Origin of the sequence: Filimonas lacunae (assembly GCF_002355595.1) — a bacterium.
Lineage (GTDB): Bacteria > Bacteroidota > Bacteroidia > Chitinophagales > Chitinophagaceae > Filimonas > Filimonas lacunae.
This window is the reverse complement of sequence record NZ_AP017422.1, coordinates 692,057-749,727: the sequence shown is the minus strand read 5'-3', so window position 1 is coordinate 749,727 and position 57,671 is coordinate 692,057. Positions and strand designations below refer to the sequence as shown.

Annotated in this window: 43 protein-coding genes (2 of these 43 running past the window's edge); 24 read left to right on the top strand and 19 right to left on the bottom strand. The window is 44.1% G+C overall.

Translation table 11 applies throughout. The features are described 5' to 3' along the window. The 4 genes from FLA_RS03070 to FLA_RS03055 all read left to right on the top strand — a co-directional run. Window positions 1–1,886, top strand: partial view of a response regulator gene (locus tag FLA_RS03070; protein WP_076382015.1) — the 3' portion only. It extends 415 nt beyond the left edge of the window; only the last 1,886 of its 2,301 coding nucleotides appear in the window; the start codon falls outside the window, past its left edge; the stop codon is at window positions 1,884–1,886. Window positions 1,887–1,985: 99 nt separating this feature from the next. Beyond that, window positions 1,986–3,281 (top strand): TraB/GumN family protein, encoded by a 1,296-nt coding sequence (locus FLA_RS03065; protein WP_076382016.1) that lies wholly within the window; start codon window positions 1,986–1,988, stop codon window positions 3,279–3,281. 18 nt (window positions 3,282–3,299) lie between these two features. Beyond that, complete coding sequence (locus tag FLA_RS03060; protein ID WP_076382017.1) at window positions 3,300–4,349, top strand: sensor histidine kinase; 1,050 nt, start codon at window positions 3,300–3,302, stop codon at window positions 4,347–4,349. Beyond that, the gene (locus FLA_RS03055; protein WP_076382018.1) at window positions 4,324–5,085 is read left to right on the top strand and encodes a LytR/AlgR family response regulator transcription factor; all 762 of its coding nucleotides are present in this window, start codon (window positions 4,324–4,326) and stop codon (window positions 5,083–5,085) included. Before FLA_RS03060 ends, FLA_RS03055 begins: the two co-directional genes overlap by 26 nt. 20 nt (window positions 5,086–5,105) lie before the next feature. Here the strand turns inward: FLA_RS03055 and FLA_RS03050 are convergent, their stop codons facing one another. Further along, window positions 5,106–5,894: an SDR family oxidoreductase gene (locus FLA_RS03050; protein WP_076382019.1), complete on the bottom strand. Its 789-nt coding sequence runs from the start codon at window positions 5,892–5,894 to the stop codon at window positions 5,106–5,108. A 249-nt stretch (window positions 5,895–6,143) separates the two neighbouring features. On the opposite strand from FLA_RS03050, the gene FLA_RS03045 reads away from it, so the two are divergent. The 6 genes from FLA_RS03045 to FLA_RS03020 all read left to right on the top strand — a co-directional run bounded on the left by FLA_RS03045 (window position 6,144) and on the right by FLA_RS03020 (window position 16,913). Beyond that, complete coding sequence (locus tag FLA_RS03045) at window positions 6,144–6,746, top strand: bifunctional nuclease family protein (RefSeq protein ID WP_076382020.1); 603 nt, start codon at window positions 6,144–6,146, stop codon at window positions 6,744–6,746. A 3-nt stretch (window positions 6,747–6,749) separates the two neighbouring features. Next, window positions 6,750–7,580: a 4-(cytidine 5'-diphospho)-2-C-methyl-D-erythritol kinase gene (gene ispE / locus FLA_RS03040; RefSeq protein WP_076382021.1), complete on the top strand. Its 831-nt coding sequence runs from the start codon at window positions 6,750–6,752 to the stop codon at window positions 7,578–7,580. A 163-nt stretch (window positions 7,581–7,743) separates the two neighbouring features. Then, window positions 7,744–12,270 (top strand): glutamate synthase large subunit, encoded by a 4,527-nt coding sequence (gene gltB, locus FLA_RS03035; RefSeq protein WP_076382022.1) that lies wholly within the window; start codon window positions 7,744–7,746, stop codon window positions 12,268–12,270. 34 nt (window positions 12,271–12,304) lie between these two features. Next, window positions 12,305–13,780 (top strand): glutamate synthase subunit beta, encoded by a 1,476-nt coding sequence (locus FLA_RS03030; RefSeq protein WP_076382023.1) that lies wholly within the window; start codon window positions 12,305–12,307, stop codon window positions 13,778–13,780. A gap of 346 nt (window positions 13,781–14,126) precedes the next feature. After that, window positions 14,127–15,485, top strand: a complete 1,359-nt coding sequence (locus FLA_RS03025) for an ammonium transporter (RefSeq protein ID WP_076382024.1) — start codon at window positions 14,127–14,129, stop codon at window positions 15,483–15,485. Between the two features lie 348 nt (window positions 15,486–15,833). After that, on the top strand, window positions 15,834–16,913 hold the full coding sequence (locus tag FLA_RS03020; RefSeq protein WP_076382025.1) for an outer membrane beta-barrel protein: 1,080 nt from the start codon (window positions 15,834–15,836) through the stop codon (window positions 16,911–16,913). Between the two features lie 74 nt (window positions 16,914–16,987). Here the strand turns inward: FLA_RS03020 and FLA_RS03015 are convergent, their stop codons facing one another. Beyond that, entirely contained in the window at window positions 16,988–19,555 is a 2,568-nt protein-coding gene (locus tag FLA_RS03015) for a phosphoenolpyruvate carboxylase (RefSeq protein ID WP_076382026.1), read from the bottom strand. A gap of 213 nt (window positions 19,556–19,768) precedes the next feature. Here FLA_RS03015 and lpdA point away from each other — a divergent pair, with 213 nt between their 5' ends. Beyond that, window positions 19,769–21,178 carry a dihydrolipoyl dehydrogenase gene (gene lpdA / locus FLA_RS03010; protein WP_076382027.1) on the top strand — a complete coding sequence of 470 codons (1,410 nt, stop codon included), beginning with the start codon at window positions 19,769–19,771 and terminating at the stop codon, window positions 21,176–21,178. 416 nt (window positions 21,179–21,594) lie between these two features. Continuing rightward, window positions 21,595–22,626 carry a class 1 fructose-bisphosphatase gene (gene fbp, locus FLA_RS03005; RefSeq protein WP_076382028.1) on the top strand — a complete coding sequence of 344 codons (1,032 nt, stop codon included), beginning with the start codon at window positions 21,595–21,597 and terminating at the stop codon, window positions 22,624–22,626. Between the two features lie 29 nt (window positions 22,627–22,655). Here fbp and FLA_RS03000 read toward each other — a convergent pair whose 3' ends face one another. Genes FLA_RS03000 through FLA_RS02990 form a run of 3 tightly spaced genes read right to left on the bottom strand, consistent with a single transcriptional unit; the run spans window position 22,656 to window position 25,939 of the window. Continuing rightward, window positions 22,656–23,933 carry a serine hydrolase domain-containing protein gene (locus tag FLA_RS03000; RefSeq protein WP_076382029.1) on the bottom strand — a complete coding sequence of 426 codons (1,278 nt, stop codon included), beginning with the start codon at window positions 23,931–23,933 and terminating at the stop codon, window positions 22,656–22,658. Between the two features lie 17 nt (window positions 23,934–23,950). Beyond that, window positions 23,951–25,141, bottom strand: a complete 1,191-nt coding sequence (locus FLA_RS02995; protein WP_076382030.1) for an MFS transporter — start codon at window positions 25,139–25,141, stop codon at window positions 23,951–23,953. 27 nt (window positions 25,142–25,168) lie between these two features. Further along, on the bottom strand, window positions 25,169–25,939 hold the full coding sequence (locus FLA_RS02990) for a DUF4197 domain-containing protein (protein ID WP_076382031.1): 771 nt from the start codon (window positions 25,937–25,939) through the stop codon (window positions 25,169–25,171). 218 nt (window positions 25,940–26,157) lie between these two features. Here FLA_RS02990 and FLA_RS02985 point away from each other — a divergent pair, with 218 nt between their 5' ends. Beyond that, a complete protein-coding gene (locus tag FLA_RS02985; protein ID WP_076382032.1) occupies window positions 26,158–26,985 on the top strand; it encodes a glutaminyl-peptide cyclotransferase in 828 nt (275 codons plus the stop codon). On the opposite strand, the gene FLA_RS02980 is transcribed toward FLA_RS02985, so the two are convergent. Continuing rightward, window positions 26,982–27,866: a class I SAM-dependent methyltransferase gene (locus FLA_RS02980; RefSeq protein WP_096510693.1), complete on the bottom strand. Its 885-nt coding sequence runs from the start codon at window positions 27,864–27,866 to the stop codon at window positions 26,982–26,984. The genes FLA_RS02985 and FLA_RS02980 overlap by 4 nt on opposite strands. 159 nt (window positions 27,867–28,025) lie before the next feature. Between FLA_RS02980 and FLA_RS02975 the strand changes: the two genes are divergently transcribed. Genes FLA_RS02975 through FLA_RS02960 form a run of 4 tightly spaced genes read left to right on the top strand, consistent with a single transcriptional unit; the run spans window position 28,026 to window position 35,035 of the window. Next, window positions 28,026–29,348: a DUF58 domain-containing protein gene (locus tag FLA_RS02975; protein WP_076382034.1), complete on the top strand. Its 1,323-nt coding sequence runs from the start codon at window positions 28,026–28,028 to the stop codon at window positions 29,346–29,348. Window positions 29,349–29,350: 2 nt separating this feature from the next. Further along, window positions 29,351–31,966, top strand: a complete 2,616-nt coding sequence (locus FLA_RS02970; protein WP_076382035.1) for a transglutaminase domain-containing protein — start codon at window positions 29,351–29,353, stop codon at window positions 31,964–31,966. A 9-nt stretch (window positions 31,967–31,975) separates the two neighbouring features. After that, window positions 31,976–32,962: an AAA family ATPase gene (locus FLA_RS02965; RefSeq protein WP_076382036.1), complete on the top strand. Its 987-nt coding sequence runs from the start codon at window positions 31,976–31,978 to the stop codon at window positions 32,960–32,962. 45 nt (window positions 32,963–33,007) lie between these two features. After that, window positions 33,008–35,035, top strand: coding sequence for a tetratricopeptide repeat protein (locus tag FLA_RS02960; protein WP_076382037.1), 2,028 nt, complete (start codon window positions 33,008–33,010; stop codon window positions 35,033–35,035). A gap of 81 nt (window positions 35,036–35,116) precedes the next feature. Here FLA_RS02960 and FLA_RS02955 read toward each other — a convergent pair whose 3' ends face one another. The 3 genes from FLA_RS02955 to FLA_RS02945 all read right to left on the bottom strand — a co-directional run bounded on the left by FLA_RS02955 (window position 35,117) and on the right by FLA_RS02945 (window position 40,538). Then, window positions 35,117–35,563 (bottom strand): hypothetical protein, encoded by a 447-nt coding sequence (locus FLA_RS02955; RefSeq protein WP_144264159.1) that lies wholly within the window; start codon window positions 35,561–35,563, stop codon window positions 35,117–35,119. A 159-nt stretch (window positions 35,564–35,722) separates the two neighbouring features. After that, window positions 35,723–37,528 carry a TonB-dependent receptor gene (locus tag FLA_RS02950; protein ID WP_076382039.1) on the bottom strand — a complete coding sequence of 602 codons (1,806 nt, stop codon included), beginning with the start codon at window positions 37,526–37,528 and terminating at the stop codon, window positions 35,723–35,725. 10 nt (window positions 37,529–37,538) lie between these two features. After that, on the bottom strand, window positions 37,539–40,538 hold the full coding sequence (locus FLA_RS02945; protein ID WP_076382040.1) for a tetratricopeptide repeat protein: 3,000 nt from the start codon (window positions 40,536–40,538) through the stop codon (window positions 37,539–37,541). Between the two features lie 235 nt (window positions 40,539–40,773). Here FLA_RS02945 and FLA_RS02940 point away from each other — a divergent pair, with 235 nt between their 5' ends. Beyond that, complete coding sequence (locus FLA_RS02940; RefSeq protein ID WP_076382041.1) at window positions 40,774–41,181, top strand: DoxX family protein; 408 nt, start codon at window positions 40,774–40,776, stop codon at window positions 41,179–41,181. 12 nt (window positions 41,182–41,193) lie between these two features. Next, on the top strand, window positions 41,194–41,613 hold the full coding sequence (locus FLA_RS02935; RefSeq protein WP_076382042.1) for an acyl-CoA thioesterase: 420 nt from the start codon (window positions 41,194–41,196) through the stop codon (window positions 41,611–41,613). 3 nt (window positions 41,614–41,616) lie between these two features. On the opposite strand, the gene dacB is transcribed toward FLA_RS02935, so the two are convergent. After that, window positions 41,617–43,029, bottom strand: coding sequence for a D-alanyl-D-alanine carboxypeptidase/D-alanyl-D-alanine endopeptidase (gene dacB, locus FLA_RS02930; protein ID WP_076382043.1), 1,413 nt, complete (start codon window positions 43,027–43,029; stop codon window positions 41,617–41,619). Between the two features lie 71 nt (window positions 43,030–43,100). Here dacB and FLA_RS02925 point away from each other — a divergent pair, with 71 nt between their 5' ends. Then, window positions 43,101–44,375, top strand: a complete 1,275-nt coding sequence (locus tag FLA_RS02925) for a competence/damage-inducible protein A (RefSeq protein ID WP_076382044.1) — start codon at window positions 43,101–43,103, stop codon at window positions 44,373–44,375. Window positions 44,376–44,444: 69 nt separating this feature from the next. Here FLA_RS02925 and FLA_RS02920 read toward each other — a convergent pair whose 3' ends face one another. Genes FLA_RS02920 through FLA_RS02910 form a run of 3 tightly spaced genes read right to left on the bottom strand, consistent with a single transcriptional unit; the run spans window position 44,445 to window position 46,385 of the window. Continuing rightward, window positions 44,445–45,170 (bottom strand): hypothetical protein, encoded by a 726-nt coding sequence (locus tag FLA_RS02920; protein WP_076382045.1) that lies wholly within the window; start codon window positions 45,168–45,170, stop codon window positions 44,445–44,447. Window positions 45,171–45,204: 34 nt separating this feature from the next. After that, entirely contained in the window at window positions 45,205–45,687 is a 483-nt protein-coding gene (locus FLA_RS02915; RefSeq protein ID WP_076382046.1) for an OsmC family protein, read from the bottom strand. A 5-nt stretch (window positions 45,688–45,692) separates the two neighbouring features. Next, on the bottom strand, window positions 45,693–46,385 hold the full coding sequence (locus FLA_RS02910) for an outer membrane beta-barrel protein (protein WP_076382047.1): 693 nt from the start codon (window positions 46,383–46,385) through the stop codon (window positions 45,693–45,695). Between the two features lie 300 nt (window positions 46,386–46,685). Between FLA_RS02910 and FLA_RS02905 the strand changes: the two genes are divergently transcribed. From FLA_RS02905 to FLA_RS02895, 3 genes are read left to right on the top strand one after another with little or no spacing between them, the layout of a single operon-like run. Next, entirely contained in the window at window positions 46,686–48,146 is a 1,461-nt protein-coding gene (locus tag FLA_RS02905; protein ID WP_076382049.1) for a dihydrolipoamide acetyltransferase family protein, read from the top strand. 47 nt (window positions 48,147–48,193) lie between these two features. After that, window positions 48,194–48,892 (top strand): DUF2490 domain-containing protein, encoded by a 699-nt coding sequence (locus FLA_RS02900; protein WP_159445182.1) that lies wholly within the window; start codon window positions 48,194–48,196, stop codon window positions 48,890–48,892. Between the two features lie 49 nt (window positions 48,893–48,941). After that, window positions 48,942–49,652, top strand: a complete 711-nt coding sequence (locus FLA_RS02895; protein ID WP_076382051.1) for a hypothetical protein — start codon at window positions 48,942–48,944, stop codon at window positions 49,650–49,652. Between the two features lie 69 nt (window positions 49,653–49,721). Here the strand turns inward: FLA_RS02895 and FLA_RS02890 are convergent, their stop codons facing one another. Continuing rightward, entirely contained in the window at window positions 49,722–52,667 is a 2,946-nt protein-coding gene (locus FLA_RS02890; RefSeq protein ID WP_076382052.1) for an alpha/beta hydrolase family protein, read from the bottom strand. 135 nt (window positions 52,668–52,802) lie between these two features. Here FLA_RS02890 and FLA_RS02885 point away from each other — a divergent pair, with 135 nt between their 5' ends. Beyond that, window positions 52,803–53,627 (top strand): SMP-30/gluconolactonase/LRE family protein, encoded by an 825-nt coding sequence (locus tag FLA_RS02885; RefSeq protein ID WP_076382085.1) that lies wholly within the window; start codon window positions 52,803–52,805, stop codon window positions 53,625–53,627. Here the strand turns inward: FLA_RS02885 and FLA_RS02880 are convergent. The 5 genes in view from FLA_RS02880 to FLA_RS02860 are tightly spaced (at most 59 nt apart) and all read right to left on the bottom strand, a layout consistent with a single transcriptional unit that may run on beyond the window. After that, a complete protein-coding gene (locus tag FLA_RS02880) occupies window positions 53,605–54,507 on the bottom strand; it encodes a DMT family transporter (RefSeq protein ID WP_076382053.1) in 903 nt (300 codons plus the stop codon). The genes FLA_RS02885 and FLA_RS02880 overlap by 23 nt on opposite strands. 24 nt (window positions 54,508–54,531) lie before the next feature. Then, entirely contained in the window at window positions 54,532–55,329 is a 798-nt protein-coding gene (locus FLA_RS02875; RefSeq protein ID WP_076382054.1) for a polyprenol monophosphomannose synthase, read from the bottom strand. 59 nt (window positions 55,330–55,388) lie between these two features. After that, window positions 55,389–56,159 (bottom strand): 3'-5' exonuclease, encoded by a 771-nt coding sequence (locus tag FLA_RS02870; protein WP_076382055.1) that lies wholly within the window; start codon window positions 56,157–56,159, stop codon window positions 55,389–55,391. A gap of 49 nt (window positions 56,160–56,208) precedes the next feature. Then, window positions 56,209–57,105, bottom strand: coding sequence for an aldo/keto reductase (locus FLA_RS02865; protein ID WP_076382056.1), 897 nt, complete (start codon window positions 57,103–57,105; stop codon window positions 56,209–56,211). Window positions 57,106–57,114: 9 nt separating this feature from the next. Then, window positions 57,115–57,671, bottom strand: the 3' portion of a protein-coding gene (locus FLA_RS02860) for a 3-ketoacyl-ACP reductase (protein ID WP_076382086.1). Its footprint extends 160 nt past the window's final position; the window shows 557 of its 717 coding nt (coding positions 161–717); the start codon falls outside the window, past its right edge — the gene reads right to left on this strand; it ends in the stop codon at window positions 57,115–57,117.

Below are 57,671 nucleotides of genomic sequence, written 5' to 3'. Positions count from 1 at the left end.
TCAGCTATCTGCAAAACAGCGGTTACACCGAAATATATTTTAGCAGATTGCCTTATTACGAGCTAAGCACTTTTATCATACATATGCTATTAGCCGCCGTTATCTTTTTAATCTGTGGCTTGTGGGCATACCAATTAAAAAAATACCGCGAACAACAAATTCGCCAGGTGATAAGAATACAACAGATGCAGGAAGACGCCCGGTTATCGGAAGAAAGGAAGCGCAATGAAGAAGCCTTAAACCGCACCAACCGCGAACTGATGCAAACCAACTGGGAGCTGAAAAGAGCTTACCGCAATGCCGAGAATGCAAGGCTGGAAGCCGAACAAGCCAACCAGGCCAATGAAGCCAAAACTATTTTCCTGGCTATGATGAGTCACGAAATACGCACTCCCATGAATGGCGTGTTAGGCATGGGCGCCCTGCTTGCCGAAACTTCCTTAACTACACAACAACGGGAGTTTACCAATACTATTATTAACAGCGGCGAAAATCTGCTAAGCCTGTTAAACGATATTCTCGACTTCTCGAAAATTGAGTCCGGCAATATGGAACTGGAGCTGGAAGATTTTGACATTCAGATTTGTATTGAAGATGTGCTGGATATTTTTAGCAGCCGTGCGGCACAGAAGAAACTGGAGCTGGTGTATAAAATTGACAAAAATGTGCCTTTGCAAATTGCAGGAGATGGTTTACGGCTACGCCAGGTGTTAACCAACCTGGTAAGCAATGCGCTAAAATTCACAGCTACCGGCGAAATATTTGTTCGTGTGCAGTTATTACAGCAAATGGAAAATGGGAGCCTGCAGCTGTCGTTTTCGGTGCGTGACACCGGTATAGGTATAGCCGATAACAAAAAAGACCGCCTGTTCAAGGCATTTTCGCAGGTAGATTCCTCCACCACACGCAAATACGGCGGCTCAGGTCTGGGCCTGGCTATTTCAGAAAAGCTGGTAAAGCTGATGGGTGGCCAGATAGAAGTAAGCAGTACACCAGGTAAAGGCTCTACCTTCACCTTTACCATACAGGCACAGGCAAGCAACAAAGTCATCAGCAACCAGCTACAGGACGATATGGCCAGCATTGCCGGCAAACGCGTATTGGTGGTAGACGACAACTATGCCAACCGCACCTTTTTGCAAAGTCTGCTGGACAACTGGAAACTGTTGCCCGTGCTGGCGCACTCCGGAGAAGAAGCCTTGCAGCTATTGGAAAAAGACCAGGAGTTTGAACTGATTTTAACGGATATGCAAATGCCGCATATGGATGGTATACAGCTTACCAGGCGCATGAAACACCTATATGAAGATATTCCTGTAATACTGTTAAGCTCTGTAGGAAACAAACACGATAAAAACGCACTGGAAATGTTCAGCTCCGTGCTGTCTAAACCTATTAAACGCCATTTGCTGGGCAAGCATATTTTAAAAGCATTTAAACAACAGGATTCCCTCACTTCGGAAGAAGAGCAACGCCACGATCTTTTGCCACCCGACTTTGCCGTACGCTATCCCATGAACATCCTGGTTGCCGAGGACAATGTGATGAACCAGCAGGTAATTACAGAAGTATTGAACCAGCTGGGGTACGAACCTTATTTAGCAGATACTGGTTTAGCAGTAATTGATCATATCAGCAAAAACCACTTTGATATGATATTGATGGACATACAGATGCCGGAAATGGGCGGCCTGGAAGCCACCCGCGTTATCCGCAGCCTGGATAAACATCCTGTTATTATTGCCCTCACCGCCAACACTATGGAGGGCGACAAGGACGAATGTTTACAGGCAGGCATGAACGACTACCTGAGCAAGCCTTTAAAGCTGGAAGAGCTGGTGCGCATGCTGGAAAAATGGGCGCATCATATAGCTACACAGGTATAGCGTGTATCATACGCTTCATACCCCGTTTTATACGCTTCGTCGGCCCATGACCTGTCATGCAAAAGCAAACAGGCAACTTAGCGGTATAAAACACAGAATATGCGAATCACCACACTGCTTTTACCTGCCTTCCTTTTCATCGTTCGCCTTCATGGGCAAGACTCCCTGGCTATGCAACAATACCTGCAACAACACAGCTGGCAGGTATTCCCTAACAATACTGCTTCTTTTCATTTCGACACCGCTTTTTACCAGCAACAATTGTTTTTGCTGGGCGAAGTGCATGGTTATCAAAAAGCACAGGAACTGGACCTGGCCCTTTTTCAACACTTGCACCAAACTGCGGGAGTAAAACACTATGTAGCTGAGATAGACGCCGCACAGGCATGGCTGCTAAACGAATACCTTGAAAACGGAAACGAAAAATTGCTGGATACTATATTTAACTATTGGGTAGAAGCCGGCGCGCAGTGGGGCAATAAAGACCACTACCGTAAATGGCAAAAAATATATGCCTGGAACAAGCAGCTACCTGCCCGCGAAAAAATTATGGTAACAGGCATTGACAAAGTACAGCAGCTACCCTTAACCCTGCAATACTTACAACACCTTGTACAACCAACTCTCTTACGTCAGTTGCCCCCTGTAAACAACATGCTCACTGCTATGCAAACCACCACTACAGACAGCGTCCGCCTGTATACACTTCGGCAACTGGATTCGGCCATGCAGCAAAACCCGGCACAATATGCCGCAAAAGCCGGCCAGCAACTGTTTATGTTTAACTACCTGGTAAAAAACCTGCTGGCACACTATAACAAAAGCAGCCGGGAGCAACAATTTGTAAACAACTTTACCGCTTATTATCATCACCTGAACCTGCAACACCATAAGATATACGGCTTTCTTGGCTTTTTTCACACCATACAGGATAAGGTAAATAACATGTATGCTTTTGCCGGCCGGTTACAGGCATCAGACCTGCCCCTGAAAAATCATATTATTTCCCTGAACATCATTAACATGGAAAGTAATATTATGATAGATGCCACCATTAACCAGGTACCTTTCCCCCCCTTTGTACAACTTACCTATATCCCTAACCAATCGGGCACACGTAAATACCTGAAAACAGATATTGTAGCACAAGACGGCATGCTTAGTAAAATCAAAGGTTGTAACATGTTTAAAACCATTACTTCGCCTAACAGCATTACCGTGTTTGATATGCAACAGGCCAGTCCTATACTGCAACACTACAATAATTTTATGGACACAGAAATGCCTATGCCGGCAGGGTTTGGCCTTACTATGAACAATCCGGCAGGCATGCACTATCAATATCTTATTCTTATTCGCCATTCCGATTGGGCAGAGCCATTTCTTGATAAATAATACATTATTTTAGTAATAATGAGTTACCATCAAAACACCTTTGTAAAAAACAGCAAACATTTGCTGGTGGCCTATGCAGTGGTGCTAGCTGTAAATTTGCTTACCAATGGCTGGAACTATATTCACGGACATGGTAATTGGAAAACCAGCCTGTTGTTTGCCTTAGGCATTACTACACTGGGCTGGTTAAGCTTTACCTGGTTGCTGGATGCCCTGCTGGAAAAATGGTTTGACTGGAAAAACCACGCCACCCGAAGCTTTGTGCTGTTTATTTTATTATCGGCTTTGTATGGTGCAGTGTTAATGCTGGCATATACCCGGGTGGTGAGCATGCTGTTTCAAATACCAGTAAGCACCGGGGAATATATTATGGATATGTCGTTCTCAGTATTGATTACTGTGATCATTACTTTAATAACTACGGTGAATTATTTTTTACGTCAATGGAAAAATGGCATTACCGAGGCAGCTGCTTTAAAAACAGCCATACTGGAAAGCAAGTTTGAAACGCTGAAAAACCAGGTGAACCCCCATTTTCTTTTCAATGCATTTAACACGCTGACCTCGCTGATAAAGGAAGATAGCGATAAAGCGGTAGTGCTGGTGCACCAGCTGGCCAAAGTGTTCCGTTACTCGTTGCAAACCGCCGACAAAAACACCATTAATGCCGGCCAGGAGTTGCAGGTAACCTTATCATTTTTACAAGTAAGTCAGCAACGGTTTGTAGATAAACTTTTTTATACATCCCATTTACCGGAAGAAAAACAAGCACTACAAATTGTTTCGCATAGCCTGCTGATGCTGGTAGAAAATGCCATCAAGCATAACGAAATATCCGCCGCACGCCCCTTGCATATTCACATTTATGCCGAAGCTCATTACCTGTGTGTAGCCAACACCCTGCAAATAAAACGGGCCATCGACAGCAGCAATGGTATTGGCCTGACCAACATGCAGCAACGCTACCGGCATTTAACAGATACACCTGTGTGCATAGAAGAAACACCCCATCAATTCATTGTTAAAATACCACTACTACCCCATGAACCTGTTACTGGTAGAAGATGAAACCGCAGCTGCCAGGCAAATGCAGCAACTGGTGCAAAAGATTGCACCAGACTATACCCTGTTGGCCGTGCTGGAAAGCGTAGCGGAAACAGTAGGCTGGTTGAACACGCATACGCCACCCGACCTGGTGCTGATGGATATCCAACTGTCAGATGGTATTAGTTTTGACATTTTTAAACAGGTGGCCGTTACCGCACCGGTAATATTCACTACCGCCTACGACGAATATGCGTTACAGGCCTTTAAAGTAAACAGTATAGACTACCTGTTAAAGCCCATTGATGAAGAAGAATTGAAACAGGCTTTTCAGAAACACCGAAACAGGCACCCCGCCCCCACCCAGGTGCTGGAACAAAAAATTCACCAGTTACTGGAAACGCTGCCGGTAGCCAGCTCCTGGAAAAGAAGATTGCTGGTGAAAGTGCATGATGGCTTTGAAAGCCTGCACCTGGATGATGTTGCTTTTATACGGGCTGATGGAAAACAAATTTTTGCCCAAACCATTAACCACCTGGAATACCTGGTGGACGATTCGCTGGATGAACTGGAAAAAAGCCTGAACCCTGCCCGCTTTTACCGGCTAAACCGGCAATACATTGTTTCTATTGACAGTATTGAAAAAATAACCACCCATTTTAACGGCAAACTAAAAATTCAGCTCCGGCGTTGTAAAGACAACGACATTTTTGTTAGCCGGGAAAAAGCACCTTTTTTTAAGCAGTGGCTGAACGAATAGTTTGCTGGTTTTGGCTTAGATTATAATGTTCCTGTTCTACCACCATCTACCGGTAAATTAATACCATTGATATAAGCAGCGGCCGGCATACATAAGAAAGCTACGGCTGCTGCCAGCTCATCTGGTTGTCCTAAACGGCCGGCAGGAATAGTGGCTTCCATTTTCTTTACCACTTCCTCTACTCCGGTGCCACTGGCTTCGGCCTGTTTACCAAAAAGATAGCCCAGCCTGTCGGTGTTGGTATAACCTGGCAGTACATTGTTTACGGTAATGCCATATTGGCCTACCTCGTTGGCCAGGGTTTTAGCCCAGCTGGCTACCGCCGCCCGCACCGTGTTGGAAATGCCCAAACCATTTATAGGCTGCTTTACAGATGTAGAGGTAATATTCACAATACGGCCAAACTGTGCCTGTATCATGCCGGGAATAAGGGTTTGCGCCAGCAAATGTGCAGTAACCACCTGCGACCGGAATGCTTTTTCCAGTTCTGCCACATCGGTATCCAGTAACGGACCAGATGGCGGACCGCCTGTGTTATTGATGAGTATATGAATAGGATTGTCACTGGTTATAAAATCGGCCACTTTTTTGCTCAATTGTTCCGGCTCACTGGTATCGGCCACTATATAAGTATGTATCTGCCCCCTACGGGTATCCAGCCCGGCGGCCACCTTCTCCAGTTTGTCGGCATTGCGCGCCAACAGTACCACATTCGCTCCTAAAATAGACAGTTCCTGTGCTACTGCCGCTCCTATTCCCTGCGAAGCCCCGCACACCAGTGCTGTTTTATTATCCAGGTTAGTATTCATACTATAAAGATAACCAGCAAGTTTTTACACTGCCGCTTTGACCGGCAGGAAAATCCGGCATCATTTTTACGCGGTAGCAGCATTCTTCCCATAAACGCTCCGGAATGTTGTTTTTATGGGTTAGTTGTCGGATATTGTTAAGGCTATATATCGATTCGAAAATTGAAAGTGACGATGCGCACTTCTAAGCCCCGAAATCTTTACATTTGCCTGAATAACTTATATATAAATTATTGCCGGATAAAGGCCATGAAGAAAATAGAACTGGAAATAGTAGCCCTGTCGCACAGTATTACCCAAACTCATTCGTATGCCGTAGTGCTTGGTGAGGTAAATGGATTGCGGAGGTTACCTATAGTAATTGGTGGGTTTGAGGCCCAGGCAATAGCCGTAGCTTTGGAGCATATGCAGCCAAGCAGGCCGCTTACGCACGACCTGATGAAAAATTTCATGAATGCTTTTAACGTAGAGCTGGTTGAAATTGTGATCAATGATTTGCAGGAAGGCATCTTCTACTCCAAACTGGTTTGTGTAAGCGAACACGACACGGTAGAAATTGACAGCCGCACCAGCGATGCACTGGCATTGGCAGTACGTTTTGGATGCCCTATTTATACTTACGACCACATACTGGAAAGCGCAGGTATTTTAATGGAAGACAATGGCAAGAAAAAGAAAACGGAAGTTTCGGTAGAAGAACCTGCTGAAATTGCTGCTCCTACGCCGGGCACCCGCGAAAACCTGACCTCTCTTTCACTGGAAGAATTACAAAGTCTGCTGACAGAAGTGCTGGAGCAGGAAGATTATATACGCGCTATCGCTATCAGGGACGAGATCAATAAAAGAAGATAAGCTTTGGTACATTTTCCCAACTGTAAAATCAACCTCGGGCTTAATATCCTCCGTAAAAGAACTGACGGTTTTCATGATCTGGAAACCGTTTTTTATCCCCTGCCCTTACAGGATGCACTGGAAATTCAGCCATCACGGGCCCCAGCTTCTTCTAAAGTTACTTTTACCGCTTCGGGCCTTCCGGTAGATGGCAGCCCCGACAACAACCTTTGTGTAAAAGCTTACCACTTATTATTATCCGATTTTCCACACCTGCCTGCCGTTAACATGCACCTGCACAAAACTATTCCCATGGGGGCCGGTTTAGGTGGTGGCAGTGCCGATGGTGCTTTTGCATTACGCATGTTGAACCAACAGTTTCAACTGGGTTTATCGCAACAGCAATTAATACATTACGCTTTACAACTGGGCAGCGACTGTCCTTTCTTTATTATAAATACCCCTTGCTGGGCCGCCGGGCGCGGCGAGCAATTACAGCCGGTATCCCTTTCGCTGAAAAATTACAAGCTGGTGGTTATTAACCCCGGTATTCATGTGCATACGGGCAAGGCTTTTTCATTAATCACACCTGCTGTACCGCCTGTTTCTATACAAACCATTGTACAACAACCTGTACACACCTGGCGCAACATGCTCACCAACGATTTTGAAGCAGCCGTGTTTCAACTGCACCCTGAAATTGCGCAGATAAAAGAACAATTATACCAGGCAGGCGCTGTTTACGCCAGCATGACCGGTACCGGCAGCACAGTGTTTGGACTGTTTGAACAAACACAAGTTCCACACCTATCTATTCCCGCACATTATTTTTTCGCAGAATTACAAGAATCCTAACACACGTTTGTAATTTATTCAGTTAAAATCCCGCTTCCTTGAAATAAATTCAAGTGTTCCTGCTATTAAATAAAATTTCTCTATTGTTTATGTAAAGTTTTTCTTAACTTTAAAGCTCAGCGATTGCCGGCTGTTTTTTTCCACCTTAATATTCGATTGTAATATGCCTGTACAAAACAGACATGAAGGGTTATACGACCCATCCTTTGAACATGACGCATGTGGTATTGGTTTCGTGGCCAATATTAAAGGGAACAAATCTCACCAGATTATCTCTGATGCTCTGACTGTGCTGGAGAACATGGAGCACCGTGGCGCCTGTGGTTGTGAGAACAATACGGGTGATGGTGCCGGCATTATGATTCAGATGCCTCACGAGTTCTTTTTCGATGAATGCATTAAACTAGGCGTACACCTGCCTGCTTATGGGAAGTACGGCGTAGGCGTTATTTTCTTTCCGAAGGAAATACGGCTGCGGGAAGAATGCAGAGACATCTTTAATCGTTCTGCTGAGAAACTGGGACTGGAAATTCTCACCTACCGCAAGGTACCGGTGAACACTACTGACATTGGCGCCACCGCCCTTTCGGTAGAACCGGAAATGGAACAGGTGTTTATTGCCTGCCCCGACCATATTACCAATCCTGATGAGTTTGAGCGTAAACTGTTTGTGCTGCGCAATTATGCCAGCCATACCATTAACAACACCGTTAAAAAAGACGCTATTGGCTTTTATGTAGCTTCTTTATCGTACAAAACGGTAGTGTATAAGGGACAGCTTACCAGTGGCCAGGTAAGGCACTATTTCAACGATTTAAATAACAAACGGGTAGTAGCAGCCTTTGGCCTGGTACACAGCCGTTTTGCCACCAATACCTTCCCTAGCTGGAAACTGGCGCAACCATTCCGCTACATTGCCCATAATGGTGAAATCAACACCCTGCAAGGCAACGTAAACTGGTTAAAAACCAGTGAAAACAGCTTTACCTCTCCTTACTTTACCAAGGAAGAGCTGGACATGATACTGCCTATTGTTACCGAAGGACAAAGCGACAGCGCCTGCCTGGATAACATGATTGAGCTATTGATGTTAACCGGCCGGCCGTTAACCCATGTAATGATGATGCTGATACCCGAAGCATGGGATGGCAACGAAGACATGGACCCGGTTAAAAAGGCTTTCTACGAGTTTCACGCAGCCATGATGGAACCCTGGGACGGGCCCGCTTCTATTTCCTTTACCGATGGCAAAATGATTGGCGCTACACTGGACAGAAACGGTTTACGCCCCAGCCGCTATTGCGTTACTACAGACGACCGTGTAATTATGGCTTCTGAAACAGGTGCTTTACCGGTTGACCCTGCCATTGTAAAAGAAAAAGGTCGCCTGCAGCCAGGCAAAATGTTTGTAGTAGACATGGAGCAGGGCCGTATTATCAGCGACGACGAAATCAAACAAACCATCTGCACCAGCAAACCTTACGCTGAGTGGCTGAACAAATACAAAATACGCCTGGAAGAATTACCAGAACCACGTGTAATGTTCACCCACCTGCATACGGAGCAGATTTTCAAATACCAGAAAGCTTTTGGCTATTCTACCGAAGACCTGGATACCATTATAGCCCCCATGGCGGTGGATGGTAAAGAACCTATTGGTTCTATGGGCACCGATGCGCCACTGGCCGTATTAAGCGATCAGCCACAGCATTTGAGCCATTATTTCAAGCAATTGTTTGCACAGGTAACCAACCCTCCTATCGATCCCATCCGGGAACGTATGGTAATGTCGTTAGCTACCTTTGTAGGTAATAACGGCAACCTGCTGGTAGAAGACCCGCTTACCTGCCACTCTGTGGCTTTAAAACACCCTGTTTTAAGTAACCACGAGCTGGAGAAGCTGAGAAGTATAGATACCGGCATTTACCAGGCAAAAACTTTACAAACCTATTTCAGGGCAGACGGCAAACCAGGCTCATTAAAGGCCGGTATTGACCGCTTGTGCCGTTATGCGGTAGATGCCGTGAACGACGGTTTTGAGGTGATTATATTAAGCGACAGGGCCATTGACAGCGATCACGCCGCCATACCTACCCTGCTGGCTTGTTCATCGGTACACCACCACCTTATCCGCAAGGGCCTTCGCAGCCAGGTAGGTATAGTAGTGGAAGCCGGCGACGTATGGGAAGTGCATCACTTTGCCTGCCTGTTAGGCTTTGGCGCAACTGCCATTAACCCCTACCTAGCACTGAGCAGCATTCGCGATATGCACCTGAATGGCAAACTCAACACTACCCAGGATATAGAATACCTGAAGAAAAACTACATCAAAGCTGTTTGCGACGGCTTACTGAAAGTATTCTCCAAAATGGGTATCTCTACCCTGCAAAGCTACCAGGGCGCACAAATTTTCGAGATCATTGGCCTGAACAGAGAAGTGGTAGACAAGTGCTTTACCGGCGCTACCAGCCGTATTGAAGGCTTAGGACTGGATGAAATTGCCCGCGAAGCACTGGCTAAGCACCAGCTGGCTTTTAGCAGAAAAGATATACCGGTAGACCGTTTACCAGTAGGTGGTATTTACCAGTGGAAGCGCAAAGGCGAATTCCACCTGTTTAATCCACAAACCATTCACCTGCTGCAGCACGCTACCAAAACGAACGATTACGCCACTTTCAAGAAGTATTCTAAAGTGGTGAACGATCAAAGCGAAAAAGCAGCTACCCTGCGCAGCCTGTTCCAGTTTAAACGCACCCGCCCTTCTATTTCCATGGAAGAAGTAGAACCAGCGGAAAACATATACAAACGTTTTGCAACCGGCGCTATGAGCTTTGGCTCTATCTCGTGGGAAGCACACACCACACTGGCCATTGCCATGAACCGTTTAGGCGGTAAAAGCAACACTGGTGAAGGTGGCGAAGACGAAGTAAGATACCAGCCACTGGCTAATGGCGACAGCATGCGCAGCGCCATTAAACAAGTAGCCAGCGCCCGTTTTGGTGTAACCAGCTTATACCTGACAGAAGCGGACGAATTACAGATTAAAATGGCCCAGGGCGCTAAACCCGGCGAAGGCGGTCAGCTGCCTGGCCATAAGGTAGACGAATGGATTGGTAAAACCCGCCACAGTACGCCTGGTGTAGGTTTGATCTCCCCTCCTCCACACCACGATATTTATTCTATTGAAGATCTGGCCCAGTTAATATTCGATTTAAAGAATGCCAACCGTGCTGCACGTATTAATGTGAAGCTGGTAAGTAAGGCAGGGGTTGGCACTATTGCTGCCGGTGTTGCCAAAGCGAAAGCCGACGTAATACTGATTGCAGGCCATGATGGAGGTACCGGCGCCAGCCCTATCAGCAGTATCAAGCACGCAGGTATGCCGTGGGAATTAGGCCTGGCCGAAACCCACCAGACACTGGTAAGAAACAAACTGCGCAGCCGCGTGGTGGTGCAGGCAGATGGCCAGATGAAAACCGGCCGCGACATTGCCGTTGCCGCTTTATTAGGCGCAGAAGAATGGGGTGTTGCCACTGCTGCATTGGTGGTAGAAGGCTGTATCATGATGCGCAAGTGTCATCTGAATACCTGCCCCGTAGGTGTTGCCACACAAGACCCGGAACTGCGCAGCCGTTTTAAAGGCGATCCCGATCACGTGATCAACTTCTTTAAGTTTATCGTGCAGGAACTGCGCGAGATAATGGCAGAATTAGGCTTCAAAACCGTGAACGAAATGGTAGGCCAGGTAGAAAACCTGGAAATGCGCGACAACATTACACACTGGAAAACCAGCAAAATAAACCTGTCGCCCATCCTGTACAAAGAACCCGCCAGCGAACACACAGGCCTGTACAACCAGGAAACACAAGACCATGGTTTAGCAGACGTGCTAGACTGGAAACTGCTGGAAGCAGCTAAACCTGCGCTGGAAAAGAAACAGCCGGTGAACGCTTCTTTCAACATTCGCAACATAGACCGCACTGCAGGCACTATTTTATCCAACGAAATAACCAAGCTGTATAAAGCAGATGGTTTACCCGATAATACCATTCACTTCAATTTCACAGGTACAGCAGGTCAAAGCTTTGGCGCCTTTAACACCAAAGGGGTTACCCTGGAACTGGAAGGCGATGCCAACGACTACTTTGGTAAAGGCTTAAGCGGCGCTAAACTGGTAGTGTACCCACACAAACAAGCCAGCTTTACACCCGAAGACAATATCATCATTGGCAACGTAGCCTTCTATGGCGCTACCAGCGGCGAAGCCTATATACGCGGTAAAGCAGGGGAACGCTTTTGCGTTCGTAATTCCGGCGCTACCGTTGTTACAGAAGGTGTAGGCGACCATGGTTGCGAATACATGACAGGTGGCACCGTGGTGATCCTCGGCCCTACCGGCCGCAACTTTGGTGCAGGCATGAGCGGTGGCATAGCTTACGTTTATGATGTAACAGGCACATTTGCCTCACGCTGCAACAAAGAAATGATTGACCTGGATCCATTGAGCCATGACGATGCACTGCAACTGAAAGAGTTCATCAGCCAGCACTATGCACACACCGGTAGCACGGTAGCGCAATTTGTGTTATCTGACTTTGAAGCACAGCTGCAGCACTTTGTAAAAGTGTTTCCACGTGATTACAAAGCAGCACTGGCAAGCATGCAGGCAAAAGTGAAATCTAACAAGTAAGCAAACGATTTTGAATCTCTATTAACTGTTTATTATGGGGAAACCAACAGGTTTTTTAGAATTTACAAGAGAACTACCGGGCAAAAAAGCTCCGCAGGAGCGTGTGAAGAATTACAATGAGTTTATAGAACGCTTTAGCCCGGACAAACTGAACCAACAAAGTGCGCGCTGCATGAACTGTGGCGTTCCCTTTTGTCATAGCGGCTGCCCTTTAGGTAACGTAATACCCGAATTTAACGATGCGGTATACCGTAAAAGCTGGAAAGAAGCTTACGAAATACTCAGCAGCACCAATAACTTTCCTGAATTTACCGGCCGTATTTGTCCTGCACCATGCGAAAGCGCCTGTGTACTGGGTATCAACCAGCCACCGGTAGCTATCGAGGAAATAGAAAAGCACATTATTGAAATTGCTTTTGAAAACGGCCTGGTAAAACCACGCAAACCCAATGTGCGCACGGGTAAAAAAATTGCAGTAGTAGGTAGCGGACCATCTGGTTTGGCAGCTGCTGCCCAATTAAACTACGCAGGCCACAGTGTTACTGTGTTTGAAAGAGACAACAGGCCAGGCGGCCTGTTACGTTATGGTATACCCGACTTCAAACTGGAAAAATCAGTGATTGACAGGCGTGTTGCCCTGATGGAAGAAGAAGGTGTAACCTTCCGTTGCAACGCCAACGTGGGTGTAAACGTAAGCGTGAACGACTTGGTAAGAGAATTTCATGTGATAGTGTTGGCGGGCGGTTCTACCATTCCACGCGACTTACCTATCCCTGGCCGTCAACTGAAAGGCGTGCATTATGCCATGGAGTTTTTGAAACAACAAAACCAGCGCGTAGCCAAAGAGCCCGTTACCGGTGAAGACATTTTATCTACCGGCAAAAACGTAGTGGTAATTGGTGGTGGCGATACTGGCAGCGACTGCGTAGGAACCAGCAACAGGCACGGCGCTAAAAGCATTACCCAGTTTGAACTGATGCCTAAGCCCGCCAGCAGCCGTACCCCATTCATGCCATGGCCTACCTACCCCATGATATTGAAAACCTCTACTTCGCACGACGAAGGTTGTGAGCGTCATTGGGCTATTGCCACCAAAGAATTTTTGGGTAACGAAAAAGGAGAACTGACCGGGTTAAAGATTGTTGACCTGGAATGGAAAATAACAGAAGATGGCCGCCCTGCCCAGTTTACCGAAATAGCTGGCAGCGAAAGAACCATTCCTTGTGAAAGAGCTTACCTGGCTATGGGCTTTTTACACCCGCAACATGAAGGCATGTTAAAAGAACTGGGTGTAGAAACCGACGAAAGAGGTAATGTAAAAGCAGGCGAAAAAGCTTTCCAAAGCAATATTGCCAAAGTTTTTGCCTGCGGCGATATGCGCAGAGGGCAATCGCTGGTAGTTTGGGCCATTAGCGAAGGGCGCGAATGTGCCAGGAAAGTAGACGAATTTTTGATGGGAACTTCCTTGCTGGAAACCAAAGATGAATCGCTTTTACAAGCCGTGATTTAGTTTTTTTATTCCGATTTATAGCTGAACAACAGACCATTGCCTTTCCAGGTAATGGTCTTTTTTTATCCCCAGAATGAGGGAGATACTACCAGCCAGCCATAAATACATTAAACAAATTTAATATTAAATAAAATCCAAAGCAGGTTCCAGATTTTCTAAAAATTGAAAATTCAGAAACTATGGTTTTTTCAGGCAAATTACACCTCCAACTAATTGTGTACTAATTACATGCAGAATTATATTACACCAAATAATATATGTATAAAAACTTGCAGAATCTATAATTAATCGTACTTTTATTTAAATTAAATCACATTTTTTATTTTTTAATTTAAACCAGAACATTATGAGTAAAGTCACTATCAAACAGGTGGCACCCTTTGTACTCTTGTCGGCGATTGCACTTGGAGCCCTCACCATTCAATCCAAACCAGACACCAACGATCCCAGTACTTACAGCGCGGCTGATATTACATGGATTTTAGTATCCTCTGCCCTTGTGTTTTTAATGACTCCCGGTCTTGCCTTTTTCTACGGTGGGATGGTGGACAGAAAAAACGTGATTTCCACTATGATGAAAAGTCTGGTGGCTGCAGGTGTGGTAAGTGTATTATGGATAGTAGTAGGCTTTAGCCTTTGCTTTGGCGACTCTATCGGAGGTTTCATTGGCAATCCCACCACCTTTATGTTTTTCAAGAATGTAATGACCGGCGCTCCCCATTTACAGGATGGCGCTCCCTTAACTATCCCTTTAGGCTTATTTGCCGTTTTCCAGTTAATGTTTGCTATCATCACCCCAGGCCTGGTAGTAGGTGCCGTTGCAGAACGTATCCGTTTTACCGCCTATGTGCTGTTTGTGGCATTATTTGGCCTGCTGGTGTACGCACCACTGGCACACTGGAGCTGGCATCCCAACGGCTTCCTGGCTAAAATGGGTGTATTTGACTTTGCAGGTGGTACCGTAGTACACATTTCTGCAGGTTGTGCCGCTTTAGCAGGTGCTTTAGTATTAAAACGCAGACATACACATATTGAACACAGAGAAATTCCGCCAGCCAACGTGCCTTACGTGTTGATTGGTACCGGTTTACTGTGGTTTGGCTGGTTTGGCTTTAACGCCGGTAGCGCTTTAAGTGCTGGTCCGTTAGCCGTTTCTGCCTTCTTTACCACTAACACCGCTGCTGGTGCTGCTGGTTTATCATGGATGTTCTTTGACGTGGTACGTGGCAAAAAACCATCTGCCTTAGGCTTTTGTATCGGTGCCGTAGTAGGCCTGGTAGCTATTACGCCTGCCGCAGGTTTTGTAGCCGTGCCACAAAGTATATTCATTGGCGTAGTAGCTGCTATCATTTCAAACGTAGCGGTTTACTTCAAACAAAAATCAACTTTAGATGATGCCTTAGACGTATTCCCTTGCCACGGTATTGGCGGTATGGTGGGTATGTTAATGACAGGCATTTTCGCTTCTAAAAACGTAAACCCTGCTGGTCCGGAAGGCGGCCTTGCCTTCTTCCTGATTCAACTGAAAGCAATGTTGATAGTAGTGGCTTACAGCTTTGTAGTATCTTATGCCATCTTTAAGTTCATCGGCTTAATTCTGCCATTACGTGTAACAGCAGAAGAAGAACTGGAAGGCCTGGATGCAACTCAACACAATGAAGAATATGCCGGTAAAAACTTAACAGCTACTTTAGCGGCATCCTAATATTTTAAAGACTTTCTGATTTTATTCATAAAAGGGCGAACGGGGTGCTACCCGTATCCCGTTCGCCCTTCTGGTTTTTGATTTTTGCCTGAGGAAACATAGACAAGATTTGATTGTTCTCTTTGCCTGACGAATTTGACGACTAACTGACGACTTCTGAATCAACTGCTCTCTAGGCTGGCCATTTTATAACGTACACACAAACACACGCATTCACACTATAACTATCGGTTTTTAGACAGCTAAAAACAGAAAAGGTATTGCCTTTAGGAACGCGGGCTTCTGGAACAAGCTTTCGCGCGCCGTGTAAAGCAACACCCTTTCATTTAACACTTAAAAATCCTCACAATGTTACAAAAATTATTTGCAACAGGCGTTGCAGCATGCGCAGCCGTATGCGTAGACGCGCAAGACACCACTAAGACAGGCACTTTTACGCTATCGGGAAACGCCGACGTTTATTACAGATACAACACCTCTAAACCTCCTGTATTTGACCCTACTACATCCAACGCACCTTATTACAATAGCCCTACCAGCTTTACCCATTCTCATAACTCATTTGAGTTAGGAATGGCCAGTTTAAAAGCAGAGTACACCAAAGGCAAAGCCGGCGTAGTGGCCGACCTGGGCTTTGGCAGAAGAGCAGAAGAATTTGCTTACAATGATGCAAACACCCGTTTAGCCATTAAACAATTATATGTAACCTACGCTCCTTCGGATGCGGTGAAGTTTACTTTTGGTAGCTGGGCCACCCATGTGGGCTACGAAGTACTGGATCCCTACCTGAACAGAAACTATAGCATGAGTTACATGTTCTCTTATGGGCCCTTTTCTCACACAGGATTGAAAGCCGACATTAGCCTGGGTGGCAAAAGCGCCTTGATGTTAGGTATTGCCAACCCTACCGATGTAAGAGACGGCAGCACTTTACCTAAAAGCGTTTTGGCTCAGTTTTCTACAGGCAGCAAGGATGATAAGCTGAAACTGTATGTAAACTTTGTAGGTGGCAAACAAAACGACTTTAAGAAAGTAATACAAGGAGATGTAGTAGTCACATATGCGGCAACTTCTAAATTTAGTATAGGCTACAATGGCACCCTGCAATCGGTAAGCACAAGACCAACCACTGCTGATGACTATACCAGCGGCAAATGGTGGGGTTCGGCTTTATACCTGAACGTTGATCCTAAAGATTGGTTTGGCCTTACCGGCAGATTTGAATATATAGGAGATAAAGACAACATCATTGGCGTAAACCACGCTATTGTGCCTACTATTTCTGCCAATTTTAAAGTAGACAACCTTACCATTATACCTGAGTTTCGCTTTGATGCTACCAATAATGAAACCATATTCCAGAAAGCTTCCGGCGGTACCAGCAAGTCAACAGGCAGCTTTATACTGGCAGCCACTTATCACTTTTAATTCCGCTATCAGCCATACAAAACGAAAAAGCCCGGCTAGCCGGGCTTTTTCTATGTTGGTGTATTAAAGTAAAATTATACCGAGTTGCGACCTGCGTTGATGATGCCAAATGAGCAACGCATTACCATTTTCTCATAGTTACTTTTCACCGGAGAATCAATTAACTGCTCTTCCAGTTCGCGCACTTTGGTGATACCAAACTGCTGAATGGTTAACAGCGGCAACACAATACGCTCACGCATTTGGATAGACAACTGATCAACCGGGTAATCACCCATCAGATCTGCATTACCGGATAAACGCAACACGTACTTTTTGGTTAATTCGTATTCAGCATAGATCAGATTCCAGATTTCGCCGTACTTCGGATGCTCTGATAAGAAAGCGGTGAGCGGGAAAAATGTCTTTTTCATAGACATTTCGCAGTTGTCCATTAAGGTTTTAAACAACAGACTGCTTTTATACAGGCTGCTAACCTCGTTCCACCTGCCGGCTTCATCCATTTTCTTTAACGCCTGGCCTACCCCATAGTAACCGGTAACGTTTTGCTTTAACTGGCTCCAGGAACCTACATAAGGAATGGCCCTGAGATCGTTTAAGCTTAACTGGTTGCTGGAACCTCTTTTAGCAGGACGACTACCTATGTTGGTTTGTGAATAGAAACGTAACGGACTGGCATGGCCCAGATATTCCAGGAAGTAAGGATGATTTTTCAGCTTCACATAAGAATCAAAGCTATCTACAGCCAGTTGGTTTAACAGTGCATCTTCTTCGGCAGAAAGTGTATCTCTGCGTGGTGCAAACAACTCATTGGAAATACCGGCATTGATTAACTGCTCAATGTTAAACTGGGCAGAGTCGATAGTGCCGAAATTAGAGCTGATGGTTTGCCCTTGTATGGTTAATTGAATTTCGTTGTTGGCGATATTCTGGCCCATAGAAGCGTAGAACTTATGCGTTTTCCCCCCCCCACGGGCTGGTGGACCTCCCCTGCCATCAAAGAACACAACATCGATATCATATTCACGGGATATGCGGGTTAATTCTTCTTTCGCTTTATAAATGCTCCAGTTAGCCATCAGGTAACCGCCATCCTTAGTGCCATCAGAGAAGCCTAACATGATGGTTTGGGTGTTGCCACGGGCTTCCAGGTGTGCACGATACTCTTTGATAGCATACAGCTTCTGCATAGCAGCACCTGCATTTTGTAAATCTTCCACAGTTTCGAACAATGGAACGATATCAATGGTCAGTGCTTTTTTATCCCAGCCACTCAGCATAAACAAACCGTACACCTCCATGATGTTTACAGCGCTGGTAGTATGACTGATGATATAGCGGTGACAACCTTTTTCGCCGTTCACCTGTTGAATGCCCTTTATCGCACGTACTGTTTCAACACAGTCGCGACTTAATTCGTCATCCAGCACAGCAATATCTTCCAGCTCTTTTACGTTCATCAGCGCGGCAATTTTGCCGTCCTCATCTAGCTGCTGGTAGTTGGCTGGCAACAGTTTTGTATGAGCCAGGATGTCTTCAATCAGCTTACCATGAACACCGCTGTCCTGACGCACGTCCAGTGAAGCAAAGTGCAAACCAAACACCTGCACCTTACTAATAAGGTTTTCCAGTTTGTACAGGAACAGACCATTGTGCTGGGTAATAAGCGTTTCCCTTATTTCCAGTAATGTTTTCAACAGCTGGTTGCCACAAACATCGCAAGGATATTCTTTCACAAACAGGTTGGTATACAACTGGTTTTCGAGGTTCAGCAACGCATCACTGATACCTTTAAAGGTAAGACGGCGACGCAGCTTACGCAGCTCCAGATAGTAGCACTTCATAATGCTGCGACGCAGCGATTCGGCCACCTTTACCGTAGTATCGGAGGTTACGAAAGGGTTACCATCCCTGTCGCCACCAGGCCAGAAGCCCAGGTGAATTAACGGGTTGTTGGCATCCACCGCATCCGGGAACTGCGATTTTATTTCACTGAGTATTTTGCCGGAAGCGGGGTAGAATATGTTTTCGAGATACCATAACAGGCTTACCGCCTCATCGTATGGTTTCGGTTTTTCTCTTTTGAGGAAAGGCGTTTTGCCCAATTGTTGCAGGTATTCGTTTACCGTAGCGCTATCGGCATTAGATAAGGCTTTTGCCAGATCGCTGATAATGCCCAATACCTCGCCAGGATAAAACTGGGTAGGATGCGCAGTTAACACCATGCGAATGGAAAAACGCTTCATCTTTTCGGCCAGCGCTCCCTGCTTGCCTTTTTGTATCACTTCCGACTGCAGGTGTTTTAAACTGCCGGGACCGTTCATGTCATGGGTGTTGCAGAAAGCTGCATCTTCCAGGGCATCAAACAGCACAACCTGCCTTTCGGCATATTGTATAAATCTAAACAACAGATCCAGTAACTCCTGTTCTTTCCGATACGGGGTGTACTGCTCCATAAAAGAGGTAATGATGTCATTAGGGCTCTGTTGCTTTCTGTAGCCTTCTTCGCAATGTATCAGGAACAGCGATAACAGCACTCCCGTTTTTTCGATACGGTGAAAGGGAAGGGAGGTGAAAAGACTGTTATACAATTGGAACCTGATGGCTACCAGGTTTTTGTATTGTTGTAAAACGTTATCCATAATATACGCATTAGTAACAGCAAGAACGCCAAACTGTTACAGCGGTCTAAGGTAGTACAATTTACCTTTTATGCAGGCACCCCCCTTAAATTTGGATAATATTCAATTTCCACACCTCTATTAACAACAGCTGTTAGCACACGTAACTCTGTTTTTTAATTTGATTGGTTGCACGTAATTTCGCTCATCTTATCAATAAAATCATTTAGTGCCATGGCATACGATGTAATTGTTTTGGGCAGTGGTCCCGGAGGTTATCCCGCCGCTATCCGTGCCTCACAGCTTGGATTTAAAGTAGCTATCATTGAAAAAGAAGTGTTAGGTGGTATATGCCTTAACTGGGGTTGTATTCCTACAAAAGCGCTGCTGAAGAGCACGCAGGTGTATGAATATATGAAACACAGCACTGCCTATGGTATTAATGCAACAGGTGTGCAAGCCGATTTTGGCGCCGTTATCAAGCGTAGCCGTGGCGTTGCCGACAAAATGAATAAAGGCGTTCAGTTTCTGATGAAGAAGAACAAGATTGATGTAATCATGGGCTTCGGTAAACTGAAAGCAAAAGGCCAGATAGAAGTAACTGCTGCCGATGGTTCTAAAAGCGTGGTAGAAGGTAAATACATTGTTGTTGCTACCGGCGCCCGCGCCCGTCAGCTGCCTAACTTACCTATCGATGGTAAGAAAGTGATCGGCTACCGCGAAGCAATGGTATTGCCTGAGCAACCAAAAAGCATGATTGTGGTAGGTAGCGGCGCCATAGGCGTTGAGTTTGCTTACATTTATAATAGCCTGGGTACTAAAGTTACCATTGTTGAGTTTTTACCACGCATTGTGCCTGTTGAAGATGAAGACATTTCTAAAGAACTGGAAAAACAATACAAGAAATTAGGCATTGAAGTAATGACCAACTCTTCTGTAGAGAAAGTGGACATTGCTGGCAAAGGCGTAAAAGCGACTGTTAAAAAACAAGACGGCAGCACCGTGGTTCTGGAAGCTGACGTGGTGTTAAGCGCTGTAGGTATCGCTGCTAACATTGAAGGTATCGGACTGGAAGAGTTAGGCATCAAAACCGACAAAGGCCGTATTACCGTTGACAAAAACTACCAAACCAACGTACCAGGCATTTATGCTATTGGTGATTGCGTTCCTGGTCAGGCCCTGGCACATGTTGCTACCAAAGAAGGTATCAATGCTGCAGAAGCTATCGGTTTCATTGAAAAGAAATATGCTCACCAGCCTGAGGCTATCGACTATAACAACGTTCCTGGTTGTACTTATTGCACTCCTGAAATAGCCAGCGTTGGTTATACAGAGAAAGCTGCGAAAGAAGCTGGTTACGAAGTGAAAGTAGGTAAGTTTCCATTTATCGCTTCCGGTAAAGCTACTGCTGCCGGTGCCACTGATGGTTTTGTAAAAGTAATTTTCGACGCTAAATATGGTGAATTCCTGGGCGCGCACATGATCGGTACCAACGTAACAGAAATGATTGCGGAAGTATCAGTAGCACGTAAACTGGAAACTACCGGCCACGAAATTCTGAACGCTATTCACCCCCACCCAACTATGAGTGAAGCGGTGAAAGAAGCGGTTGCTGTAGCTTACGGCGAAGCAATTGACATCTAGAATTACTGTTCGCAATAAAGTAAAATGCCGGGGCTGAAAAGCTACCGGCATTTTTACTTTTACCTCCTTCCCCCTTCCTCCAATATGTTCCGTGCCAAAATTCAACAGTACCGCAGCCTTTAGAAAACCATTTTTCATTTTTCCATACCTCATAGCGCACATTGATAATATTAATTTAACGTTACCCCTATATTTTTAGACAATTTTTATACTAAATCGTTGCCATTGTGAAAATTTCAAAAATCTTACGCCACACCAGTGTAAAAACTGCATCCTAATATTGCTATATCAATCGGTAGTAACCGAAAAATTCAACAACTCATTTATTCACCAAAAATGAAAAGGACAGGTACGCCCCTTATCCTTACCGGTAAAAGCATGCCTGTAGTTTCAGCAAAACAGAAGTCCATCATACTATGCAAACACACATCATGACGCTGGAAGAGTTTACTATTCAGGAATTAAGAAACTTTCCGAAAGCTACCGGACAGCTATCCGGCCTGCTGCGCGATATTAGCCTTGCCGCTAAACGCATTAATGTAGAAGTAAACAAAGCCGGACTGGTGCATCATATCATTGGCAGCACCGGCACCACCAATATACAGGGCGAAGAAGTACAAAAACTGGATGAATTTGCCAATGCCCAACTGATTAATGTGCTACGTGGCGGCATTAACTGTGCAGGTATAGCCAGTGAAGAAACAGATGATATTATGCCTTTTGACGATCCCATGAGCAATAAGGCTAAGTATGTGGTACTGTTTGATCCGTTGGATGGCAGCAGCAATATTGACGTAAACATTTCCATAGGCAGCATCTTCTGCATCATGCGCCGGGTAACGCCATTGGGCACACCTTGCACAGAAGAAGATTTTTTACAGGATGGCAAAGCTATAGTAGCAGCGGGCTACATCATTTACGGTTCCAGCACCATGATGGTATATGCAACCCGCAGAGGAGTAAATGGCTTTACCCTTGATCCTTCTATTGGCGAGTTCACCCTCAGTCATCCCAACATTAGCCAGCCGGCTTCGGGTACTATCTACTCGGTGAACTATGGCAATTTTGGATCGTTCAGCGGACAAGTGCAACAGTTTATTGAGAATTGTCAGAACAGGCATAAAAATAATGGCGGCCCTTATTCGTTACGTTACACTGGCAGCCTGGTTGCCGACATACACCGTAACATGCTGAAAGGTGGCATATTCTTGTACCCCACCACCAGCAAAGCACCTAATGGCAAGCTGCGTTTATTATATGAATGTATGCCTATGGCATTTATTGTAGAGCGGGCAGGCGGCAAAGCCAGTAACGGCAGCAAAAGAATACTGGACATAAAAGCAACATCTCTTCACCAGCGATCTGCATTGATTATCGGCAGTGAAGAGATGATGATTGAATACCATAACGAACAACGTGTGGATACGTCCCGTCATCTGGTATACTAAAAACGACCATCAAAGCCTGTGATTAGGAACTAATCCAGGCTTTGATATACCAGTGCTTTAAACTTATCCTGTATCTCGCCATGAGTTAACGGCGATTGGTTAATAAACAGTAATCCTACCAGGTGCTTTTGCGGATCGGCCCAGTAAATGGTGCCAAAGTAGCCTCCCCAGGAAAAAGTACCCGTAGAAGCGCCCAGCTTAGCCATTCCTTTTTCGGTGGTGATTTCGAACCCCAAACCAAACTTGTTAAGCCCTACCTGAATATCACCTACCTGATTCATAATCATGAGTTCTACGGTACGGGGCGATAAGATGCGTTTTCCATTATAAATGCCTCCGTTCAGCAACGCCTGCAAAAAGATAGCATAGTCTTGTACGGTAGATACCAGGCCTGCACCACCAGAATAATAAGTACCTTTTCTTTTAGCATAGTCTACAGAAAAAGCGATGCCCGGTTTTTCTTGGTAAGGAACCAGTTTTTTCGTGTCTTTATCTATTGTGTATAGTGCTACCAGGCGATTTTGTTTTTCCTGTGGCAGGTAAAAATAAGTATCCTTCATGCCCAGTGGCTCAAAGATGCGTGTTTTAAAAAACTGGTCTAAACTCATACCCGACACTACCTCTACCAGGTAACCTAACACATCGGTGTTTAAGCCATAAGTGAATTTTTCTCCCGGGTTATGCTCTAATGGTAAAGTTCCTAAACGGGTAATAGCAGTAGCTAAATGAAATGTATCACTGCCTATACCTGATGGAATACTCGCCTTGGCATAAATAGCTTTTGTTTTTTTAGCACCAATGCCCGCATAACCAATACCAGAAGTATGCGTTAACAGATCGCGGATAGTGATTTCCCGCTTGGCGGGTGTGGTAGTATAAGAACTATCGGCTTCGTTAAACTGATCCAGCACCTGTGGTTTGGCAAAAGAAGGAATGTATTTAGAAATGGGATCGTCTAACAGCAGCTTTCCTTCTTCAAACAGCATCATTACCGCCACACTGGTAATGGCTTTGGTTTGGGAAGCGATGCGAAAGATATTATCTTTTTGCATAGTAGCGTTCCCTTCTGCCCCACCGGTTCCGAATGCCTTGTTATATACAATATTGCCATCACGGGCAATAAGTGCTATAGCACCTTTCAACCAGTTGCTGTCAATGTACTGCTGAATGGTTTTGTCGATACGTTGTAAACGTTCGGCCGAAACATGGGCCGCTGCCGGGGCGGCGGGATGCAATACTTCCTGGGCATTTACGGTTGCTGCTGCTGTCAGCGCCATGGCTGACAGCAGGTAAAATACATTTCTCATATTGTAAGCTGAAGGTTTTATAAAATGGGATCTAATGCTTTTTTATAAGTGATTGCATAAATGATAAAGGCCAGTACCATTAAAACTATGCCTGCCAGACATACACCCGTCCAACCAGCTGCCGACCACACGATCAATCCCACTGCCGAACCTAAGGAAGTGCCTATAAAGCTCACTGTCATAAACACAGTGTTCAAGCGGTTACGCGCCTGCGGCAATAAAGCGTAAATGCGGCTTTGATTAGATACGTGAATAGCCTGTATACCCAAATCCAGTATAACAATACCCACTATTAACACGGCCAATGTATGCGGAAAAATCAGGAACAACAGGTAAGAGCAGGCGATTACCATTATACCGTACCCGATAGGCACGCGTGGGTTACGCTTATCGGCCGAACCGCCTATCAGCGGTGCTATTAACGCACCGGCAGCGGCCGCCAGGCCAAACATACCGATGGTATCACTGTTATAATTAAAAGGCTCACTACTCAAATGCAACACCATCGCTGTCCAGAACATGCTAAAAGCACCAAAAGCCAATGCATTGATAGCAGAAGCTTCACGCAGCAGCGGTTGTTCTTTTACCAATGTTAACAGGGATTGCATTAATGAGCTATAGGAACCGGTGTAGTGAGGCTTACTATGTGGTAACAACACGCGCATCAGCAACAACAGGCTGGCGGTAATGCCGGCTGCTATCCAGAACATGCTGCGCCAGCCCATCCATACACCAACCCAACCACTAAGGGTACGCGACAGCAGAATGCCAACTAACAGGCCGCTCATAATAGAACCTACCACCTTGCCTCGCTTTTCGGGCGCTGCAAGGTGGGCGGCTAATGGTAATATTAACTGAGGAATAACAGAAGTAAAACCTATTAAAAAACTGGCTATTTCCAACATCAGCAGTGATGTAGACTTGGCGGCCAGTATTAAAGAAAGGACTGCTGTTAAAGTAGTGAACAGTATCTGTTTCTTTCTTTCCAGCATATCGCCCAACGGTACCAGAAAAAGCAAACCCAGGGCGTATCCTATTTGTGTAAGCACGGTAATATTACCTGCTTTTTCTTTCGCAACTCCAAACTCTTTACTGATAGGTAGAATTAATGGCTGACAATAATAAATGTTAGCTACAATTAATCCCGTGCAGGCAGCCATTAACACAATCTGCCCACGACTTAACACATGCTCCGGCTTTTTTTCCATGAAGCAAAGTTACGTGCAGTGAAAGGTTTATTTGCTGCTTCCAAATACTGTTTTCAACAGATCAGTGGTACGGGCAACAGGATCTTTACGAATGGCCTTTTCTTCCTGCCCTACCTGGTAAAACACACCTGTTAATGCTTTTTCAGTAACATAGGCGCTTAAATCAGGATTGATTTTAGACACCAATGGTATTTTGTTGTAAGCAGTGATCAACGTATTCCAATGTTTGGTAGCCCCTACTTTAGACAATGAAGTTTCAATCACCGGCTTAAAAGCGGCTGCTAAAGGAGAAGTGGTTTTTACCTTTAAATAAGTGGTAGCTGCAGTGTCAGAACCTTTTAAAATACCTACGGCATCGGTAATGCTCATCTCTTTAATAGCATTTACGAAAATAGGTGCTGCACTTTTAGAAGCATCTTCTGCTGCGCGGTTCATAGTAAGGATAGCGCTATCTACCATATAACCTAAACCAACACTGCGTAATTTCTTTTCTACATTCTGCGCTTCTGCAGGTAACAGAATTTTCACTGCTGCATCTTTAAAGAAACCATCCACAGAGGATAATTTGGTAGTACCTTTTTGTACACCCTGACTCAACGCTTCTTTTAAACCGCTGGCAATAGTGCTAGAGCTTAAAGAATCAGAACTGCCACTGCCGGTTACTGATTTAAGAAGGCTGCTAAGGCCAGAAGATTTGCTGGTAGAAGAAGTATCCTTCTTTAAAAATTTGCTTAACTGCGCCTGAGAAGTACCATAAGAAACCAGGGCAACTGAAAATAACACGAAAAATCTTTTCATATCGGAGTTATAAGGTAGTCAAAAATAGCATCCTGCCACAACATAACAAGTTAAATGTGACCCACCGGGCACTATAATCGGCCAGCCAGTTATGGACTAAATAACCTTTTATGCCAACAAAATGACAAAATTCACCCGCCAATGAACATACAGGCATTTAATACACACATTGTTTTACATTTGATTTTTAGTATTAACCTGGTCATATTTAGATTATTATGATAAAAAAATACGCCTGGATAGGCTTAAGTGTATTAGTATTTTCCTGTGGTAACGAAACTGAAAAAGGGGCAAGCGACAACGAAAACACCACTAACACCAGCAACCCGGCTCCTGCTGCAATGGGCTATACGGTAGTAAAGGTTTTTCCGCACGACACCTCTTCTTACACCCAGGGACTTATCTGGCACAACAATGCACTGTATGAAGGCACCGGACGGGAAGGATTTAGCAGGTTGGCGAAGCTAAACCTGGAATCGGGTAAGGCAGAACAACAGGAACTGATTGCTAAAAACGAGTTTGGCGAAGGCATTACCATACTAAACAATAAGATATACCAGCTTACCTGGCAAAACCATAAGGTGCATGTGTACGACCTGGCTACTTTTAAAAAGATAGAAGAATTTACCTGGGATTATGAAGGCTGGGGCATTACCACCGATGGTAAAAGCCTGATTATTAGCACAGGTAGCAGCAATTTGTATTTTGTAGACCCGGCCACTTTCAAAATTATAAAAACAGTAGGTGTAACCAATAACTACGGCCCGGTAGAAAACCTGAACGAGCTGGAACTGGTAAACGGTTTCGTGTACGCCAATAAATACCTGACTAACTACATTTTGAAAATTAACCCGGAAACCGGTAAGGTGGAAGCGATGTTAGACTTACAGGATATTTTTCAGAAAAGTGGTAAAACATACGATCAGGGCAGCATACCCGATCCTGACCAGGACGTGCTGAATGGCATTGCTTTTAACGCTGCCACCAACACGTTTTACGTAACCGGCAAACAATGGCCGGCACTGTTTGAAATTAAATTGAACTAGCGCTTTTTAGCGATGTAAATAACAGAGCTGCTTTTTTCGGGAGAAGAAGCAGCTTTTTTATTGCTCTTCCATCCATTGATAAAGGCTGCAAACAGGTTGGATTTACCGGTGAGATATTGCTCACTTAACATGCTCACATAAAAGCTATCAAATTTCATAGGCTTTAAGGCTACCACCTCAAACCCATGCTGTGCCAGCAGGGAACGCATAGAAGCAGGTGAAAAATGATACAGGTGGCGTGGCACATCGTAGGCGGCCCAGCTGGCGCCATAATGCTGCGCATCAAAACTGGTATAGTTAGGCACTGCTATAACCAATGTACCGCTTTGTTGAAGAACAGACTGATAACGGTTTAAATATCCATGCAAATCGTGTACATGTTCCAGCACATGCCACATGGTAATAACATCATAACTGGCAGCAGGCAAAGTATGCAGGCTTTCCAGCGTTTGTAATGTTAACCCGTGGTTTTGTTGTGCATTGGCGCGGGCGGTTTCGTCGGGTTCCAGCCCTGTTACTTTCCAGCCATTTTGTTGCATTACCGCCGCAAATGCACCGGTGCCCGCCCCTACGTCCAGCAAACTACCCGTTTTTTTACCACTTACAGCCGTTATCATTTTATGCTTTTGCTGAAGGGTAATGTTTCTTACGATATGATACAGGCGGTTAATCAGTCCTTTTTTAGTATCGGAATGCGATACATAAGCATCTGATTGATAATACCTGCCAATAGCCGCCGGTTCAGGCACGTTTTGTGTAAAGCGAAGGGTACAGTTTCCGCATTCCCAAATGGAAAATGTTTCGTGGCTAACAGTATGGTCCTGCGCATCCAGAACAGGGGATATATTAGTATGGCTACAGCCGGGGCATTGTGTATACATGATCGTTTGACTCATCGGAAGGCAAAGAAACGAGTTTGTTACACATTAAAGTAAAGTTTGAGTTAAAAATAAAACAAGAAATGCTTCTTTGCCTTAACTTGTCAATCAATCATGAACAGGCGTTTATCCAATACAATCCGTGCTTGTAAACAGGCAGTCATGTATGTGCCCGTAACCTGGTACTTCTTACTGTTTGTTATCAGCAGCTGGCTGGCATTCTTATGGCTATTGCAGCAGCAACACATGCCCGAAACCTCTTTCAGTGCTATATTTTCACTGTTACTGCTGGTGGCATTTGCCAGTTTAACCATACTGGTTTCCTTTGCTTTTTTAACGGTGCTGCTTTCATTTATTGTTTTTACACTGAAAAAAAGGCGTAACAAAGTGGAATGCAGAATAGACACACCGGCTGAAAATGTAAAACATCCGGCCCGGCAGCTGGTACACGTGTACATTGCTCCTGTGTTAAAACCTATACTGGGTTTTATTAAACTCCGGCTTATTTACGACGATAACCAATACAGCAACAAGTTTACATTGGTGCCACAAAAAGGACAGAAAAATAATATTGCCGTGCTGGAAGGTGTGTATGAATGGCCCCTACCTCAAATAAGGGAGTATAATGTGGCTAAAGTGATGGTGTACTTTGAAGATTTTCTGCAGTTTTTTTCGTTCACCTTTACCCTTCCCTGCAACAGCCGCTTTTATATACGTCCGCAGGTGGAAAAAACAGCAGAAATAAAGGCAGCGCCCCGCAAAACAGAAGAAACCAATCAGCGCATTGAAGAACTAAAAAAAGTAGAAGGCGAGCATTTACATTATAAGAACTTTGAAGCGCATGACGATGTGAGAAGAATTGTATGGAAGATATATGCACGTAACCGCGAACTGGTGGTGCGTACCCCTGAAATACAGGATCCATACGCTTCGCACTTATGTTTGTTTGCTTCTTTTCATACCGGCTTTGATATCACTAATAATGAAGTAATACATTTCCCTTTCCAGGACTATTTCAAAACCGCTGTATGGAACACCTATCTGCAACTGGTAAAGCAGGGATTTGAAGTAGAATATATTGCCGACCAACAGGTAGTAGCCCCCGCCCTTACCGATGTAAAGCAAGCCGTACAATACAGCATCACCGCCAGTCACTGGCAAACCGATAAAGATTTACACACCTATATAAAGCCAAAGGATGCGGCAGTTGTAGTGATTTCTTCCTTAAACAGTTATGACGAAGTAGCCCGGTTGGTAGAACAGCATGGTAACGACATCACTTTTGTGTTTGTGCAATTAAGCAAAAGCATACGTGGTGCCTACGCCAGTCAATGGCTGCAGTGGTTGTTTGTAAGCCAGGAAGCCAACTCGTATGAAGTGTATAAATCGCGCTGGCGCTTTTCGCGCTTAAGAAGCCGGATACTTGCCAATGAGAAGAAGATAAAGCATTTACTGGCCCAGTATGAAAAACCCGTTGTAAGATAAGCATGAAGATAGGAAACGTACATAACGCGAAAAAGGTATTGGCTCAATTGCTGCTGCTGGCAGTGCCCACAGTAATATTAATGGCTTACCTGCTGTGGAACCTGAATCGCTATGAAGATATATTACGCAATAACTGGGAAAAGCAATCGCTTTACTTTGCCGGTGGTATAGCCGGGGCTATTATTTTATATAGCTACCGCTTTCGTTTTATCACCACCGCTGCCGTACTGTTTGTGGTAGGCTATGCTACTTATACATACATGGGCAGTATTACCGTGGGAGAATTTGACGCTTTTTTTGTATCGGTGCAATTCCTCATCTTTTCCATTTTATTTTCTATTGGATGGATATGCGGCTTTGGCTTTTCCCGCTCGCGCTATTTTACGGTATTCTGGAGTGTGTTTTTGCTGGCGATACAAATAGTTACCATTAGCAAAACCAACGACATTACAGCCCGGGCTATTATCGCGGCCTTTTTACCTACACTGGCTTATGCCGTGTATATCATTTATACCGCTGAGCTGATACGTAACATGAACCCATCAGAAAGACATTTTGGATGGTTTGTTACCAAAAGAATGGTGGGCTTTGGCATAGTGATGGCCGTGTTATTCTTTGCGGTGTTAAAAGCTTTTGATAAAGACTTTAAAGCAGTAGAAAAAGAATGGGGACATGGCGAAGGCAAGTATGATAAAAACAAGAGCAACCAGGAAAGCATGACCAAAGACAACCGGGATGGCACCATTAGCAATAAAGACCAGACCCAGTTGACCGGTTCACTGAATAAAGGCAAACGGCTGGTGTTTGTAGCCAAACTGGATAATTTTTTTGAAGACGGTAAAACACCCAACCCGCTTTATTTTACCGCTTATTATTATACCAGATTTGATACGCTGACACAGACCTTTGAAATGGACAATAAAATGCCCGACAATGATCTGTTCAGGCCCGATCCTTCTAAAATACCTATCTACTTTGCCAAAACAGATTCTTCCGTTATAAAAAATACACATGCTACCAAAGCACGGAAAGTAGTAACCGCAGAAATATATAAAACCTTATTATCTCCTTCTGATTTTGTGGCGCCTTCTACTGCCTTCTTTTGTCAGCCGTTACCTGTAGAAGCAGACTATAAGGATAAATACAAAAGCGCCTACCGCGCTAAGATGTGGGTGAGCGATTTAAACAGCGCCTACTTCATTTATAACCCGGCCGGTAACCAGATGCTGGAAAGCTTCCAGGAACAACGTTTTAAAACACTGCGTCAGGTAACCGACTATACCAGCATACCTGATAGCTTTATGAAATACTACACCTTTATGCCGCAGGATGCGGAATACGGTCGTATTAAAACATTGGCAGGTCAAATAACACAGGGGGCCGCTACCCCACTGGACAAGATGGTAGCCATCAGAGATTATTTTACAGGTAAAGATGAGTTTGGGCAACCGCTTTTTAAATATGAAAATAACCCTGGCATACCTGGTATGCCCAGCGCGAATAAACTCACCTACTTTTTATTTGAAAACCGAAAAGGCTATTGTGCTTATTACGCAGGTGCCACCTTGTTTATGTTACGCGCCATGGGGATTCCTTCGCGTATAGCCACCGGCTTTTTAACAGTGGACCGTAGCAGTAAAAACCCTGGCTGGTATTGGTTTTACGAAGACCAGGCGCACGCCTGGGTACAAGTATATTTTCCCGGTTATGGCTGGATAGATTTCGATACCACCATTCCCGATCAGGAAGCCCACGATGCCGACCAGCCCGACGAAACGCCACCGTTAAGCATGCAACAGGCTTATATGGTAGCTGACGGACATATAGTATCGGTTGACAGCACCACCAAAAAACTGGTAATGACAGTAGATAAATTACTGTTTCACGATCAGAACTATGAAACCACACGCCCGGATACACTGAGCGTGGATGGAGCCATAGCACAGGTTTCGGCAGATTCTGGCGTAGTGCCATTTAGTGCATTACGTAAAGACATGCACATTACCGCTGCCTCTTCGGCCGAAGTATTAAAAGACATGACCGCTACGCCGGTAGAAACTATTAAAGACGTACTGAAACGTGTACCTAAGCCTGCCCCTACCGACCAGATTAAGATTATTGAAGACGAAGCCACCACCCCACCGCATAAAAACATGTTTGAGAACATTGAACCTGTTAACTGGTTAAAAGTGCTGGCCACGGTGTTGATAGTAGCAGCCGCCCTTTTAGTGCTGGTGTTTGCAATGCCATGGATCATCTGGCAAGTGCTGCATATGCGTGCAAAAGGCAATAAACCTGCTTCAAACAAAGCATATAATCAATACAGGGCTGCGATGTATTATTTAAACCAGCTGGGTTATGCCCGCAATCATAAAAGCCCGGGTGAGTATGCAGCCCAAACAGATGCCCAATTTGGCACACGCTTTATTGTATTCAGCAACGTATATCAGAAACTGAAGTACAGCTCGTTGCCTTTCACCACACAGGAAGAAGCGGTGGTACAAGAATTTTATAAACCATTTATAGCCAGTGTACGCAAACAAGTGCCTTTACGCAAAAGGGCCGCTAAATTCCTGAACATTTATAACACAATTCATTATTTCACGCAACCTAAATAATACATACGCATGGAACAAAATATTGAGATAGAACAGGCATTACACAATATCCAACAACTGGTAGGCAATATTGAAAAGGTAATACGTGGTAAAAGACACCAGATAGAGCTGATATTAACCGCTTTGCTGGCGAAGGGGCATATATTAATGGAAGACAACCCCGGTACCGGTAAAACAGTAATGGCCAAAACACTGGCACATAGCATATCGGGACAAAAAGCAGGCAGCGAAGTAAACTTTAAGCGTATACAGTTTACCCCCGACCTGTTGCCTATGGACCTGATTGGTTCGCATATTTTCGACGATGTCCGTAAAGAGTTTGTGTTTAAAAAAGGACCGCTGTTTTGTAACGTGCTGCTGGCAGATGAAATTAACCGTGCTTCTCCTAAAGTGCAATCTGCCCTGCTGGAGTGTATGGCCGAAAACCAGATTACCATTGGCGAAACTACTTATCCGCTGGAACAACTGTTCTTTACTATTGCCACCCAAAACCCCGTGGAAATGGAAGGCACCTATCCATTACCTGCCGCCCAGTTAGACCGTTTCTTCTTAAAGATCTATTTCGGTTATGTGGATGAAGCCACCGAACTGGACATTTATAAAGATTATTTAGGCATTCAAAATAACATGCAGCACGTACACCAGGTGTTAAGCATGGATGAAATATTACTGTTGCAGCAGGAAACAGAAAAAGTGTATTTGCACGATGAACTGATTACCGCTGTACGCAACATTGTATGGGACACCCGCAAGCACCCGGATATTGTGTTAGGCGCCAGCACCCGTAGTGGCATTACCTTTTTAAAATGTTTGAAAGCATTTGCCCTGGTAAACGGCCGCACCTTTGCTACAGAAGATGATTTAAAACGCATTACTACAGCTGTATTAGACCACCGTTTAATATACCGTAACAAAGAAGCCAAGCAAAAAGCATTGGCTGGTATTTTAGATAAAGAACTGGACAGGCTGAGCAAACTGAAAATTGACAGGCAGTAACAGAATAGGTCATTTCTAATTCAACAGGTTTTGATAAATAAGAAGATGATATATATAAAGGGCAGCCAGCTACAATGCCGCATGAACAAAAGCTTTACCGCCTTTGCTTTGTTGCTGTGCGCTATGCTGCTTTTTTCCGTTCACCCTTTGCTGGCGCAAGGCAATGCCGCTGCCCGCTATGAGATAGATGCCAAACGACAGGGAGTGAAGCCCACCGATAAGGATGCTTTGCCCCGCAGCCGTGAATTTATACGGCTGGACAGCACCTATTATGTGGGGTGGATGTATGAAGGCATTTATAAGTGCGATCGCAGCTCGGACTACCTGGGTTATAAAAACGCCATCCCTGCCCTGCAAAAGGCACTGGCCTTAATAGAAAAAGATTACGGCAACTCCTTACGGGGCCTGTATTCTTCTATTGAATATTTTGCCCAGAACGTACCACGCTACCAGGACATGTTTTTTATATTCAATGCCCTGAAGGAATGTTACGACAACCTGGAAATGCCTGATAAGGTTATTGAGCTGTTAGATAAAATAGACCGTTATCATTTTAAAAAGGATTATTTCGGCACCTATTACCATCGTGCGTGGACCTATCACCGCAACCGTTTTCTTACCTCAGCCAACTTTCCTTTTTTAAAGAACAGCGTGGAAGAAAACGAGCGCATGGCCTTCTTTTACTGCTACCAGGGCCTGCGGTTTATTCAACAGAACAAACCGCAGAACGATACATGGTTTGGCCCTATGCAGGCCGAGAATGACAAGCTTACTATTTACCATTATATGGCAATGCTGCACTGTTATAATAAAAACTACGACAGCAGCGAATATTACTACCGCATCCTGGCTTCCCGCGGAGCCGTATCGTGGAATAACTATGGCAGCATGCAAGCCGAAACAGGCAACTTTGCCCGGGCTATTGAATATTATAAGCGCGACCAGTTTAAATCCTTCTCTCATATACTGCACGAGCCTTACTACTATCTGCCTATGCTAAGTGTGTATGGTGGTAAAACCAAAGAAGCTATTAAAACTGTTCAGGAAATTATTCAGCAAAACGGCTCTACGCCTGGCTTTGGCTGGTATAACCTGGCACTGGCTCGCAGCTATATGTATGATGGGCAACTAGACAGCAGTGAATATGCCCTGAATAAAGCAGCTAATTTTAAAGAGATTCATATAGGCACTACACTTACCCAAAGCCAGTATAACTTTACTGTAAACCTGCTGCGTGTGCAGCTGCTGGACCGGAAAATAAGTCAGGTAAAGTTTACAGATAAAGGCTGGTGGTATTCGCCTACAGCTTTGTATAAGATAGCGAGCTATACCTCTGAAAAAATGAAAACAGAATACGTAACGGTGAACGAACTGGCTTTTAACCCGGAACGTACCCGTGTAGTATATGACTTGTTTTGTTCGGAAGCCACTACCTCTTTTGATGAAGCCTGGTATTTAATGAAAGACTTCAGCCCTACTTTCTTCCAAAAGAAATACGAGAACTACCTGAACACCGATAAGCGCGAAAATGTACTGCGCTATTTTTACCTGTTTGCCGCTAAGTTTAAATGGGAGAAAGGCGATAAAAACGAAGCCCGCACAGACTTTGAAACATTGGAGAAAAACAGCATGCTGGATACCGCTAATGAAAAGTTGTTTATGGGCAGGCTGTATGAAGGGCTGATTAAAGCAGGGAATAAAACCGGGCAAAGCTATGTTGCTACGTATACCAATGCCCTGTACGAAACCTATCCACAGTTATTGCCTTTCAGCGGCATTACCCCTTCCATCAGCCTTAGCGTAAGCGGGCAGGATGATGCTGTTACCAAAGCAGTAGTGAAACAAATTAAAGGTTGTGATATATCTGTGGCCGATGAAAACACGCCAGGAATACCACATGCCACTATACAGTTTAATAAAAGAGGGAATAAATACGAAGCGCTTTTTCAGGTAATAAGTGGCAATGGCAAACCAATGGTGCAGGGTGGCAGGTTGATATTTACCCCTACCCAACAGGCAGGCGCCGAAATTACTTTACGCTTGTTTGGTAAAGGCGGAGCAGTAGAATTATAAATACCTTATTATAAAAAACGGGAACCGGTTAGGATATACTCCTTTTACCTGTTCCCGTTTTTTTATATCGGTTGAATAACGTTAATGCACTTTGAAATAGTAGATCAATGCTATTAAAGCTACAATAGCCATAATGATAGCATACAACCACCATTTATCATGGTGGGGCTCTGTAGAAGCAGGCGCTGACGGCTCGTCGTCCTTCAGCATTTCTTTCATTTCGTTACTGCTACGAATGTTTTCTCCTACCTTCACCTCATGAGTAGCGTCTTTACGCACTACCCTTTCGGCAACTGTATCCGGAAAATACTGCTGCACAGATTGTTCGGGCTGGAAAGAATAAGACTCACCAAATTCTTTTCTAAGGGTACCGATACCGGGTAATTTACCTTCATTACCCCTGCCTAATTCATTTTTCAGGTAAAAACTGAGGTCGTTAAACTGCTTAATAGCGTCAATTTCAGTCAAACCAAGATCTTCAGAAAGAAATTCGTACAGGGATTTTTCGGGCGTAGCATTTTTATCCATGCTAAACCGGATAACGGATATAGGGCTGTGTAACTGTTTATTCAAAAAATCAAGGCGACCTGGGATATGTTCCACAGTAAAGGAACCAATTCCGGGGACAACCATTTTTTTATTGAAAATCAGATACTTATATAAACTATTATACATGTCTACTTACTACTATTTACTGCTTTGACCGAACGAATATACAACTCCTCCCAGAACATTAAATCCAAGAACCTCATACTGATTCCAACGTTGGTATTTATTATTCAGCAAATTATTGAATTGTACCCAAACATTCAAACGCGGCATCACACCAAATTCGATACCTGCGTTCAAATCAACAGCAGCATCCAGTTTTTGAGCCTGTAGTGTTTTACTACGGTAACGGGCTCCATCCCAGAAGTAAATGTCGCTTTTCAGCATCACATCCTTCAAAATTTCCCAGCGCAAGCTACCGTTTATTTCAAAAGGCACCAGTCCGTAGGCTTTTTCATTGGTTTTGAGATTGCTATACTGTGTAAAAGTAGCACCACCCAATACAGAAAACTTCTCCTGGATGGTATAACCTATTTCACCGTGCAGGCGGATAGCTTTCATTTCTTCCTCATTGATCACTTCAAAAGAACGCCCCGTGGTAGTATCATTTACAAAAAGCGGCTGGTTATTGAATTTCAGGTAAGAAACACGGGCATTGTAGGTAAAATGACTACCGGCCGAACCTTTGAAACCAGCAAATTGTTCATTGATACGGGCATTGAGCAACGACTTAGGCTGTTGCAACCAAGGGTTGAAAGCAGACAAAGACTGGTAAGTGGTTTTGTGATAATATCCTGTCCAACCCAATTGCAGAATAAATCTTTCATCTTTGATTTTCGCTTCTGCGGTAATGTCTGGCAGCATATGAAAATCTTTATTATCCCAGGAAGGAATAAAGCCGCCCACAATTTTCAGGTTATCTGATTTGTATTGTAAGGCAGGAGAAATGTAAAACAGGTTATTATTAATAGCCTTGCCGGTTAACACACTGTCACTTTTGTAGTGTGTGAGATCGGCAGTAACACCCAGGTTGAATGCGAAATTCTCGCCAAAGGTTTTGGTGATAGGCGCGTTGAATTTGAAATTGGTTTCGCTCCCCTTTTTGTTATCATTCAACTGACTGAAGGCAATAGTGGGGTGATAACTTACTCCATAACCATTATCCTGTTTGTTACGCAAACCTGCTGTAATGCCAATGGTGGTAAAGCGTTGTCTTAAGCTGTCTTTACTGTTTTTGCTTTCATCAGCACCGGCAAAACCATACTGGTATTGCACATCATTATTAAAAGATACTTTGCCATCCCACTCGATGTTATCATTAGGATTAAATACCCCAATGATGTCAGCACCGGTTTTGGAAAACCGCTGAAACGGCAGGCTTCCTTTAGAAGACGTATGTTTTACATGTGCATTCACCACCGTTTTTTTGCCATCGCCAAAGGCAAATCCAGCCTGTAAATAAGGCGTGGTATAGTTACCAAAGCCCGCTTTGATATAGTGGTTGTTCTCCCACGGCAACGTAGAGTCGATAGACAATGCCATAGGTTTTAACGAAGCTGGTTCGTAACTGAAAAAAAGGTTTTGCGAAGGTACCCTGTACTGTAGTTGCGGCAACACAGAATCGGGCTGTGGAGAAGCTGCACTGAAATTGACCTTAGCCGCATTACGCAGCGCAGGTTTAAAAGAGGAGGTTACCACCACTGTGCGGGAAGCCAGTGTATCCCCTTCTTCCCTTGCGGCTATATCCTGCTTTTTGCTGCCGGATTTAGCGGCAGATTTAGTAGAGGTACTGGTTGCGCTTTTCTTAGCAGCTGTGTTTTTACCAGCCGTCTTTTTAGCAGCTGCCTGCTTTTGTGTAGCAGACTTGGCCGCTGGCTTACGCTTTTGCGCCCACACGCCTGCTGTGCTACCTATTAATAATAATATAAGGATAATACGTTTCATGCTTCTTGGTTTACTGTTGTGGTTCTACTTTACTGTTCTTGTTCTTTTCCGCCACTACTACATCCAGCTTTTGCTGTGCTTCTTTTTTCAGCTCTTCGTTGGCTGCATTTTCTACAATGCTTTTCAACGTTGCTTCTGAGTTGAAGTAGTCTTTTTGCTGGAAGTAGATCTCACCCAGCAGTATATATGATTTCGTAATCCAGTAATCGTATGATCCGGCTTTGTTAATTACATCAAAAGCTGCCTTTTCTGCATCTTTTAAATTGCCTTTGGTTAAGGTAATTTCAGCCACATGGTAGCGGGCTTCCGCACCATATTCTGATTTACCTAAAGCAATAACTAATTTATATGAGGTTACCGCATCTTCCAGCTGGTTGTTCAGTTGATAGTTTTTAGCCACTACCATATTAGCCATCATCTTATCATCGGTAGCCAAACCTTTTTGCAGTAACAGTTCCTGTGCATTAGGCACTGCTTCTGCCCATTGCTGCTGTTTCAGCTGGCAACGCAGTAAGCCGCGCATAGCTTCCAGTTTGTTTTCGGTTTGTACAGCAATAGAACGCAGCTGTGCAAAGTATTGAGAAGCCTTCGGATAGTCTTTCAGTTCAAAGTAGTAAATGCGTGCCGCCTGTAGTATACTTATTTCGGCATACTTGTTAGGCGCTTTGGCTGCTACCGCTTCGTAGTGGGGTAAGGCTTTGGCTAACTCTTTCTTATCGTTATAAATAACCGCAACCTGGTAATGGGCATCCAGTGCATTGCGGCCGTCAGGGAAACCTTTTAAATAACCTTCCAGTGCCGGCAGTGCCTGGTTGGGCTGGTTATTATTATAAGGTATTACCGCAGCTACGTAAGTCAGTGAATCTTCTTCGCTATAAGTTACGTTTTTACCGTTCTGACGCATAAAGTTGACAAACTCACCGGTACGTTGCTGGCTTACAAAGATGTTGCGTACATATTCCACCGCAGCATCGCTTTCAGCAGCATTGGGATACTCGGATACCAGCTTTTTAAAGTAGTTCAGCGCTTCAACGTCGTTGTCGAGGTTAAAGTAAGAAACACCTGTTTTTAAATAAGCTTGTGGTTTTAAGTTAGCCGCTTTTTTATCGTTGATCACCTTGGTTAAAGCAGGTATGGCGCTTCTGAAATCTTCGTTAGCCATATAGCTGTTGGCAATTTCCATATTGGCATCTGCTACCAGGGAAGAAGCCGGGTAACGTTTTTCCAGGGAGCTTAACAGGCTTACCTTTTCGTTGGTTTTGTTGTTGGCGCCAGCGATAATCGCTTTTTGGTATAAAGCATAATCAGCAGCAGGCAGGTTATTGCTCAGCACGTTCTCATACATCTGCTGTGCCTTTGGATAACGCTTGGTCATGAAATAGCAATCCGCACTTCTTACATAAGCATCCTGCTGCACCGCAGAAGAAGAACCGGATATAGAAGTGGTGATGGCTTCAAAGTGTTGCAATGCCAGGTCATAACGCTCCTGACGCAAGAAGGCATACCCTAAAGTATAGTGTGCATTTGCCTGGTTAACCTCGCCATATACTACCGGGCGTGTAAAATAGCTTTGCAGAAAATAGATGGCAGAATCGATTTTATTGGTACGGTAAGAGATCTCCCCTTTCCAGAACCAGGCAAAAGGCTGTTGTGAAGTGCTATAAGGAGCAGCCAGTAACTTGTTTAATAATCCATCGGCCTGTACTATTTGCTGATCATTCACCATCTCTACTGCACGACCATATAAAATTTTAGGATATACTTTTTGTACAGTTACACTACCTGTTCCAACACTCTCTGTTAACGCCAACGCTTCCTGATAGTTGTTGGTGTTGGCCAGCACACTGATCAGTAGCTCTTTCGCTTCGTTTACGTAGGTAGATTTAGGATAGGTAACCAGGAAATCTTTTAATTCGTTTAAAGCCACATCGGTATAGCCCAGTTCGTAGCTCAGTTTACCATAGTGGAATTTGGAGATTTCTTTTTGTGTGGCATTACTGCTGTTTAAAGCACAAAACAGGAATGCACTTCTGGCCCCTGCTTTCTGATCTGTTTTTAAGTAAGCATCCGCCAACAGATACATACTATTCTGCGCCAGCGAATCGCTTTTACCCCCCAGCTCTTTAAACCCACTGATAGCCTTGGCCCACTGTTTAGCCTCGTAATAGCAATAGCTCAGTTCATATAGATCTTCACGACGTACCTTTTCGGTATTCTGCACATATTTTTCCAGGTAAGGCAGCGCCTTGGCATATTCTCTTTTTTCAAACAACGCATGCCCTATCAGCTTGCGTAGCTGCATATCATAGTACTGTCCGCCTTTTGCCAAAGCCGCTTCGCCATAAGCAATAGCCTCATCTTTATCGCCACTGAAATAATAGATTTCCGTAACGTAATAAGGCACTATTTTCTGGTAGGCAGGTTTGTTTTGTACAATTTTAAAAGAAGCTAACGCATCCTTATAGTTTTTCTCGTAAAAAGAAATAAAGCCATAGTAATACGTAGCATCTATATAGTTGGGATCGGAAGGTATCTGCCTGATAGCATTAAACAGCGGGCGCGCATCTGAAAAGCGCTTCATGGTAAAGTAGGCATATGCCTGATGAAACTTTACATCCGCTATTTCGCGGTTGCTCAGGTTGGCCACTCCTGCTTTTTCGTAATAGTCAATAGCACTGCTATAGTCCTGCTTTCTGAAATAGAACTCGCCTAAGTGGTAGCACAACATTTCTATACGCGGCTTGTAATGCTCCATCTTTATAAAGTCGATAGCAGAAGCTTCAGCACTGGCATCGTTCATACGCAGGCCGCATACAATAGTATAGTATCTTGCTTCTACCTGCGTGCTCACAGGAATGCCACTGTAGTTGGGCTTTGCAGTATAGTCTAAGCTTTTAAATAAAGGATAGGCAAGACTAAATTTTTCTTTCTGGTATAGTTCCTTGGCCAGTTTAAAGTTTGCATCAGGATCGTTATTGGCTTTAGTAGCCTGCGCATTCACTTGTCCCATGCATGATAAAAAAACAGAGGCAAGGAAATATGTCGTAAGCTTTTTATTCATACTTTGGTGGAACGGGGATTTTTAGCAAATATTTTACAGCGCGTCATAATTAAACGCAAAAAACCGTTTAAAGATAGCAAGGAACGCTTGCCGGGTCTGTTATTGTGGATAAACATTCAGAACCTCTTACATTTGTGCCCGCAGTGTGAAGAAATCGTTTTAACCAATTTGATAAACCAATCCGATGAAGAGACTATTATCTATCCAGTACAGTGAAGGAATGTTCAATTTTTCCATGTTATTACTCCGTATTGCTTTTGGTGGCCTGCTGTTATTGAATCATGGCATGGATAAACTGATGAACTTTCCGGTGAGGGCGGCTCATTTTATCAACTTTATGGGCATAGGCTCCAAGGCATCATTGATACTGGTGATTTTTGCAGAAGTATTTTGTAGCTTATTTATAGTGCTGGGGCTTTTTACACGTTTTGCTGCTATTCCCTTAATTATAACCATGCTGGTAGCCATTTTTAAAGCGCATGCCGGTAATTTTCAACAGGCCGAATCGGCAGTAATGTACTGTACCGCGTTTTTTGTGCTGCTGTTTTGTGGCCCTGGTAAAGTAAGTGTTGACGGAATGATGAGAGGGTAATAATTTGCAACTATGTACGAATCAACAACTCAGGTGCGTGTACGGTATGCAGAAACCGATCAGATGAACGTGGTGTATTATGGCAATTATGCACAATATTTTGAAGTAGGACGGGTAGAATGTATACGCCAGCTGGGGTATACGTATAAAGACATGGAATTATCGGGTGTAATGATGCCGGTGGTAGAACTGAACATTAAATACCTGCGTTCGGCCACTTACGATGATTTAATCACTATCAAAACACAGATACGGGAGCTTCCCACCGATCATAAAATTGAATTTCACCAGGAAGTATTTAATGAACAAGGCAAAATGCTTACGTCTGGTAAGGTGTTGCTGTATTTCCTGGAAATGAAAACCTGGAAAAAAACAGTCATCCCTGAAGAACTGCGTTCACGCCTGGCCCCTTATTTTGAACCGAAGGCTTAACGGTTATTTTAGCTCGTCAAGCACTTTATACATCTTTTGAATCACCGAACTTACGCTACCATCGTAGTTATTAATAATGATGGCAAAAGTATACTGGGTACCATTCTTAGCAGTATGGTATCCAGTAAAAGCTTTACAACCTCCAATAGTGCCGCTTTTCATTTTCATGCTATTATACAAGGGCAGTGCCGCGTAAAAGCTATTGAACCAGGGCTTTTTAGCAGCATATTGCAACACACTTACCAACGCCTTGGGTGTTACCCTGTTTTGCGGAGATAGGCCACAGCCATCCGCTATTTTCAGCGCGGAAGGCTCTATACCGTTTTGCTTCCAGAAGTCTTTTACCAACTTTACCCCATTTTCAGTAGAACCCAATTGGCCCTGCTGAGCAGGCAAGGTTTTTAGTAAAGCTTCCCCATAAAGATTGATGCTTTTTTGTAAAAACCAGTATACCATACTATCCAATGTGGGTGAATATAACGTGTCCAGGGCTTCCACTATTTGACTGCCGGTATACTTTACAGCATCGGGTTGCGTAATTACCTCTACACCACCTGCAACGGTTATTTTGCTTTGCTCCAGCGTTTTTTGCAGCTCGCCCCCCAGTTGAAAAGCCGGATTAGGCAAGGCCCCGGATATTTTAAAACTGCTACCAGGCGGCACCGTACCTTCTGCAAACCCCATGCTGGCGTAAGGCGCCATATAAATGTAGCCGTTATCGCCGCTACCCGGTTTTCCTGTTTTTAATAAGCTGTTTACGATAGCAGCTTGCAATTCAGGCACACTTCCCGTTATATCCACCTCTTCTCCTTCCTTTTTTCCCGGCTTCAGCAACAGATCGTACGTGTTTTCATTCCAGTTCAAAGCCCAGGAGCCGGCACCATAATAATTCCCAATATCATCCCATATCCACCCACCTGGCGTTGACTGATAGCTAAACCGGGAATTATCCAGCAATAACTTGCCGGTAACCGTGTGGATGCCTTTATTGACAAAAGCATCGACCAGCCTTTGTAATACCAATTTACGGGTGGTGGCCGGATACCGACTGCTACCTAAAGTAGGATCGCCCTGGCCTGATAAATACACATTTCCCTGTAATGTACCGTCGCTCACAGTACCATCACTACCTAATATGGTAGCATATCTGAAATTGCTGCCCAGCAAATCCAGTGCGGCTGCGGCAGTAACCACTTTTTGTGTGCTGGCGGGAGCCATGCCTATATTGCCATTGATGTTACACAGCACTTCGCCGGTTTCGGTATTCTCTACGTAAAAACCCAACAACGCATGCTCCATCTGTGCATCTGCCTGTAATTGCTGTAAGGCCTTTTGCAACCGGGCAGATACGTTTTGCGCCTGTATATAGGGGCTACTCAACAGCAGTAACAGGATACTGGCAATTATTTTGTTCATGGCCTTTTTTTCGTTTATTCAATTTACACTCCCCCACTCCTTCTTACCTTGCACTAAAATTAACCATTCGCATGGAGAATAATACTACTGCCACACCAGCAAAAGTATCTATAATAACCATTGGAGATGAACTATTGATAGGACAGGTTGTGGATACCAACAGCGCCTGGATGGCGCAACAGTTAAACCTGGCAGGCTTTAACGTACACCACCGTGTTGCTGTGGGCGACACCTGGGAAGATATATGGGAAGCCCTGGACCAGGAAAGCAAACGTGCACAGATTATATTAATTACCGGTGGCCTTGGCCCCACTGCCGACGATATTACCAAACCCCTGCTCTGCCAATATTTCAATGGTAAGCTGGTAAGGCATGAGCCTACTCTGCAACACCTGGAGCAGCTATTTACACAAATACTGAAAAGACCGCTTACCGACCGCAACCGCCATCAGGCAGATGTGCCTGATGTATGCACCGTATTAAGCAACGAACGCGGCACCGCACCGGGTATGCTGTTTGAAAAGGATAACCGTGTATTTATTTCCCTGCCAGGCGTGCCACACGAAATGCAGGGCATCATGACCAAACATGTCATACCCCTTTTACAGGAACGCTTTAATCCGGGCATTGTAGCCCACCGCTACCTGCTTACCGCCGGCATTGGCGAATCGGATCTGGCAGATCGCATTCAGGAATTTGAAACCGCCTTACCCGGCTTTATCAAACTAGCTTATCTACCCCACTATGGCATGGTAAGGCTTAGACTTACAGCACGTGGCGAAAAGGGTGAGCAACATATTATCTCTACACTCGAAGAGCAGTTTACCTTACTCCAAACCTATGTGCAGGATGTGATGGTGGTGAATGAAGATATTTCTATACAAGCCATGGTAGGCAAACTGTTACTGGAGAGAAAACAAACCATGGCCACAGCGGAAAGCTGCACCGGGGGGTACATTTCTCATTTAATCACTGCTATGCCCGGCGCATCTGCCTGGTTCAATGGCAGCGTGGTAAGCTACTCCAATAAAATAAAAGAAACCGTTTTAAACGTAACACCGGAAACCTTTACCACCACCGGCGCAGTAAGCGAAGAAACCGTAACCCAGATGCTCACCGGTATTTTACGGGTAATGAATACCGATTACGCCATTGCTGTTTCAGGTATCATGGGCCCCGATGGAGGAACACACGAAAAGCCCGTAGGAACAGTATGGGTAGCGGTGGGTAATGCCCAACATACCGAAACCCGTAAGTTTCAGTTTCGTTACGACAGGATGCGAAATATTGAAATGACTGCGATCAACGCTTTGAATATGCTACGTAAGTTTATACAAACACATTAAGCTATAAAAACAAGAGCTGCTAAAGTATTAGCAGCTCTTGTTTTTATATACTTTATATCGTTGCAAAGCTTATTGCTTTATCAATTCTACCTTCCCTGTTTGCACCACTACAGAAGAGTTGATAGGTAACTGCTGTATGCCTTTAGTATTAAACTCTGTCCACAGCCTGGTCCAGGAGGTGGCGAAGGAACTCAGGTAACCAGATGGCAAAAGCAGCGGCACCTTCACATACACATACGTAATAGGAATATACAGTTTACCATTCTCCTTTTTTATAGTAAAATGTGCAGTATAGACCTTATATCTTTTATCAGAAATATTGTAATGACGATTCAGTTCAGAGCTATCTAATAATGCATCGCATAAAGAGTCTGTTAATGCATTATAAGAATAACTGAGCGCATAGGAGTTCACCACTGAATCCGTGCCTAGTAATGATATCTCATTACTATTTACATTCTGTACATTGGCCTTGTAGTTTGCTACAGTGTACGCAATAAATGCCGTATCTGCATCCATATCCAGCTTCAACGTTAGTGGATACAAACTATCCTTAGGTGTGCCAAATATAAACATGGCCGAATCCCGGGCATTTGTCATTAAAGACAGAATGGAATCCTTTGAGTTGGTAGTATGACCAGAAGTATATAACGTTGGAGCATTAAACGTGACTGTTGCGGAAGTTTTGTATACGCCTGTATAATTGGTTTCTAACGTAGTTTCCGACGATTCTTTTTTACAAGAGAGGGCTCCTAAAGCAATGCATAAACTGATGATGCCAATTGTTGTTTTCATTTTTTAAAGGTTTGCTTGTTTATGATGGGTGAAATTATTTTACTTCATAGGTATGATACTGTGCCTGATGATGCACAGGAAATTTACAGGAGTTAGCAATAAAGCAAAGTTCATTCGCTTTCTGGTGCAGGCTATCTGCCAAAGGTATCATGGCAGCTTCTGCTACAGTAATGACTGGATGCAGCGTTACTTCTGTAAAATGCCCGCCCCCGTTGGCGGTTTCTTCCATAATGCCTGTAGCCTTGTCTTCATAAGCAGTTACCACAACACCCGCTTCGGCACACAGGTGCAAATACCACAGCATATGACAGGATGATAAAGAAGCCACCAAAAGCTCTTCCGGATTATACCGGCTTATATCGCCCCGGAAAGCAGGATCGGAAGAGCCGGGAATAGTGATTTTATCCCCGGCCTGAATAATATGATCTCTGTTATATACCGTGTACCCACCGGTTCCCAGGCCTTTATTGCCAGTCCAGGTAACTGTAAGTGCATAGGTATGTTGCTTGTTGCTCATATTTGTTAAAAGTTAAATCGAATACCTGCCGATAATTCTATACGGCTAAGACCTTCTGCCTGACCATCTTCCAGGCTACTGGTTTCGTCTCTGTTATCAGCCACCACAATATAATGCGCACGCCTTAACGTGCCACTTAAATAAGACAATTGCGCCCCTAAGGCAATATGATCGGATACTTTAAAATCATAACCTATTTCTGTAACAGCTCCTACTGTACCGCCTGTCATCTGGTAAGGCAAACTCAGATAAGTGCCTTCTTCGGTATAGCCCAGGTAACCTAAAGATATTCCCAGTATCAACGCTCCTGTTTCGCTGCTATTATTTACACGTCCGCCAAAGGTGGCGCCTATAAAGTTGGTGGATTTGGTGGTTTCAGAAAATCCGCTAATATTCCCATTTGCCCCAACAGATACTCCTTTACTAAAACGGCTGAATTTAACTCCTACACCCCAATTTTTTCCAAAAAAATACATTACGTCCCCTCCATATACAAAACCCGAACGTAATTTGTTGATATAATCCTTCTCGCTTTGTGATAATCCTGAGGCAGTTTTAGCAATATGATATCCCCAGCCACCGTTTAAGGCAATACGAATACGGGAATCGTCACTTTGGGCTGTGGCATGATAAACAGAAAGCAACAGAATGGCAGAAAGCACAGTTTTAATGGTGAATTTGGTTACGATACTTTTCATAACAGTGAGTCTAAGGTTTAGAGTTAATTGTATTGTCAAATATATATTTTTCATCGTTTATCGCTAAAAATCTATCCATAAGCACCTTTTTAGGGTATAAAAACAGGAGATTCGGCCCTTTTAAACGCTTTTTCGTCAACAAAAAAAAACCGGATATAAACAAATGACTATTTATGCTATCCGGTTGTGAATAGGTATCAAATGCTTGTACTTTTTCCCCGCGTTCTACTTTTTGAAACATATATTATACATTTGACGCCGGAAACGATTGCCCCCCATTGAAATTTAAAAAATTATTGCATGGCGTTAGTAGACCTGGTGATGCCCAAATTGGGTGAAAGTATTATGGAAGCCACTGTGTTAAGGTGGCATAAAAAAACCGGCGACACTGTTGAGCTGGAAGAAACCGTGCTTGAAATTGCTACCGATAAGGTAGACAGTGAAGTGCCTTCTACCGCAGCGGGTGTTATAACCGAAGTACTGTTTAACGAGAACGACGTAGTTCCTATCGGTACTGTTATAGCCCGTATAGAAACAGCTGCCGTTGCACCAGTTGAAACGCCTGCAGCACCAGAGCAAGCGCCAGCTATTTCAGAACGGGTGACAGAAGAACCTGAGCCAGAAGTACCTTTTGTACCTCAGGAACCTGTGCATGCACCAGCAGTAGAAAACGCTGCACCTGCTACCGGCGGAGCACGTTTTTACTCTCCATTAGTATTGAATATTGTGAATAGCGAAGGCATCAGCCTGGCCGAACTGGAAAAAATTCCAGGAACAGGCAACGATGGCCGCGTTACCAAAAAAGATATTTTACAATATGTGGCCCAACGTAACGCTGGCACTTTGCCACAACCTGTTGTTGAAAACAACGTGGTGGATCCAGTAGCTGCTACAACTACGCCAGAACCGGTGGCACAACCTGTTAGCACAGAACAGCCAACCGTAGCACCTGAAACAACTACCCCGGCAGTCACTGAACCTAAAACCACAGTGCCACAAACCGCTGTTACAGCAACTACTACTCAGGCTCCCGTAACTTATCCAACCGGTAATGTGGAAATTATAGAAATGGACCGCATGCGTAAGCTGATTGCCAAACACATGGTAGACAGCGTACACACCAGCCCGCACGTTACCAGCTTTGCCGAAGCAGATGTTACCAATATGGTACAATGGCGCGACAGGGTGAAGAAAGACTTTGAAAAAAGAGAGAATACCAAAATAACCTTTACCCCGCTGTTTATTGATTGTATAGCGCGTGTTATTAAGCGTTACCCTATTATCAATAGCTCGGTAGATGGCGATAAAATCATCCTGAAAAAGGACATCAATATAGGTATGGCAACAGCATTACCTTCCGGTAACCTGATTGTACCTGTAATTAAAAACGCCGATTACCTGAACCTGGTAGGCTTAAGCAAGGCGGTGAACTTTATGGCCGACAGCGCCCGTAACAACCGCTTAAAACCAGATGATACCCAGGGAGGAACATTCACTCTTACCAATGTGGGCACTTTTGGCAGCCTGATGGGTACTCCTATTATCAGCCAGCCACAGGTAGCTATCCTGGCCGTAGGTGCTATTAAAAAGCGTGCGGTGGTAATTGAAACCGAGCAAGGCGATACCATTGGCATCCGTCATATGATGTACCTGAGCATGAGCTACGATCATCGTATTGTTGACGGCAGCATTGGCGCATCTTTCTTATCAGAAGTGGCCAAAGAATTTGAAAACTGGGATCCTAACAGAGGAGTATTATAATCAATAGTATAGTGAAACTGAATTTCTATAGGAAAGCCATCATGTTTATGATGGCTTTCCCTTTAACTACTGCATCAGCGCTTGCCCAGAACGACAAACTGGGCTCATGGGATATTACCAATTTATCGTTAAGCCTGGACAAAAAGTTTTCGTTGTGGCTGGAAGCGCAAACGCGCTCACAAAAGCTTACGACCGACTTCTATTACCATGAATTTAAAGGCGGCATTCAATACAAACTGGTAGACAAAGCCACTATAATGGTGGGCACCGGAGACTATAAAACCTATAGCACTCCCGGTAATTTTAAAACTCCCATGCAAGTAAAAGAATGGCGCTTATGGGAACAGTTAGTGATCAGCAATAACATTCACCGTGTAAAACTGGAACATCGTTACCGGATAGAACAACGTTGGATAAACGGTGAATTCTTTAATCGCTTCCGTTACCGGATTAATCCTATCGTACCTATCAACCACGCTTCTATCGTTCCAAAAACGTTATATATAAGTGCTTTTGATGAGGTGTTTTTTACCAATACAGCACCCTTCTTTGTACGTAACCGCTTTTTTGCAGGAGCAGGTTTTCAGTTTTCTAAAGTAGTAGCTGCACAAGCTGGCTGGATACGTCAGTTCGATTATAGAAAAGCCGATGATGGCAGTGGCAAAAACTTTATACAAACATCCCTGCTGTTTACATTAGATAAACGCATTTTTGAGAAGGAGCATTTCCCTAATACTATGGATTAGTTTTATCGGCCATTTTTTTGTAAATTCAGGATAAGTAAAATGTACCAGTATGCAACACTTATCTGAAACATGGTTTGCGGATGGATATATTGATTTTGAGCTAAAGAAGTATACGCTACTGGCCTATTTACAGGAAATAACCAGATACTTCGATCAGAACAAATTGTACCCGCAACTGGCCGATGTTATCTTCCATCACAATAACCTGCTCGCATTCCGCAAAAACAAACGATACCTGCAGGAACAGTTTCCCAAGCGGTTAACCGGTATACAGATTGAGCAATTGCAGCTGCTATACGAGCAAATGATTGAAGATGATGAACTGATGGTAGAGCTGGAAGAAATTATTCAATATGCCGCTGATAAACTTCAGGTAACTATTTCCAGCGGTACAGAAATTTATGAATTTGTTGAGGATAAAATGACCATCACTCCTATTGGTTTAATTCCATTGGATTTAAACGAAGGATACATGTTTTTATCGGGCAACAAAACCAAAGAAACGCTGGTATATCAATACCGCCTGAGCATATTTGAACGCCACGATGAAAAGTACCGCAGTATTAAAACAGAATTTATAGCCACCTGGCGGCGCACCATGGTGAATACCTATGAGCATATCAAAACAGAACTGATACGCAATAGAAGCATGCTACCAAACCCGGCCGTGTATGCTATTGATGTGCCACTGGCCTTTCCGATAGAAGAAACTTTATTGCCTATAGCCAAGCGAAGCCTGGTGCGTTATATCAGCACTTAATGTATAATAAACATAAAGGCCTGTATCATCATCAGAGATACAGGCCTTTATGTTTATATTCAATGTTGTCTATAATCCCCAGGTACGCCCTTTCATTACAGCTGGAACACCATCTGTAATCCATGGTGCGGGCTTCTCGCCTTTCAGCAGCCAGTCAAAGAACTGTTGCTCGCGAACCTGAATATCTTTACGATTTCTTCTTTCCACCAGGTTGTGTGCCTCGCCGTTATAGTTCAGCATCCAAACCGGTTTGTTTAACCTGCGTAAAGCTGTAAAGCATTCAATGCCCTGGTACCAGGGTACAGCCCCATCTGCATCGTTAGCCATTACCACCAGCGGTGTTTTCACCTTGGCAAAGTGGAATAACGGAGAGTTTTCAGTGTATAAATAGGGCTTGTCCCAGATGGTAGCCCCTATACGGCTTTGTGTATGCTCGTACTGGAATTGCCTGTTTAAACCACTTTCCCAACGAATGCCACCATAAGCACTGAACATGTTCACTACCGGTGCCCCTGCCCACGCAGCTGCATACAAATTCGTTCGGGTAATGAGGTAAGCTGTTTGATAACCACCCCAGCTTTGACCTTGTAAACCTATTTTAGTGCTATCAATAAAACCTTCTTTAATCAATGCCCTTGTGCCACTTACAATATAGTCGTAAGCACTTTGGCCTGGATGGCCATTGGTGTACCAGATATCAGGTACAAACACCACATAACCACGGCTTACAAAGAAAGAGATGTTTAAACGGGAAGGCGTTGGCGCAGGTGCCAGGTAGTTATACAGTGTATTATTGTTACGCTCGTAGAAGTATACGATCATAGGATACTTCTTCTTCGCATCAAAATTTTCAGGCTTATATAACACACCTTCGGTTTGCTTACCGGTATAAGCTTTCCATTTGTATAAAGAAGCGCTACCCCAGGAATAATCGCCCTGCTGCGGGTTGGTAGTTGATAATTGCTTTTCATTATCGCTTTCTACACTACGTGTATAAAGATTAGGAGAATTGGTGAAGTTTTCTTTAGTATACAATAACACCGTTCCTTCTTTCGCTTTTTGTACATTGCTAAACATGGCAGCACCAAACGAATAAGGCTGCAACCATAAGGTAACAGGCTGTACACCTTCTGTTAATGAAAGCGTAGCCAAACCGCTGTATTTGGTATTATCATCAAACAAACGAAATAATACTTGCTGGCCAGCTGTCAAAAACTTCTCGTCTTCATTGGTATTGACATACCTGTATTCCAGTGCATTTTTGCGACCATTGGTAATGTTTACAGATTTCTCTTTTGCTTCCGGATCTACTTTCCACACATCATACTTATCATAAATAAATACATATTTATCACCTTCCATCCAACGCATAACACCGTGTGGGTTAGGATCGTCCGGCACATCATTCTCTTCGTCATACAAAGGCACTTTCACATCAGCCGCTACTGCATAGGTATTGCCGGTAGTGGTGTTATAGATGCTATAGCTACGTTTGATATCGTTATACAGCAGCAAGTATTTGCCGGTATAGGATGGATAGGTAGCACCTTTAAAGTCTTTTACAATCAGCTTTTTAGCACCTGTTACAGGATTGATAGCATACACATCTTCCAATACATATCCCTGCCACTGAGCAGCGATACGTTTACCAAAATCGTTCTCAGCATAGAACACAGCGCCATCCCCTTCTGCTGTGGGCTTTACCAGGCGGAAAGCGGTATCTGCTAATTGTACCACCTGTTTATTGGCATCATCCCAATAGGCCAGGTAGCTTTTTTTCAACTCTTTGTTGAGGTTGTATAACTGCACTGTTTGCAGCGCATCGTCTTTATAGTTCCATACATCTACTGCTGCACGTTCAAACTCCGGCAGCGTGGTGTCTTTAGGAGGTAGTATAGGAGCAGTTCCCAGGAATAACCTGTTGCCGGATTTGCTGAAAGTTAAATCAGCATTTTCACTGATGCCCCAGTTAGGCAATACCCCTTTGGTAAACCTGTCGGCCAGTAGTTTAGCACTATCATAGCCAGATGTATAATACCATAAACGATAATATTTTTGAACGGCTTTAGCACTGCTGTCACGTTCAGCCACAAAAGCTAAACGGGTAGCCGCTTCATCCAATGCAAACGCACGGGCATCGTTAAAGCCTTTCATTACCGTATCAACCTTGTTATTGCTTAAATGCTGCCATAATACCAATGCACGGCTGGTGCTATCTGCATTCTTTTTGGTAACACGTACCACCAATGCGGTTGCTTTTTTATCGAACAGGTAATCGTTTACCAGTTCGTATTTCTTTTCCTCGCCTGATACCAGGTTTTTCAGTACCAGCGTGGTGCCTTCTTCCACTGTATTGTCATCTTTTTTACCAGTGGCTTTATTACCTGCAGGCACTTTAGCCTGTATAGCGGTAAAACCTGTCGTTTTTATTTGGGTAAGCTTATTACGCAGGCTATCGGCTGCACGCGATAAGCTATCGGCCATGCGCACCAGTTGTGCAATACGTGCTGCTGAATCCAACACAGGCTTTTCGGCTGCCGTTGCCGGTGTTTTCTCCAGCAGGTAGGCCAGCCAGCCGCTACCATCTTCCGGCACTTTAAAAGACTTCACCAAAGCCACTTTTACCAGGCTTTTTGTGCTGAGATTATAAATAGCCAGACTGTCTTTAGGCATTTCTTCCGGCTTCTTCTTTTTAATACGGGCATCGCGCGTGTCTTTAAACGCAGGCTTTATCTTACAAATCACAAACCCATTGTCGTTGGTAATTTTAGCCGCATAGCCACGGGCAATTTCCACTAAGCGTGTTCCATCAGCCTGCTGTATTACAAGGTTGGCATCACCTTCCTGTGGCGATACGGTATACACCACATACCTGCCGTTATTACTGATTTGCTTTTCGGAAATACTTTGCCAGCTGTCGTAAACGGAGTGATCCAGCGGCTTTTTCTGTGCATGGGCAACCTGCATACAACAGGCAGCAAGCCAGCCGCACAGCAACATGGGGGATATTCTCATGAATCAATTATTTAAAACTAAAATTAATTATCAGCAGGCAATGTTATGACCATATTCCTGCAAAAGAGGAACAAAAAACGGCAAAACACTGTTACATAACAAAGAATTGGTATGTTTATACAAAGCAAAAACCGGATGAAGTACTTTGTTTATTCCTGCCTGTTACTGGCATTATTTACTGCAAAAGCCCACGCACAAATAAAGCTATCCAAACAATGGACTACCGACTCCATTCTCCAGGTACCGGAATCAGTACTTTACAGCAAGGCAGATAATATACTGTACGTTTCTATTATAGGCGGCAATCCTGCTGTAAATGGCAAGGGAGCTATAGCCAAACTCACACAGGAAGGGCAGATTATAGACAGCAACTGGATTACCGGGTTAAATGCTCCTAAAGGACTAGGTAGATATGGTAACCTGCTGTATGTGGCAGACGTAACAGAAGTGGTGGTAATAGATATAGCCAAAGGGGCTATTGCCTACAAAATACCTATAGACAGCGCCGTTTTCCTGAATGATATCACCATTGATATTCAAGGCGCTGTTTATGTAAGTGATTCCCGCAGAAACACAGTTCACGTCATTCGCAGAAAACAAGCTTCCCTGTATTTATCTAACCTCAATAATGTAAACGGATTATTAGCTACTCCGGAAACCTTTTATGCCGTATCGGCCGGAAGACTGCTGGCCTTTGACGAAGCCAAAAAGATGACGGTGCTGGCCAGTGGTATGGAAAAAAGCACAGATGGGTTGGTACAGCTGTCGGAAGAGGAGTTTATTGTTTCGGCCTGGATTGGCGTTATATACTATGTAAAAAAAGACGGCACTGTTCGCACGCTGGAAGACTTTAGATCCACGCAAACGAACACTGCCGACCTGGGATATAACCCTAAAACCAAAACCTTATTTGTGCCTACTTTTTACAAGAAAAGCGTTATGTCGTATAAAGTATATTAGCCCTTTTGGTTTTACGGGCCTGTATTACAATACGCATCATCTGCAACACTACTGCCAGTAAAATGAGTAAGAAGCCGATATAAAAGTTCACGTTAAAGCTTTCGTTTTCATGAAAGATCGCAAATGCCAGCAACACGCCATACACCGGTTCCAACGTAAGCGTGAGGTTCATAGTAAAAGCGCTGAGCTTTTTTAAAGCTGCTATGTACAGGATAAAAGTAAAAATGGTGCACACAATACTTAACACCAGCAACCAGGCCCAATCCCACTTCACAGGTAAAATGGCATCCGTAGGAAACAGGTAATGATACAAAGGCATTAATACCGTTAAGCCCAGGAAACCGCCGGTAAGCTGGTATAAAGTGATGGTATTGGGCTCGTAGCCGTTTACCATTTTCTTGTTCAGCACAGAAACCGTTACTGTTAATAACGCGGCAATTAAGCCAATATAAATGCCGGATGAAAAGCTAAGATTGGATAAATAGATAATGCCAATGCCCGCCAGTGCAAATAACCCCAATACCAGTTCCATCGGGTTAATGCGTTTTCTGAAAAACAATGGTTCTATAATAGCCGATAAAAGGCCGGAAGTAGCCAAACAGGTTAATGCAATGGAAACGTTGGAGTACTTAATGCTGCCATAGAAAAACAGCCAGTGAAGCGCCAGGATAGTGCCAATGGCACCTATTTTCAGAAATCCACGCGTGTCAATACGCTTAATTTCACCTTTCCACCAGAAAAACAACCAAAGAAATATTACGGTAAGAAGTAACCGCCACCATACAAGCCACCCTTCGTTTAAGGAGATCAACCGGCCTAAAACACCTGTAAAACCCCATAAGAAAACAGCGGCGTGCAATCGAATCAACGCACTTTTCATGGCGCAAAATTACGCCAATTCCCGTTAATTATCAGCGCCCACCATTTCTTCGCGATGGCGCACCTTTACGTTCGAGGTGGTGGTCATATTTACGCGCCTGCGGTAGTTTTTAAACATGCTTTGCCACTGAATTTTCAGCACACCCAGCACGCCCTCTTTGATAATACCCTTGCTCATTTTGCTCACCCCTATCTGGCGGTCAACAAACACAATAGGCACTTCTTTAATTTTAAAACCAAGTTTCCACGAAGCAAATTTCATTTCAATCTGGAACGCGTAACCCACAAAGCGGATTTCATCGAAGTTGATGGTTTCCAGTACTTCTTTTTTATAGCATACAAAGCCGGCGGTAGGATCTTTTACCGGCATCCAGGTAATGAGTCTTGTATAAATAGAACCACCACGTGAATACAAATGACGGTCGAAAGGCCAGTTTTCAATTTTACCACCCGGTACATAACGGCTGCCTACTGCCACATCCCCGCCCTGGTATTTACAGGCTTCGTAAAGCCTTTCCAGGTCGTTAGGATTGTGCGAAAAGTCGGCATCCATTTCAAAAATGAACTGATAATCTCTTTTAATAGCCCATCTGAAACCATGAATATAGGCAGTACCCAAACCCAGCTTTCCTTTGCGTTCTTCCAGGAACAGCTGTCCCGGATAAGAAGCAAAAAGGCTTTTCACAATATTCGCTGTACCATCGGGAGATCCGTCATCAATAACAAGCACGTGATAATTCTGCTTCAAATTAAAAACGGCTTCCAGGATAGATACAATATTATCCTTTTCGTTGTACGTTGGTATTATAACGAGCTTTTCCAATTCTGTAGGGGATTGCTAATAATGTAAAACTAACCTTTTACAGGATTATGCCAAAACTGTCAGGCCTTTTTTAACAGTGTTCGGTTTAAAATTTCGGTTAATTTTTGCTTGGTATTCATCGCAAAATCGCCTTTCATCATCCAATCATAGTATTGAGGCTCAGATTTTAACACATCGGCCACTGCACGGCCTTTATGCTTACCAAAATTGAACACTTCTACCCCATTTACTTTGATTAAACGGCGGGCAAAATCAACAATATCGTCTTCACCGGTAAATTTAACGATACTATCTACGGTATTACCAATACTGGCATAACGCTCTACCTGTGCATCTAAAACTTCCCAGGTAGCAGAAGCGTCCGCTTCCGCGCTATGCGCATCTTCCAGTGTTTTATTGCAGTAGAATTTATAGGCAGCACTCAGCGTGCGTTGCTCCATCATATGAAACACGCGCTGTACATCTACCATTTTACGGCCGTCAATGCTAAATTCAAGACCTATGCGCAGAAACTCTTCCACAAGCATAGGGATATCAAAACGGTTACTGTTATAACCACCTAAATCACAATTTTCCAGGAACTGTTTTACTTCATTGGCAACGTCCTTAAAGCTGGGCGCGTCTTTCACCATGTCATCGGTAATACCATGCACATCGCTGGAGCTGGCAGGTATAGGCATTTGTGGGTTCAGCAGCCTGCGTTTAACGGTTTTAGTACCGTCGGGCATAATTTTCACGATGGCTATCTCAACTATTCTGTCAATACCAATATTTACACCGGTAGTTTCCAGATCAATAAATGCTAACGGACGGGTAAGCTGCAAATTCATAATAAAACAGGAATGTTTTTGAACGCGCAAAATACCTAAAAAACATACATCAGCGATGTTGCGTATAATAATTTGCTGGTAAAGATTGTTTCAGCAACATGGTTTCGTGTGGGGTCAAATGCTGTACAGACGTGGTATTCAATGCATCATACAATTGTTGCTCCGTTCTGATGCCTACTACTGCGCTGCTGATAACAGGCTGTTGTAAAACAAACTGAATGGCTGTTTGTGCTGCACTGCGTTGAGTACCAGCTACCTGTTGAATAGCTTGTGCAGCCTTTGCTACATCCTGCACTGTATAGTCAAGATAAGGCTCTGGATTTTTTCCTGCCAGCAGGCCCTTAGCCACACTGCCCCTGGCCAATATCCCAATATTATGTTGTTGCAATAAAGGCAAACAGGTTTCTTCCGGGCGCCTGTCTAGTAAGCTGTATTGCATCATTACACTTACGATGTTGGAGCGTTCTACGTAAGCCCTGATTACGTTAGGACGAATAGAGGAAATACCGTAGTATCTTATTTTTCCCTGTTGCTGTAGTAATTCAAATGCACTGATGGTTTCATCTATATCATCTTCCAGGGTGCCGCCATGCAACTGGTACAGATCTATATAATCTGTTTGCAAACGACGCAGGCTATCATCTACTGCTTTCAGAATGTAGTCTTTACGCGGGTTCCAATCCCAGCCACTGCCATCTTCGCGCCATTGATTGCCTACCTTGGTAGCTAGTATCACCTTGCTTCTGTGTGGTTTCAGTAAACTGCCCAGCATTGTTTCGTTGAAGCCTTTATCATATAAATCAGCCGTATCAAACAGGTTAATCCCATTATCCAATGCCTGTGTTATCAGCTGTTTATTTATTGCTTCATCAGCCCCTAACGACATGCAACCAAAGCTTACTTCACTTACACGCAACTCAGATGATCCTATACTACGGTACTCCATGAATGAATATTATGGGTTAGTACTCCACAAACCGGCTTCTTTTACAAACACACGGCGATTGAGCTTCAACTGACTAACAATCAATTCGGCAAAGTCTTCTGCCTGCATTACTTTCTCGGGATTGCCGTCGGTTAGTTTTAAATCGATAGCCATATCCGTGGCAATAGTGCTGGGCGTTAAGGTAGTTACACGAATGTTTGATTTACGCACTTCCTGCATTAACGATTCGCTCATACCTATTAAACCAAACTTAGATGCACTGTAAGCGCTGGTTACCGCTGCACCGTTTTTACCGGCAGTAGAAGAGATGTTTACAATATCACCTGTTTTGCGTTCCAGCATAGAAGGTAATACGGCACGCACCATATAGTAACAACCAAACAGGTTCACTTTCACCACATACTCCCACTCTTCCGGCTCCAGCTCCATAAACTTGGCAAACTTGCCTACACCTGCATTGTTAATGAGTATATCTATAGCACCTAATTCGCCAGACAGTTTAGCCACTGCACTGTTTACAGATTGTATATCAGCCACATCCGCTGTAGCATATGCCACCTTCACAC

What these genes read in the sequence shown, in the direction of transcription:
- FLA_RS03015 (WP_076382026.1), bottom strand. Translation starts at nt 19,555, where the DNA reads ATGGATAACGTTTTACAACAATACAAAAACCTGGTAGCCATCAGGTTC.
- FLA_RS02965 (WP_076382036.1), top strand. Translation starts at nt 31,976, where the DNA reads ATGGAACAAAATATTGAGATAGAACAGGCATTACACAATATCCAACAA.
- FLA_RS03000 (WP_076382029.1), bottom strand. Translation starts at nt 23,933, where the DNA reads ATGAGAAATGTATTTTACCTGCTGTCAGCCATGGCGCTGACAGCAGCA.
- FLA_RS02960 (WP_076382037.1), top strand. Translation starts at nt 33,008, where the DNA reads ATGATATATATAAAGGGCAGCCAGCTACAATGCCGCATGAACAAAAGC.
- FLA_RS02980 (WP_096510693.1), bottom strand. Translation starts at nt 27,866, where the DNA reads ATGTATACACAATGCCCCGGCTGTAGCCATACTAATATATCCCCTGTT.
- FLA_RS03045 (WP_076382020.1), top strand. Translation starts at nt 6,144, where the DNA reads ATGAAGAAAATAGAACTGGAAATAGTAGCCCTGTCGCACAGTATTACC.
- FLA_RS03055 (WP_076382018.1), top strand. Translation starts at nt 4,324, where the DNA reads ATGAACCTGTTACTGGTAGAAGATGAAACCGCAGCTGCCAGGCAAATG.
- FLA_RS02985 (WP_076382032.1), top strand. Translation starts at nt 26,158, where the DNA reads ATGATAAAAAAATACGCCTGGATAGGCTTAAGTGTATTAGTATTTTCC.
- FLA_RS03020 (WP_076382025.1), top strand. Translation starts at nt 15,834, where the DNA reads ATGTTACAAAAATTATTTGCAACAGGCGTTGCAGCATGCGCAGCCGTA.
- FLA_RS02990 (WP_076382031.1), bottom strand. Translation starts at nt 25,939, where the DNA reads ATGAAAAGATTTTTCGTGTTATTTTCAGTTGCCCTGGTTTCTTATGGT.
- dacB (WP_076382043.1), bottom strand. Translation starts at nt 43,029, where the DNA reads ATGAACAAAATAATTGCCAGTATCCTGTTACTGCTGTTGAGTAGCCCC.
- FLA_RS02920 (WP_076382045.1), bottom strand. Translation starts at nt 45,170, where the DNA reads ATGAAAACAACAATTGGCATCATCAGTTTATGCATTGCTTTAGGAGCC.
- FLA_RS02880 (WP_076382053.1), bottom strand. Translation starts at nt 54,507, where the DNA reads ATGAAAAGTGCGTTGATTCGATTGCACGCCGCTGTTTTCTTATGGGGT.
- FLA_RS03050 (WP_076382019.1), bottom strand. Translation starts at nt 5,894, where the DNA reads ATGAATACTAACCTGGATAATAAAACAGCACTGGTGTGCGGGGCTTCG.
- FLA_RS03065 (WP_076382016.1), top strand. Translation starts at nt 1,986, where the DNA reads ATGCGAATCACCACACTGCTTTTACCTGCCTTCCTTTTCATCGTTCGC.
- FLA_RS02910 (WP_076382047.1), bottom strand. Translation starts at nt 46,385, where the DNA reads ATGAAAAGTATCGTAACCAAATTCACCATTAAAACTGTGCTTTCTGCC.
- FLA_RS02970 (WP_076382035.1), top strand. Translation starts at nt 29,351, where the DNA reads ATGAAGATAGGAAACGTACATAACGCGAAAAAGGTATTGGCTCAATTG.
- FLA_RS02890 (WP_076382052.1), bottom strand. Translation starts at nt 52,667, where the DNA reads ATGAGAATATCCCCCATGTTGCTGTGCGGCTGGCTTGCTGCCTGTTGT.
- FLA_RS02895 (WP_076382051.1), top strand. Translation starts at nt 48,942, where the DNA reads ATGCAACACTTATCTGAAACATGGTTTGCGGATGGATATATTGATTTT.
- FLA_RS02995 (WP_076382030.1), bottom strand. Translation starts at nt 25,141, where the DNA reads ATGGAAAAAAAGCCGGAGCATGTGTTAAGTCGTGGGCAGATTGTGTTA.
- FLA_RS02935 (WP_076382042.1), top strand. Translation starts at nt 41,194, where the DNA reads ATGTACGAATCAACAACTCAGGTGCGTGTACGGTATGCAGAAACCGAT.
- fbp (WP_076382028.1), top strand. Translation starts at nt 21,595, where the DNA reads ATGCAAACACACATCATGACGCTGGAAGAGTTTACTATTCAGGAATTA.
- FLA_RS02905 (WP_076382049.1), top strand. Translation starts at nt 46,686, where the DNA reads ATGGCGTTAGTAGACCTGGTGATGCCCAAATTGGGTGAAAGTATTATG.
- FLA_RS02870 (WP_076382055.1), bottom strand. Translation starts at nt 56,159, where the DNA reads ATGAATTTGCAGCTTACCCGTCCGTTAGCATTTATTGATCTGGAAACT.
- FLA_RS03060 (WP_076382017.1), top strand. Translation starts at nt 3,300, where the DNA reads ATGAGTTACCATCAAAACACCTTTGTAAAAAACAGCAAACATTTGCTG.
- FLA_RS02900 (WP_159445182.1), top strand. Translation starts at nt 48,194, where the DNA reads ATGATGGCTTTCCCTTTAACTACTGCATCAGCGCTTGCCCAGAACGAC.
- gltB (WP_076382022.1), top strand. Translation starts at nt 7,744, where the DNA reads ATGCCTGTACAAAACAGACATGAAGGGTTATACGACCCATCCTTTGAA.
- FLA_RS02865 (WP_076382056.1), bottom strand. Translation starts at nt 57,105, where the DNA reads ATGGAGTACCGTAGTATAGGATCATCTGAGTTGCGTGTAAGTGAAGTA.
- FLA_RS02975 (WP_076382034.1), top strand. Translation starts at nt 28,026, where the DNA reads ATGTATGTGCCCGTAACCTGGTACTTCTTACTGTTTGTTATCAGCAGC.
- FLA_RS03030 (WP_076382023.1), top strand. Translation starts at nt 12,305, where the DNA reads ATGGGGAAACCAACAGGTTTTTTAGAATTTACAAGAGAACTACCGGGC.
- lpdA (WP_076382027.1), top strand. Translation starts at nt 19,769, where the DNA reads ATGGCATACGATGTAATTGTTTTGGGCAGTGGTCCCGGAGGTTATCCC.
- FLA_RS02940 (WP_076382041.1), top strand. Translation starts at nt 40,774, where the DNA reads ATGAAGAGACTATTATCTATCCAGTACAGTGAAGGAATGTTCAATTTT.
- FLA_RS02915 (WP_076382046.1), bottom strand. Translation starts at nt 45,687, where the DNA reads ATGAGCAACAAGCAACATACCTATGCACTTACAGTTACCTGGACTGGC.
- FLA_RS02925 (WP_076382044.1), top strand. Translation starts at nt 43,101, where the DNA reads ATGGAGAATAATACTACTGCCACACCAGCAAAAGTATCTATAATAACC.
- FLA_RS02945 (WP_076382040.1), bottom strand. Translation starts at nt 40,538, where the DNA reads ATGGGACAAGTGAATGCGCAGGCTACTAAAGCCAATAACGATCCTGAT.
- FLA_RS02950 (WP_076382039.1), bottom strand. Translation starts at nt 37,528, where the DNA reads ATGAAACGTATTATCCTTATATTATTATTAATAGGTAGCACAGCAGGC.
- FLA_RS02955 (WP_144264159.1), bottom strand. Translation starts at nt 35,563, where the DNA reads ATGGATAAAAATGCTACGCCCGAAAAATCCCTGTACGAATTTCTTTCT.
- FLA_RS03025 (WP_076382024.1), top strand. Translation starts at nt 14,127, where the DNA reads ATGAGTAAAGTCACTATCAAACAGGTGGCACCCTTTGTACTCTTGTCG.
- FLA_RS02885 (WP_076382085.1), top strand. Translation starts at nt 52,803, where the DNA reads ATGAAGTACTTTGTTTATTCCTGCCTGTTACTGGCATTATTTACTGCA.